This window comes from Pseudomonas sp. LS_2 (genome assembly GCF_042709235.1).
Lineage (GTDB): Bacteria > Pseudomonadota > Gammaproteobacteria > Pseudomonadales > Pseudomonadaceae > Aquipseudomonas.
Map to the genome: position 1 here is coordinate 169,449 of NZ_JAVAYC010000005.1, position 56,138 is coordinate 225,586.

Below are 56,138 nucleotides of genomic sequence, written 5' to 3' on the forward strand. Positions count from 1 at the left end.
GTTCATCGAGGCCCGATTCATGGCCAGGGCGCCGTGGGACAGCACGCCGTTATAAGCAGGAGCATCCTCGAGCGCCGGGTGATGGCAACTGCCGATGGGGCCTGGGTACAGGCGCCCAGGCCTTCTGGTTCGTCGTAAGAATTAACTTACGCCATCTTGGGCGAGATCATATTCGGGAGGTTTTTCGTCGAGCCTACTATCCGGACCTGTAAATGAACTCAACAAAAAACGAGTCGTTGATTGCTTGGGGTACAACAGTTTTTCGAATATGAAGGCTCTTCAATGAAAAGCGCTGGTCGTTACACTTTGCGGGATCTTTCCTTCATCAGCCTGTTCGTCGCCACCAGCCTTGGTCTGGCTGCGCAGCCTTCCGCGGATCACATCAACGCTGACCCGCCGGTGCTGGCGAGCCTCGGCGACTTTCCGGAAAAGAGCGACCCCTGGACGTTGCTGGAATGGTCGGTCGAGGGCCAGGAGCTGGTGGTCAGGAACGGCAGTCAATACATCGTGCGGCTCAACCGGCAGGTCAACGTGATCGCGGCCAACACCAACCTGATGCTGCCCAATACCTACATCCTGCCAGGCCAGATGCACAGGCTCGAACTGCCCAGGGGCAGTGACCTCGGTAGCGAGCCGAGCGTGCGTATCTATCCCGCCAGCGCCTGCGGCGCAGCTGTCAAACCCTACGATGCAATGCTTATGAAACACTGACGCCGCTCACCCATGGTGGGCTCAGGCATTTTCCAGATAGTTCTGCAGCGCCTGCGCCAGTGCGCTCATTTCCTGTTTCAAGTGTTCTGCTGCCGATGCCATCCGCGTCTTGTCCGCCGTGGCGCAGGCCGCTTCGACCTGGGCGCAGGCTTCGATCGTAGGCTGCGCCCTGACCAGGCGCGCCCCGCCCCTGATGCGATGGGCAATATCCTTCAACAGCGTGAAGTCATGGCCCGCGACAATAGTCCCCAGTTCGGCCCGGTCATTGGCCACGCTCGCTGCCAGGTCGGTCAGCAAGGCATGGAGTGCGGCGCCGTCGCCTTGTACGAGTTTTTCCAGGTAGGCCAGGTCGATGCACGAGGCGTTCTGCGGCGCGGGTGCGTCGTCATTGAGCGGCGGTGCGCAGGGTACGGCCTGGCCCAGGCACTGGGCCAGTTCAGGGAGGGTGATGGGTTTGAACAGGCAGTCGTCCATACCCGCTTCCAGGCAGCGCTCTTTCTCATCGGGCAGAGCGTTTGCCGTGAAGCCAAGGATCGTGCAGCGCGGCGCACCGTGCAGGGCTTCGTCCCTGCGGATAGCGCGGGCCAGGTCGTAGCCGTTCATCACCGGCATGTTGCAGTCGGTGATGAGCACATCGAAGCGCCCCTCTCGCCAAGCCTGCAACGCCTGGGCGCCATCCTCGGCTTCGCTGACCTGGTGGCCAAGGTAGCCCAGCTGCTTGCGCAGCAGCAGGCGATTGGTGGGGTAGTCGTCGGCCACCAGGATATCCAGCGTGCGCTGGCTGGGCGTCGTGTCGTCGGTCGCAGCGGCTTTGCCGGCGAGCGGCTTCAGCAGCGGCAGGTCGAGACGCATGTCCAGTTGGGTGCCCTGGCCCAGCACGCTTTGCAATTGCAGCTGGCCACCCATCATGTCGCACAGCGTGCGGCAGATCACCAGGCCGAGCCCGGAGCCGGTGCGGGCCGACTGGGTATTGCTGGAGGCCTGGGTGTAGGGACTGAAAAGCTTCTTCTGGTCGGCGTCCGAGATACCCACCCCGGTATCCTCGACCCGCAGGTGGATGCGCAGGGTCTGCGCGTCGCTTTCGGGCAGCACCTGCAAGCTCAGGCGGACCTGGCCCTGCTCGGTGAACTTGATGGCATTGCTCAACAGGTTCGAGACCACCTGCTTGAAGCGCAGCGGGTCTATGAGCACATCACGGTCGGCCTGCGGGTCGAGCTCCAGCACCAGGGGCAGGCGCTTCTGCTTGGCCAGGCCTTCGAAGATACGTGCTTGCGGGCGCAGCAGCTCGAGCAGATTGGCGCGCTTGGGCGTGAGCGACAGTTTGCCGGTTTCGATGCGTGCGATGTCGAGGATGTCGCCGATCAGCTCGAGCAGGCCATGTGCAGCATCTGAGGCGGTCTCGATGGCGACTTGGTCGGGCAGCCCTTGCTCGGCCTTCTTCAGGGCCAGTTCCAACATGCCGACCACTGCATTGATAGGGGTGCGTATCTCGTGGCTCATGGTCGCCAGGAAGGTGGTCTTGGCCCGGTTGGCTTCTTGCACCATGTCGAGCAGGTGCTGGCGCTCGCTGATGTCGATCCAGCCGCAGATCATGCCGATCACCGCGCCATCGCTGCTGCGGTAGGGCAGTACCCAGTGGTAGATGGTCAGGCGCTGGCCATCGCGAAGGGTCAACTGGCGATCCTGGATATGCGGGGTGCCTTCGGCCATGACCCTCAGGTATTCGGCGTGGTATTGCGCCGCTTCCCCGGGGTCGACGTAGGGGACTTCGAGCGCGCTTTTGCCCATTACCTGCTCGCGGCTGACGCCCAGCACGCTGAGGTAGCCGCTGTTACACGCCAGCAGATGGCCCTTGCGGTCACGTACGTAGATCGGGTGAGGGGTTTCGTCGATCAGCACGCGCATGAACTCGAGCTGGTCGCCCAGCGCTTGCTCGGCCTTCACGCGGCGGCGTATCTGGCGGCGCAGGTAGATGATCCAGGCCAGCGCCAGCAGCAGCAGGGCGCCGGCGACCAGAAACCCGCGTACGATGGCCTCGCGATTGCGCTGCCAGTAGCTGTTGTCGATGAACACGTCGTTGCGCCAGCGCGTGGTGAGCTCGCCCATTTCCTCGGGCGAGATGCTCAGCAGGGCTTTTTCCAGGATCGAGTGCAGTTCAGGCTTGTCGTGCGGGACCGCGAAGGAAAAGCGAGCCGGCTCGCTGCCCACGGTGCTGGTGATCTGCAAGCGCGGGTACTGGCGGGAGATCAGATAGCGGGCGATGGGCAGCGAGTTGACCCCGGCATCCACCTGTCCTTTGGCGACCCGTTCCATCACCTCGGCCGAGCTGTCCACCGGGGTAATGCGGATGTTCGGGAAACGCTGGGCAAGGGTCTCGGCGAGATAGTTGCCGCGGATCAACGCCAGGCTCTTGCCACCGAGGTCATCCAGGGTATCCGGGCTGCCGTCGGCCTTGCGACTGACCAGCACGAAGGCGCTGTTGAGGTAGGGCCGGGTGAAGCGCAGGTCGCTGGCGCGCTGGTTACTGGGAGTGAGGGCCGCAATCACTTGCGCCTTGCCGCTGCGCAGCTCGTCGAGCTCCTCGGCGAGGGAGGCAGCCTTGCGTATCTCGAATTGCAGGCCGGTACGCAGGGCTACCTTGGCCAGCAGATCCGCGGCGATGCCACGCGCCTCACCTTGTTCGTTGAAGAAGGTGATGGGGCGGAAGTTCTCCACCGCCATCACGGTGACCCGAGGGTTGGCTTGCATCCAGCGCTCTTCGCGCTCGTCGAAGTTCAGCAGGTGCTGCCCTGGGATGCTCATGTCGAACGCGCCCCAGCGGCGCAGTATGGTGATGCGCTCGTTGTGCGGGACGGCCTGCAGGGCCTGGTCGAGCAGGCGCAGAAGACGGGCTTGCGCAGTGGTCACGGCAAAGGCGAAGCGAGTGCCGGCAAGGCCGGCAAAGTCGGTAAGGCGTAAGTTGTTCAGGTAGTTGCGGTTGATCAGGTAGTTGGCGCTGATGGCATCGCCCAAGTACACGTCGTCCTTGCCGAAGGCTACGGCGTTGATGGCTTCGATCGTCGAGGGGTAAAGCCGCAGGGTAGAGTTCGGGTAGGCCTCTTGCACCTGGTGCGCGGGCAGGTAGTGGTTGAGCATGGCGATGGTCTTGCCGGCCAGCTCCTCCCAATGTGGAGCCTTGTCATCGGTGCGCGTGACGAGGACCGGCTGGTCGTCGCTGTAGGGCGTGGAAAGCGTGATGCCGGGCTCTTGCGCCTCGAAGCCATTGGCAGTGCTCAGCAGGTCGATCTCGCCGCGCTTCAGGGCGCCGATCAGTGCTGCTCGTGAGTCGTAGCGGTGGATGCTCAGGCGCACCTGCAGCAGCTCGGCCACCAGCGCGGCGTAGTCGGCGGAAATGCCCTCGTACTGGTGGTTGCTGGTGAGGTCGAAGGGCGGGTAGTCCGGTGCCGATATCCCCAGGCGCAGGGTGCCCTTGGCGCGCAGCCAGCGGGCATCGTCCGCGGCCAGGTCGAGCTGGTAGCCCGTGACCTGCGAGCGGCCGAGCAGGCGCAAGGCGTCTTGCTCGGCGAACACCCCTGTCGAACCTGACAGTATCAGCAAGGTTGCCAGGCATATGCTTACGATCCGCTTCATCAGATGAGATTGTTGCGCTTGGCGAATTCGGCGAGGTGTACCAGCGATTTCAACTTCAACTTGTCGATGATCCTGGCCTTGTAGGTGCTGATGGTCTTGCTGCTGAGCAGCATCTTGTCGGCGATTTCCTGGTTGCTGAAACCATGGGCGAGTTGCTGGAAGATGGACAATTCGCGGTCGGACAAACGCTGGATCATTGCGGTTTCGCTGGCGTAGGCGTCGTCATGGCGCACTGAACTCATGGCCAGGTCGGGGAAGAAGGTATAGCCGGCCTTGATCGCATCGATGGCCTTGACCAGTTCGTCGAGGTCGTCGCCCTTGGACACATAGCCGCTGGCGCCCGCGCGCATGCAGCGCATGGAGAAGAAGGTGGCGCAGAGGGCGGTGAGGATGATGACCTTGATGGGCAGGCGCAGGTCGGTGATGCGCCCCAACGCACCCATTCCATCGACCCCAGGCATGGAGATATCGAGGACCATCAGGTTGGGCTTGTGTTCGCGGGCAAGTTGCACGGCATCTGCGCCGTTACCCGCTTCGGCGACGACGTCGTAATGCTGTTGCTTGAGCACCATTCGGACTGCGGAGCGGATGAAGGGATGATCGTCCACAATCATTGCGTTGAGCATCATGGCCTCGAAGAAAGGTTGTGGATTCGCGGGAAAGCGGCAGACGGCAGGGTTTCCGGTAAACGAAAAGTATATGAAAGCGGCTGGGCACCAGCAATTTGCAGGGTGTCTGGTGCTGGAAAGTGTTGATGCATCTGGCAGGTCTGTTGGCTAATGGCCGACATGATTTGAGGAAACTTCCCCGCCCATGGCGATAGTCAGCATAGCGAGATGGCAGACGCTGACGACGCCTTCACGGGCAAGCCTGCGAAGGCGTCGTTGCAGTTGCCGGTGTCAGATCTGCATGGCCATCCCTTCGACGTTCATCGCGGCCTGGCGCAAGGCTTCGGAGCGGGTCGGGTGGGGGTGGCAGGTGAGGGCGATGTCTTCGGCCGAGGCACTGAACTCCATGGCCACGCAGAACTCGCCGATCATCTCGCTGACGCTCGGGCCGACCAGGTGCACGCCCAGCACCTCATCGGTGTTGGCATCGGCCAGTACCTTGGCGAAGCCTTCGGTCTCGTGGTTGATCTTGGCGCGGCTGTTGGCGGTGAAGGGGAACTTGCCCACCTTGTAGGCGCGGCCCTCGGCCTTGAGCTGCTCTTCGGTCTTGCCCACGCTGGCCAGTTCCGGGCGGGTATAGATGACGCCGGGAATCAGGTTGTAGTTGACCTCGTGGGCCTTGCCGGCGATACGTTCGATGCACGACACCGCTTCGTCCTCGGCCTTGTGCGCGAGCATCGGGCCCGCAGTGACGTCGCCGATAACCCAGATACCCGGTACCGAACTGCGATGGTGGTCGTTGGCCAGCATACCGCGCTTGTCGGTCTCGAGGCCCACGCTTTCCAGGTTCAGGCCCTTTGTATAGGGGCGACGACCGATGGCCACCAGAACGTAGTCGGCTTGCAGGGTTTCGGCTGTGCCACCCGCGGCAGGCTCCAGGGTCAGGCTGACGCTGTCGGCACTGGTGGTGGCCTGGGTCACCTTGCTGCCCAGCTTGAATTTCATGCCTTGTTTGGCCAGGGCTTTTTGCAGGGTCTTGGCGGTTTCTTCATCGGTGCCGGGGCAGATACGGTCCAGGAACTCGATGACCGTCACTTCGCTGCCCAGGCGGCGCCACACCGAGCCCAGCTCCAGGCCGATCACGCCTGCGCCGATCACCACCAGGTGCTTGGGCACCTCGGGCAGGGCGAGTGCGCCGGTGGAGTCGATGATGCGCTGGTTGTCGATGGTCACGCCCGGCAGCGGGGTCGGTTCGGAGCCAGTGGCGATGACGATGTCCTTGGCTTGGAGGGTGCTTTCGCTGCCGTCCTCGGCCTTGACGACGACCTTGCCCACGCCGTCCAGGCGTCCCCAACCCTTGACCCAGTCGACCTTGTTCTTGCGGAACAGGAATTCGATGCCCTTGGTCAGCCCGGTAACGCTTTCGTCCTTCTGTTTCATCATCTGGGCCAGGTTCAAGGTCGGTTTTACCTCGATGCCCAGGTGGGCGAATTCGCTTCCGCTGGCAGCCTCGAAAAGCTCGGAAGCGTGCAGCAGCGCCTTGGATGGCATGCAACCAACGTTCAGGCAGGTGCCGCCCAGGGTCGAGCGACCTTCCACGCAGGCCACGCTCAGGCCCAGTTGGCCCGCGCGGATGGCTGCGTTATAGCCGCCGGGGCCGCCGCCGATGATCACCACATCATAGGATTTCATGGGTTTCACTCCAGGGAGAAGAAGCGCGAGAAAAGGACAAGATTAGAGGCTGCAAGGATAGTTGTATACAATCTGTCTCATCACCGGCTCTGATAGTTCTAGACTATGGCCTCGATAAACGGAAACTTTGCGGGGATGAACTACCCTCTTGCGGTGGCACTCGAAATGTCAGGGAGCCCCGATCATGAAACGGAGGGTCATTCATGCTTGCGCAACTACCACCTGCGTTGCAGAGCCTGCGGTTGCCTTTACGACTCAAGCTATGGGACGGCAAGGAGTTCGATCTAGGCCCCAGCCCACAGGTCACCATCCTGGTCAAGGAGCCGCAGCTGATTAGCCAGCTGACCCATCCAAGCATGGATGCCCTGGGGGCTGCCTTCGTCGAGGGCAAGCTTGAACTGGAAGGCAATATCGGCGAAGTCATTCGTGTATGCGACGAACTGAGCGAAGCCTTGCTCGCAGGCGAAGAGGATGTACTGCCTGTGCGTACCGCCCATGACAAAAGCACCGACGCCGAAGCCATCTCCTACCACTACGACCTTTCCAACGACTTCTATCAGCTCTGGCTCGACCCAGACATGGCCTATTCCTGCGCCTACTTCAAAGAGCCCGACAATACCCTGGCCCAGGCCCAGCAGGACAAGTTCGACCACCTGTGCCGCAAGCTGCGCTTGCAGGCCGACGACTACCTGCTGGATGTCGGTTGCGGCTGGGGCGGCCTGGCGCGCTTTGCTGCACGCGAGTATGGCGCCAAGGTGTTCGGCATTACCCTGAGCCAGGAGCAGTTGACGCTGGCACGCCAGCGAGTGGCAGAGGAAGGCCTGGCCGACAGGGTCGACCTGCAGATCCTCGATTACCGCGATCTACCCCAGGATGGCCGCTTCGACAAGGTGGTGAGCGTGGGCATGTTCGAGCATGTGGGGCACGCCAACCTCGGGTTGTACTGCCAGAAGCTGTTCGGCGCGGTGCGTGAAGGGGGCCTGGTAATGAACCACGGCATTACCGCCAAGCATGTCGACGGCAGGCCGGTAGGGCGCGGGGCGGGGGAGTTCATCGAGCGCTATGTTTTCCCCCATGGCGAGCTGCCGCATATCTCGATGATCAGTGCCAGTGTCTGCGAGGCGGGCCTTGAGGTGGTAGACGTGGAGAGCCTGCGCCTGCATTACGCCAAGACCCTCACCCACTGGAGCGAGAACCTCGAGAACCAGTTGCACAAGGCCGCAACACTGGTGCCGGAGAAGGCCCTGCGTATCTGGCGCGTGTACCTGGCCGGCTGCGCCTATGCCTTCAGCAAGGGTTGGATAAACCTGCACCAGATCCTGGCGGTGAAGCCGTATGCCGATGGGCATCACGACCTGCCTTGGACCCGCGAGGATTTGTACCGTTAACAAGCAGGCTCGAATGAGCTTGCTTCTTCGCGGGCACGCCGCCGCTCTTTGACTGCGGTGTACCTGTAGGAGCGGGCGTGCCGCGAAGGGGCAAAAATATTCACAGAATAGGTGAAATCAACCGCGCAACGCGCATCCCCAACTGCTGCAAGCGATGAGTGTCCCGGCTGTCCTCGGCCGTGATTTCCCGCGACAGCTCGAAGTCTTCCTCCAGCATGCGTTCGACCTGGTCGGCGAAGGCTCGGTCGATGGTCAGCAAGGTGATCTCGAAATTCAGGCGGAACGAGCGGTTGTCCAGGTTGGCGCTGCCGATCGCGCTTACCTCGTCGTCCACCAGCACTACCTTCTGGTGCAGGAACCCTGGCTGGTAGCGGAACATGCGCACGCCAGCGCGCACCGCCTCGAAGGCGAAGAGGCTGGAGGCGGCATAGACGATGCGGTGGTCAGGCCGCGAGGGGATCAATACACGTACGTCCACCCCCCGCAGTGCCGCCAGGCGCAAGGCGGCGAAAACTGCTTCGTCAGGGATGAAATATGGGCTGGTAATCCACACGCGGCGGTTGGCGGAGTGGATGGCCTCCAGAAAGAACAATGCGCAGGTTTCCTGCGGGTCGGCCGGGCCGCTGGCCAATACCTGGCACAGCACGCCGTCTTCCGGGTAAGTGTCCGGCAGGATCAACGGTGGCAATTCGCGGGTGGCCCAGTACCAGTCTTCGGCGAACGACTCCTGCAGGCAGGCCAGGACTGGCCCGCTTATCTGTATATGGGTATCACGCCAGGGCGATAGCCGTGGGTGCCCGCCCAGGTACTCATCACCGACATTGTGGCCGCCCACGAAGCCTAGCAGACCATCCACCACGACAATCTTGCGGTGGTTGCGAAAGTTGACCTGAAAGCGGTTGAACCAGCCGCGACGGGTGGCGAAAGCGTGAATCTGCACACCGCCTTCACGCAGGCCGTGGGCGTAATCGGCGGGCAGGGCATGGCTGCCGACGCTGTCGTACAGCACGAACACCTTCACGCCTTCGGCCGCCTTGCGCAGCAGCAGCTGCTGCAGCTCCCGGCCAAGCGCGTCGTCGTGAATGATGAAGAACTGCACCAGCACGGTGTCCCGCGCCTCGGCGATAGCGGCGAAGATGGCATGGAAGGTGGCTTCGCCATTGACCAGCAGCTTGACCTCGTTATTGGCCAGGCATGGCATGCGGCTCAACTTGGGCATCGCCCGCAGGGCTGCGTAGCTTTGCGACTCGCGGGCCGCGAGTGCCTCTTCGACCCAAGGCCGCCAGTTCAGGTTGGCCATGGCCACGTGCATTTCCTGGTTGGCCTGGCGCCTGGCCTGGATGTAGGCGGAGAACGAGCGGGCGCCGAACACCAGGTAGGGAATAAGCGTGAGGTAGGGAATAAAGAACAATGACATGGCCCAGGCGATCGAGCCTTGGGCAGTGCGCACAGTGAACAGCGCGTGCAGTGCGGCGATGCCGCCGAGCAGGTGGATCAGGCCGAGCAGGTAACCAAGGAAATAGGGGCTGTGGTAATCCATACGCATCCTGCTTACCAAAGGCACAGATGCCTAACAGACCATGTTCAAGGGCAGGCGTGCAACCCGGAAGCGGAAAATGCGTCTAAGGCTCTGTCCGGCCCCGAGCCGGTATTTGAGGAGCCTGTACCCATGAAGATTCGCCTGCCATTGATCGCCCTGGCAATGGGCCTGGGCAGCCCGCTGCTGGCCAGCGCACAGATGTTGCAACCTGGCCTGTGGGAATTGACCACCAGCAATATGCAGGTCGATGGAAAGCCCCTGCCGGACATGGAGTTCATGCTTGGCCAGCTAAAGAACCTGCCGCCTGAGCAGCGCGCCATGATGGAAGGTGCCCTGGCCAGGCAGGGCATCGCCGTGGCGGGCAAGGGCGTGCGCTCGTGCCTGACCCCAGAGCAGGTGCAAACTAATGATATTCCGTTACAAGACCCACAGTCCGGCTGTACCCAGAGGATTACCGAACGCCAGGGCAACGTCTGGAAATTCCAGTTCAGTTGCCCTCGCGCCCAGGGCAATGGCCAAGCCACCTTCCTTAGCGACCGCGAGTTCGTCACCCAGGTCAGCGGTACGTTCAACGCATCCGGTGTTCAGCAGCAGGGCAGCATGAACACCCGCGCTGTCTGGCTGGGCAACGACTGCGGCAACGTACGCCCGCGTAGTTGACCGCTCACCACTGCCATTGGCTGGCAGCCACTGCGTCGTGGGCATGCAGGCTTTCTGCATGTTCCACGCGCAAGGCGAAGCCGGCGACCCACGGTAACTCTCGTAGCGCTTGATGCACTCGCCGTGCGGCATCTTCACAGAACATCAGGTTTTGCCCATTGGCCAAGGCGAAGGCCTGTTCGTCTGCACGCTTGACCGCTGTTTGCACAGCTGTGCCGAGGGCGGCCTCCACGCTATCGATCAGCGAATCTAACGGAATGCTTTCTTGCTGGCGCAGGCGCGTCTGGATTCGCGCCTGGCTGCGTTGGCTATGGGGCGTCGCCACCAGGCCTTCGGTGCTGCCGAGCCACTGGAGCACGGCTTGCGTATCCACCTCCCGATTGGCGAAGCAGTTGAGAAACTGCTCCTGGATCAGCTGCCGGGCCAAGGCGGCTGAGCACGGGCAGGTCGAGGAATAGGGAATGTCCGCGCCTAGTTCCACGTGGAACATTTCATTTTCGATGCGCGCGTCCACAGTCACTGGATAACTTTTCCAACCTGCCAGGGGGCTTACCAGTGCCGGCCTTTTCAGCAGGTATTCAAACTCCAACCTGAGGTAGGCGCGGCTGGAGAGGCCCGCATGGCTGTCGAGAAAGCCTGCCAGCAGCTGGCGCAATACGAGAGGCGTCAGGGCTTGGTGTTCCAGAGCTTCCAAGGCCAGGTAGAGGCGTGACATGTGAATGCCGCGCGACTTGCCGTCATCCAGGCTCACGCCAACATCGGCCTTGGCGCTCAGGGTGCGCCCGCCCAGCTGGATCGGCAGGGCGATGCCGCTCATGCCTACCCAGTCCAGCGGCTGGACCTTGCGGTCGGTTTGAGAGGCGATATCGGGAAGTGTCAGGCTGGTCATTGGAAAGGTTCCATTAAGAGGGAGCGTCAGCGGCAACCGCCGATCAAGCTGCAATGAAGGTTGAAGCGCTGGCCGCTGGAGCTGGAGACCCGGTTGAGGGTGGTCCAGCCGACACGGCGGCTGTAGCCCACCCAGGCCTCGCCGTCGCTGGCCAGGCCGGTGAAGAAGGTCAACTGGCCGTAGCGGCTGTTGGTTTGCGCCCAGAGCCTGCGGCTAGCGATGTCATAGCCGCGCAAGTAGAAGGTGCTGCCCTCGGTGCGGACGCTGTAGTAGTTGCCCTGGCGGTCCTGGCAGGCCAGCAGCGTGGCGCTGCGGGTGCAAATGGCCAGGTCGGTGCGTTGCATGGCTGCCAACAGTGGCGTAGGCAGGGCGAGCAGTAGAAGCAGGATGACGCGGGGCAGTTTCATGTCCATCTCCAACAGCCGTTCGGCGAGCGCGGCTTGGCGAAATTGTATTGTTATAATATAACGTCACGCAATGCATCGTTTCGAATGCGCATCGTCTGATGAGGCCAACCATGTCCAAGCGTCTTCCCGTCACCGTGTTGTCCGGCTTCCTGGGGGCCGGCAAGAGCACTCTGCTCAACCATGTGTTGCGTAACCGCGAGAACCTGCGGGTTGCAGTAATCGTCAATGACATGAGTGAAATCAACATCGATGCCAGTGAGGTACAGCGCAACGTCAGCCTCAACCGCGCCGAGGAAAAACTGGTGGAGATGAGCAATGGCTGCATCTGCTGCACCCTGCGCGAGGACCTGCTGGAAGAGGTCGCGCGTCTGGCCAGCGAAGGCCGCTTCGACTACCTGCTGATCGAGTCCACGGGTATTTCCGAGCCGTTGCCGGTTGCCGAAACCTTCACCTTTCGCGATGAGCAGGGGCGCAGCCTGTCCGATATGGCGCGGCTGGACACCATGGTCACGGTAGTCGATGGCCTCAACTTCCTGCGCGACTACCAGGCTGCCGACAGTCTGGCCAGCCGGGGTGAAACCTTGGGCGAGGAAGACGAGCGTTCGATCAGCGACCTGTTGATCGAGCAGGTGGAATTCGCCGATGTGCTGTTGCTGAGCAAGATCGACCTCATCAGCCAACATGAGCGCGAGGAGCTGGTCGCTATCCTGCGCAGCCTGAACGCCCGCGCGCAGATCGTGCCAATGGTGATGGGCCAGGTGCCGCTCGAACGCATCCTCGACACTGGCCTGTTCGACTTCGATCAAGCCGCACAGGCGCCGGGCTGGCTGCAGGAGTTACGTGGCGAGCATGTGCCGGAAACTGAGGAATACGGCATTGCCGCGACTACGTGGCAGTCACGCCGGCCATTCCATCCACAGCGCTTTTTCGACTTTATCCACAACCCGTGGGAAAACGGTCGTCTGCTGCGTTCTAAAGGTTTCTTCTGGCTGGCCAGCAAGTACCAGGAAGCGGGCAGTTGGTCGCAGGCGGGCGGTATGATGCGTTACGGCCTCGCCGGTCGATGGTGGCGTTTCGTGCCGCGTGAGCAATGGCCGCAGGATGAAGACAACCTGGCCGCGATCCTCAAGCAATGGGAAGTGGAAACCGGAGATTGCCGGCAGGAACTGGTATTCATCGGGCAGAACATCGACTTCACACGGTTATCCACAGAGCTGGAAGCCTGCCTGCTGACCGACGCCGAGATGGAGCTGGGGCCGATGGCCTGGCTGCGCCTGCCAGACCCCTTCGGCCCTTGGCTGGATGAGGTTGCAGCATGAAGTTGGCGGCCAAGGCTGTGGATATCCGCCAGGTATCGGGTGAGTCGCCCCAGGTGCTGACGGAAATTCTCCACGATGGCGTCAACCTGGTGGTGTGGCGCCGACAGCTGCCGGCGCAGGTCGAGGACTTCTGCGCGCTGTTGGTCAATCTTGGGCAATCTGTCGGCGATTCACGGGTGCTCGAGGTGAACGAGCGCGATGCGCCGCAACTGGTGGGTTTCCTGCCCGAGGCGGTCGACTTGCACGGCTACGAAGGCTTCGTCGCGGATGTGTCGTGGCTGATCTCAGCCTACACCTGCCTGCTCGGCGCGCGACGCATCGGTTTGCGCCTGCGGGTGCTGGAGGGCGCGATGTGTCCGCGTTTCCATGTCGACCATGTCCCGCTGCGGCTATTGACCACCTATGCTGGGGCTGGCAGTGAATGGTTGGAGGAAGGGGCGATAGATCGGTCGAACCTGCAGCAGGCGCCTGTGGATAACATCCAGCGCCTGGCGGTCGGGGAAGTGGCGTTGCTCAAAGGCGAGAAGTGGCTGGGCAATGAGGGTGCAGGTCTGGTGCACCGCTCGCCGACGACGCCTGCGGGGCAGCGGCGCCTGCTGTTGAGCCTGGACTGGTTGGGCTAGCGGCGTTTGCCCCATGCTGGGGACAAGATAGACTTGTCCACACTTTTCGTCTGAAGCCTGCCATGCTCACCCACATACCCACCCACGTCATTGCCGGCCCCCTGGGTGCGGGCAAGACCAGCCTGATACGCCACTTGCTGGCCCAACGTCCCGCCGAGGAGCGCTGGGCGGTGCTGGTCAACGAGTTCGGGCTGGTCGGCCTGGATGCTGCGCTGCTCAGCCGCGATGAAGCGGGTGTTGCCATTGGCGAAGTGGCTGGCGGTTGCCTTTGCTGCGTCAACGGCGTGCCGTTCCAGGTTGGCCTGGCCCGGCTGCTGCGCAAGGCTCGCCCGACTCGGCTGTTCATCGAGCCATCGGGCCTGGGCCACCCATTGCAACTGCTTGGACAATTGGCAGAGGCGCCTTGGCGCGATGTGCTGTCGGTGCAGCCCCTCTTGATGGTGTTGGACAGCCAGGCGCTGGTGCGCGGGGAACCCCTGCCGGATGCCCAGGTTCAGGCCCTGGCCCAGGCGGGGCTGTTGATATTCAACAAGGCGGACTCTGTGGATGACCAGCAGCGCCTATTGATAACCTCGCGTTTCCCTGCACTGCGCACAGTCTGGGCTGAGTACGGCGCAGTCTCATTGTCTGAGCTTGGCATTCTATCCACAGTGCAGGTGGAATCGGCCGCTATCGATCTCCTGCCTGTGGACAGCTTTTCCGCAGTGCTTTCACCGCTGTGGACAGACCCACGGCAGCCTATCTGCCAATCCCAACAAGGCGAGGGTGGTTGGAGCATCGGCTGGCGCTGGCACCCCAGCCAACACTTCGACCAGGCGCTGGTGCAGGCATTCCTGGGGCAATGGCCGTGGCGCCGGGCCAAAGGCGTTATCCACAGCGATGGGCAATGGTGCTCGTTCAATGGGCTGGCTGGGGATAACGTGCAGTGGCGCCCCAGTGAGTGGCGCAAGGACTCCCGTATCGAACTGATCTTCGAACAGCCCCAACCTCAGCGCGACCTGCAAGCCGCTTTGGCCAACTGCCGCCGGGTGGACTGATCAGTTGCGCCAGCGATTGTGTTCCTGGCGCCACTGCTGCATCTCGACCACATTGTCGGTGCGCGGTGGGGTGTTGATTTCAAACGGGTAGGGGGCCAGTTCGATCTGCATGGTGTGAGCGCCGAACTGGGTCACGGTGCCAGGGTGGCGCTGCTCGCCGGTGACGGTGAACTCGAAGTTGTAGACCCGCGCCAGACGCTTCCTGCCATTGGCGTCGCGGACGAAGCCGATGCGCTTGAGCGCGACGTTTTCATCCAGCAGCTCCAGGTCGAGTTTGGCGCAATGCTGCTTGACCCGCTCCAGGGCTTTCTCGCGCAGCCCATGGTTGTGCCACAACCAGGCGCCAGCCGCCGCCAACAGCATCAGGACGAACAGGTTCTCCAGGGTCAACATTTGTTCGGGCTCCAGACAGGTGGCTAAAGCTTAACTGCGTCCCTGGCCTGCCGTACAGGTAGCATTCGGGTTCATACTGCCCCCCGCCTCTTCATCAAGACATCTTCGGAAACTTCCTGCATGAAACGTACGCCACACCTGCTCGCCATCCAGTCCCATGTGGTATTCGGCCACGCCGGAAACAGCGCGGCGGTGTTCCCCATGCAGCGGGTGGGCGTGAATGTCTGGCCGCTCAACACCGTGCAGTTCTCCAACCACACTCAGTATGGCCATTGGGCGGGAGAAGTGCTTGCCCCGGCGCAAATTCCTGCGTTGGTGGAAGGCATTTCCAACATCGGCGAACTGGGCCACTGCGATGCGGTGCTCTCGGGCTACCTGGGCAGCGCTGAGCAGGGGCGGGCGATACTGGCGGGCGTGGCGCGGATCAAGGCGGTCAACCCGCGCGCCTTGTACCTGTGCGACCCGGTGATGGGGCATGCGGAAAAAGGCTGCATCGTGCCGCAGGAGGTGAGTGATTTCCTGCTCGAACAGGCGGCGTCGGTGGCCGACATCCTCTGCCCCAACCAGCTGGAGCTGGACAGTTTCTGTGGCCGTGGTGCCGAGTCGCTCGAAGATTGCGTCGCGATGGCGCGCAGCCTGCTCGAGCGCGGCCCGCAGGTGGTACTGGTGAAGCACCTGGCCTATCCGGGGCGCGCCGCAGATGCCTTCGAAATGCTGCTGGTAACCCGCGAGCACAGCTGGCATCTGCGCCGGCCGCTGCTGGCCTTCCCACGTCAACCGGTGGGGGTGGGCGACCTGACCTCCGGGCTGTTCCTGGCGCGGGTGCTGCTGGGCGATTCGTGGCGGCAGGCGTTCGAGTTCACTGCCGCAGCCGTGCACGAGGTGCTGCTGGAAACCCAGGCCTGCGCCAGCTACGAGTTGCAACTGGTGCGGGCCCAAGACCGCATCGCCCACCCGCGGGTACGCTTCGAGGCGCAGCTTCTCGCGGTCTAGATGTCGGTCTTCAGGTCCTGGTAGCGTTTTTCCAGTTCCTGGCGGATCTGTCGGCGCTGCTGGCCCTGGAGGAAGCGACGCTTCTCCTCGCTGTTCTGTGGCTGGCGCGGCGGCACAGGCACCGGTCGACGGTTGTCGTCGACCGCGACCATGGTGAAGAAACAGCTATTGGAATGGCGCACGGAGCGTTCACGGATGTTCTCAGTGACCACCTTGATGCCCACCTCCATCGAGGTGTTGCCGGTGTAGTTGACCGAGGCTAGAAAGGTCACCAGCTCGCCGACGTGCACGGGCTCGCGGAAGATCACCTGGTCCACCGACAGGGTGACCACGTAGCTGCCGGCATAGCGGCTGGCGCAGGCATAGGCGACCTCGTCCAGGTACTTGAGCAGGGTGCCGCCATGTACGTTGCCAGAGAAGTTGGCCATGTCCGGGGTCATCAGGACGGTCATGCTCAGCTGGGCGTTTCCAGGTTCCATAGTGTGCTCACGGTGAAGTTGCGCTGAAACGGGGTGGGTATCTGCCGACACTTCTATTCCCCTCTGGTGGTCTCCTGGTACGGGACGTTGCCTGACAGTCCGTCGTCACGCCGATCATGCCATTTTCGAATGCGAAAGGGCCGATCTGTTTCTACATATTGCTCCGGCCACTGATGGCCAAGCGCAATGTTACCCTGAGCGGGCCCTTGCAATTAGGGCTTTTCTGACACCAGACACAGTACGTACTTGCGACTCGATCGGGGTTTCCTGGCAGAGAAGCGGTCTGCCCCCGTGCATCGAAAAGGAGCCCGACGCCATGCATGCCATCAGTTTCATCCAAGACCTGGCAGTGATCATGCTGGTCGCCGGGGTAGTCACCATCCTTTTCCACCGGTTGCGCCAGCCCGTGGTGCTGGGCTACATCGTTGCTGGCTTCATCATCGGCCCCCATACGCCGCCGTTCGGCCTGATCCATGACGAAGACACCATCAAGATCCTCGCCGAACTTGGGGTGATCTTCCTGATGTTCTGCCTGGGGCTGGAGTTCAGCTTGCGCAAGCTGTTCAAGGTAGGTGCCACCGCGTTCATCGCGGCGTTTTTGGAAATCGTGCTGATGATCTGGATCGGCTTCGAAATCGGTCGCTGGTTCGAGTGGAGCACCATGGACTCGCTGTTCCTCGGCGCGATCCTGGCGATTTCCTCCACCACCATCATCGTCAAGGCGCTCAACGACCTGAAGATGAAGAACGAGCGCTTCGCCCAACTGATTTTCGGCGTGCTGATCGTCGAGGACATCCTGGGCATCGGCATCATCGCGTTGCTGTCGGGCATCGCGGTGAGCGGTGCGGTGAGCTCAGGAGAAGTGTTCTCCACGGTCGGCAAGCTGTCGCTGTTCATGATCGTCGCGTTGGTGGTCGGGATCCTGCTGGTACCGCGCCTGCTGGCCTACGTGGCGAAGTTCGAGAGCAACGAGATGTTGCTGATCACCGTGCTGGGCCTGTGCTTCGGCTTCTGCCTGCTGGTGGTCAAGCTGGAATACAGCATGGTACTGGGCGCCTTCCTGATTGGCGCGATCATGGCCGAGTCGCGCCAGCTCCTGAAGATCGAGCGCCTGATCGAGCCTGTACGCGACATGTTCAGCGCCATCTTCTTTGTGGCCATTGGCTTGATGATCGACCCGCAGGTATTGGTCGACTATGCCTGGCCGATCGTCGTCATCACCACCGCGGTGGTATTGGGCAAGATGCTGTCCTGCGGCATGGGGGCGTTTATCGCCGGTAACGACGGACGTACCTCTCTGCGTGTAGGCATGGGCCTTTCGCAGATTGGCGAGTTTTCCTTCATCATCGCCGCGCTGGGCATGACCCTGCAGGTCACCAGCGATTTCCTCTATCCCGTTGCCGTGGCCGTATCGGCGATCACCACGTTGCTCACGCCCTACCTGATTCGTGCCGCCGACCCGCTGTCGATCAAGCTGGGCAATGTGATGCCGCAGCGCCTGTCGCGGGTGCTGTCGTTGTATGGCGAGTGGTTGCGCAACATCCAGCCCCAGGGCGAGAGCGCGATGCTGGCGGCGATGATCCGGCGCATCCTGTTGCAGGTGGGAGTGAACCTGGCCCTGGTGATCGCAATCTTCTTCAGTGGCGGTTATTTCGCCGAACGTATCGGCAGTTGGCTGAGCGAATGGATCGGCGATGTCGGCCAGCAGAAGGCGCTGATATGGGGGGCGGCGTTGCTGTTGTCGCTGCCGTTCCTGATCGCGGCTTATCGCAAGCTCAAAGCCCTGTCGATGCTGCTGGCTGAGATGGGAGTCAAGCCGGAAATGGCCGGGCGCCATACCCAGCGCGTACGTCGTGTGGTAGCCGAAGTGATCCCGTTGCTGTCGCTGCTGGTGATCTTCCTGCTGCTGTCGGCCTTGTCCGCGAGCATCCTGCCGACCAGCGAACTGCTGCTGATCATCGCGGTGGTGGCGGCGGTAGTGGTGGCACTGCTGTGGCGTTGGTTCGTGCGGGTGCACACGCGCATGCAAGTGGCATTGCTGGAGACCCTGGAGAACAGCCGCGATCACTCGCACTGATAGAATGCCGGGGCTGCACGGGCAGCCCCGTGGCGCTTCAGCTTTCCAGCCAGACGTCCCGCGCCCAGTGCCAGACCGATTCCCAGCTGTCTTCGCCGACGATCTCCTCGTCGGCATCCCACAGCACCACGGTGCCGTCTTCTTCGACGCAGTAGTAGTTGTCGCCATCCTGGCACAGCGGAATCAGCTCGCGGGGTACGCCGGCATCCCAGGCGTTGGCGGCGACGTCCGGCAGGTAGGTGTGTGACTGTGGGTCGGTCACGGTGACCGGCTCCAGCGAGCCGTACACCACGTCGCTGACGGTCAGCAGGAATTCCTTGAAGACGAAGGGAATGTTGATGAACAGCTGTTCCTCGACCTCGACCAACTGGTCTTCGTCGGGAAGCTCCAGGGGCACCGGTACCGGCTCGTTGGCTTCACGGAGTTGTTCGATCACTTCTTCCACGGTTCACATCCTCTGACCTTGTTGACGACGCTGCGGTTTATACCCTAGTAGCCCACTCTGGCAAAAGCAAAAACCCCGGGACAGAGCCCGGGGTTTTTTATGCAGCGCGTCAGGATCAGCCGTTCTGGCGGATACCGGCAAGCAGCCAAGGCTGGTTTTCGCCCTGGGCGCGTTCCATGTGCCAGCTTTCGTTGAACGCTTCGCCCTGGTCGAAACGCGAGGACTTCGACACGCCACGGAAGGTCAGGGTGGCGATGGTCTTGTCCGCGCGGTCTTCCACGCCGTCGAGTTGCACATCGAGGTTGTCGATGTAGGTGGACTGGAAGCCTTCGCTTTCACCCTGCTCGGCACGCTCGCGCTTGAGGAACTCGAGCATCTGCGGGGTGACGAACTCGGCGATCTTGTCCATCTCGTTGGCATCCCAGTGCTGCTGCAGCGACTGGAAGTGGTTGCGGGCAGCGGCTACGAAGTTCTGCTCGTTGAACCAGGCCGGGGCATTGATGACCGGCGAAGCGGCTGCCACAGGTGCGGCCGAACCACCGAAGATCGACGCAGCAGGCTGCTGGGGCTGGGCTTCACGCTGGTATGGCGCATGACCGGCACCGGCCATTTGCGGCTGCTGTTGCTGGCGACGACGTGCCGCGATGAAGCGGAACACCAGGAACGCGATGAGGCCGATGAGCAGGAAGTCGAGGATCTGCATGCCCTCGAAGCCGTCACCCATGAACATGGAGGCCAGCAGGCCACCGGCGGCAATACCGGCCAGTGGGCCCAACCAGCGCGAAGCGCCGCTGGCGGCGGCCGGAGCACGGCCTGGGGCGGTGGCTGTGGCAGCTGGAGTGGTCGGAGCGGCCTGGCGAGTCTGGTGCATGGGCGCTGCGCCCGAGCTCTTGCCACCACCGAAGCGCTTGGCTGCGTTGACGTCGAGGCTCAGCGTCAGGCCAACGCAGAGCGCCAGTGCGATGCTAAGAAAACGTTGCATAAGATGGGATTTCCCGTTTTGTGGATTGCACGCGCGCCATGGTGCACAGGTTCCAGGGCACATGACCAGCGACCAAATGTTTCCAGCTTTTGCCTGGCTTTTTTTGTTAAGGGTAGGAGCAATCTGAATGTGCTGTATCAACGGCACCGCGCAGATGCCTCAGATCGCTTCCAGCTTGGCGTACCCCAGCATCAGCCATTTGCTGCCTTCGGCGAAGTTCACCTGCACCCGTGCCTGCGCGCCGGAGCCTTCGAAGTTGAGAATGATGCCTTCGCCGAACACCGAATGCTGCACGCGCTGGCCAAGGTTGAAGGTTGTTTGCGGAATATTGGCGTTGGCGAAAAGGTTGCTGCCGGTGGTTTTCGCGCCGCCGAAGGGGCGGCTGACACTGTTCGACAAGCGCACTTCCTGCACCAGGCCCGCCGGAATCTCGCGGACGAAGCGCGATACCTTGTTATAGGTTTCGCTGCCATACAAACGGCGCGTCTCGGCGTAGGTCATGACCAGCTGGCGCATGGCCCGGGTGATGCCCACGTACGCCAGGCGGCGCTCCTCTTCCAGGCGGCCCGGCTCCTCCAGGCTCATCTTGTGCGGGAACAACCCTTCCTCCATGCCCACCAGGAACACATAGGGGAATTCCAGGCCCTTGGCGCTGTGCAGGGTCATCAGCTGGATGCTGTCTTCGTGCTCGTCGGCCTGGGCGTCGCCGGCTTCCAGTGAGGCATGGCCGAGGAAGGCCGACAGCGGCGAGAGGCCGGCGTCGTCTTCGCTGGTTTCGAAGTTGCGCGCCGCACTCACCAGTTCCTCAAGGTTTTCCACCCGGGCCTGGCCTTTTTCGCCTTTCTCTTCCTGGTGATAGACGATCAGGCCGGATTGCTCGATGACCGCCTGGGTCATCAGGTGCAGCGGCATGTCCTGGGTCTTGCCGGCGAGCTGCTCCATCAGTTCGATGAAGCCGCCCAGGGCACTGGCCGCGCGGCCCTTGAGAGCCTTGGCGGCAAGCAGTTGGCACATGGCTTCCCACATCGACAGCTGGCTGTGGCGGGCGTGCTCGCGGATCGCCTCGACGGTTTTCTCGCCGATGCCGCGCGGCGGCACGTTGATCACCCGCTCCAGTGCCGCATCGTTGCCGCGCCCTTCGAGCAGGCGCAGGTAGGCCATGGCGTTCTTGATCTCGGCGCGTTCGAAGAAGCGCTGGCCGCCATAGATGCGGTAGGGGATGCGCTCGCGCAGCAGGGCTTCTTCAAGCACACGCGACTGGGCGTTGGAGCGGTAGAGGATGGCGATATCGTTGCGCGCGTTGCCATCCTTTATGACGCGCTCGATGGTTTCCACCACATAGCGCGCTTCGTCATGTTCGTTGTAGGCGGCGTACAGGGTCAGCGGCTCGCCTTCGCCCATGTCGGTCCACAGTTCCTTGCCCAGGCGCCCGCTGTTGTTGGCGATCAGCGCGTTGGCCGCCTTGAGGATGCCGCCGGTGGAGCGGTAGTTCTGCTCCAGGCGAATCAGCTCGGCGTCGGGGAAGTCGGCGGTGTACTGGTGGATGTTCTCGATCTTGGCGCCGCGCCAGCCATAGATGGACTGGTCGTCGTCGCCCACGGCCATCAGGCTGCCACCGCCTTGGGCCAGCAGACGCAGCCAGGCGTATTGCACGGCGTTGGTATCCTGGAACTCGTCCACCAGCAGGTGGCGGAAGCGCCGTTGGTAGTGCTCGAGCAGGCCTGGGTGGTCGCGCCACAGGTCCAGTGCGCGCAGCAGCAGCTCGGAGAAATCGATGACCCCGGCTCGCTCGCAAGCCTGCTCATAGGCTTCATAGATGCTGCGCATGGTTGCCAGGAACAGGTCGCCACCGGCCTGGATGTGCTGCGGGCGCAGGCCTTCGTCTTTCTGGCCGTTGATGAACCACTGCGCTTGGCGCGCCGGCCAGCGCTGCTCGTCCAGGCCCAGCTCGCGGATCACCCGCTTGACCAGGCGTTGCTGGTCATCGCCGTCGAGAATCTGGAAGTTCTGCACCAGCCGCGCTTCCTGCCAGTGCGCCCGCAACAAGCGGTGCGCCAGGCCGTGGAAGGTGCCCACCCACATACCGGCCGGGTTGATGCCCAGCAGTTGCTCGATACGCTGGCGCATTTCTGCTGCGGCCTTGTTGGTGAAGGTCACCGAAAGGATCGAGTGGGGCGAAGCCTGTTCGACCTGGATCAACCAGGCGATACGGTGCACCAGCACGCGGGTCTTGCCGGAGCCGGCGCCGGCCAGTACCAGTTGACGCCCCAGCGGGGCCGCTACGGCCTGGCGTTGGGCGTCGTTGAGGGAGTTGAGCAGGAGGGAGAGGTCATCAGTGTGCATCCGGCCATTCTAGGGCCGGGCGGGGGGCAGGGGCAAACCGGCCGGGGATAAATCTGCACACGTTCATCGGCATGCGGCGCGGGCAAACCGGGGGCTGTTGGATAATTCCTGACGTAGAGCAGTTTGGCCCGAGCCTGCGCTTGTGTATGCTCGCTGCACGTTTGCGGCTAACCATTATAAGAATACTGCCCTATGACCGAGAATTGCGCAGCGGTCGGCGCATCGCCCGACACGACAAGGGACGTTCGCAGGCAATTCGCAACCCAGCTCACCATCGAGCGGACACGCCTGCTGTACCAGGGCTCGCTGCTGCCCACCCTGTTCATGCTGGTGAACGGCCTGCTATGTGCCTGGCTGCTGTGGAACCCTGCACGCTACCTGCTGGTAGCCGTGTGGATGACGTGGTTGTTGGCGCTGGTGGCCTTGCGTGTGGTCCAGGTGGCCGCGTTCGAGGCTGCTGCACCGGAGCGCCAGGCGCAACCCACCTGGTGGCGGATGTTCCTGTTCGGCTCGGCCTTCAGCGGCCTCACCCTGGCCAGCGCGGCGATCGCCCTGGTGCCGGTGGACAGCTTCGTGCAGCAGGCCTGGGTCTTTGGCCTGCTGGGCGCGGCGGCGCTGTCGGCGAGTGTCGCCTATGCCGCGAGCTTCACTGCCTTTCTCAGTTTCGTCCTGTCATGCCTGGTGCCGCCAATCGTCTTCCTGTTCCTGTACCAGGACGGCCTGCAGCGTGGCTGGGGCTGGCTGGGGCTGATCCTGCTTGGTGCGTTGACGGTGGTGGCCTGGCAGGTCAACCGGCTGATCGAGCGTGGCCTGCTGCGACGCTTCCAGAACCAGGCCCTGATCGAGCATCTGCAAGGCGTCCGGCAAGCGCTCAGCGCCGAGGTGGAGCAGCGTCGCCGGGCGGAGGAGCAACTGCGCCAGGCCCAGGGTGTTCTCGAACAGCGGGTAACCCAGCGCAGCCGGGAGCTGGCGCAGGTCAACCAGGCCCTGGGCCAGAGCGAACAGCGCCTGGCGCTTGCGCTGGAGGCCAGTGAGCTGGGGCTGTGGGACTGGAACCTGGAAAGCGACGAGGTGCACCACACGCAACTGCATGCCTTGTTCGGCCTGGACGTCAGCCAGGTGCGCTCGGTGCGCACCGACCTCAAGCCACGCCTGCACCCGGACGACCTGCCCGCGTTGCGCCGCACCCTGGTCGAGCACCTCAAGGGGCGCAGCGAGGACTACCGCGTGGAATACCGGGTGCGCCACGCACAAGGCCGCTGGTGCTGGATCGAGGACCGTGGCCGGGCCGTGGAGCGCGACCCAGACGGCAAGGTGTTGCGCATGCTCGGTACTCGCCGCGACATCACCCTGGCCAAGGAACAGGAGGAACAGCAGCGCCTGGCGGGCACCGTGTTCGAGGCGGCAAGCGAAGGTATCGCGATTCTCGATGCGGACTTCCAGCTGCTGGTGGCCAACCAGGCGTTCTGCGACATGACCGGCCACAGCCGTGACGAACTGGTGCTGCGCAACCTCCTGGAGTTGCCTTGCAGCCACGATGCGCGACGCCACAGCCAAGCCATCGAGCAGGCCCTGGAACTGCACGGGTGTTGGCAGGGCGAGCTGGTCGAAGCACGCAAGAATGGCGAGCTGTACCCGCAGAGCCTGCTGCTCAACGGGGTGCGCGACGAACACGGACGCATCAGCAATATCGTCGCGTTCTTCACCGACCTGTCGGCACGGCGCGAGTCCGAGGAACGCCTGCGTTACCTGGCCCATTACGACGACCTCACAGGCCTGGCCAACCGTGCCCTGTTCCGCCTGCGCCTGCACGAGGCGGTGCAGCGGGTGCGGGCCAGTGGGCGCAGCCTGGTGCTGCTGCATGTCGATCTGGACCGCTTCAAGCTGCTGAATGAAAGCCTTGGCCATGAACTGGCCGACCAGCTGTTGAAGAAAATGGCCCAGCGCATCGCCAATGCGGTGCCCGAGGCCGATACCGTGGCGCGTCTTTCGGGGGACGAGTTCGCCATCCTGTTCGACGGCTACAGCAGCTTGTCGAGCCTGGTGCGGGTTACCACGCGGCTGCTCGACAAGCTGCGTGTGCCGCAGCGACTGGGTGGCCATGAAGTGGTGGTGAGTGCTTCGGTGGGGATCAGCGTGCTGTCGGATGCGACCTTCGACCTCAATGCCCTGCTCAGCCAGGCCGACATGGCCAAGCAGCATGCAAAGCACCTGGGCGGCGACAGTTTCCAGTTCTATACCGAGAGCCTGCGCGCCAGCACCCTGGAGCGCCTGACCCTGGAAAACCAGCTGCGCAAGGCCATCGACGAAGGCCAGTTGCTGGTCTACTACCAACCCAAGCTGTGCCTGCGCAGCGGGCGTCTGCATGCCGCGGAAGCCTTGGTGCGCTGGCAGCACCCGGAGCTGGGCATGGTGCCGCCGGGCGACTTCATCGGCCTGGCCGAGGAAACCGGGCTGATCGCGCCGATGGGGGAGTTCGTCCTGCGCCAGGCCTGTTGGCAGGCCTGCGAATGGCGGCGCGAGGGGCTTGAAGTAAGGGTGTCGGTGAACCTGTCGGTCTACCAGTTGCGCCAGGGCAAGGTGGTCAGCCTGGTGCGCCAGGTTTTGCAGGAAAGCGGTCTGGAACCGCACCTGCTGGAGTTGGAACTGACCGAGAGCCAGCTGCTCGACAACGTCGAGCACATCATCGCTACGTTCGAACAGTTGCATGAACTGGGCGTGAAGCTGGCGATCGACGACTTCGGCACCGGCTATTCGTCGCTGAGCTACCTCAAGCGCTTCCCGGTGGACTACGTGAAGATCGACCAGGCGTTCATTCGGGGGCTGCACGCGGGTAGCCAGGATGCCGCGATCACCCGGGCGATCATCGCCATGGCCAAGAGCCTCGAGTTGCGGGTGGTGGCGGAGGGCGTGGAAACCCAGGAGCAGTTGGCATTCCTGCGTGAGCAGGGCTGTGACGAGGCCCAGGGCTACCTGATCAGTCGTCCGGTGGATGCGGGAACGTTCCGCGTCTTGCTGGAACGTCCCGCGTGGAAATGAGCGTCAATCCGCGCAGCGTGCGACCGCGAGGCTGCTGACCAGCTTGTCTTCATGGAACACATTGACCCCTGGCACGCGGTTGTCCACGGTCGTTTCGAACGTGACCGACTTTTCGCTAAGCGCCTGTATGAAGCTGCCCTCCTGAACGTGCAACTTGAGGTCAAGGTTGAGGCTGAACGACCTGTCCTGACGCCTGGACGGCTCCAGAACTGGGTTGATACCAGGATGCGCCACGGTCACGGTGCCTTCCACGAGCAGTTGATTGCCGTCCTGGCGTGCGCTCCAGCCCTTCGATTCGATTGTCATGGCAAATACCCCTGTCGGTAGGGCAATGCTGTATGCATTGCCTCGACACAAGGCTGCCTGCTGCTGAAGTACGCCAGCAGAGTGAAAAGTATCAGCTATGCCAGTGCCTGCCCTGGTGGGCCAGCAGGCTGTTGGCCTGCTCTGGACCATTGCTGCCGGCCGGGTATGGGCGAGGGGCTTGGAAGTGCTCCTCCCAACCCTTGAGGATCGGGTCGATCCAGGCCCAGGCGGCCTCAACCTCATCGCGTCGCATGAACAGCGTCGAGTCGCCGTCGAGCACGTCCAGCAGCAGGCGCTCGTAGGCTTCCCAGCGGCGAGCGTGGCCGAAAGCCTGGGCCAGGTTCAGGTCCAGCTCCACGGGCGCCAGGCGCATACCCTTGCCGGGGCTCTTGGTCATCATGCGCAAGCTGATGTGTTCATCGGGCTGTAGCTGGATGAGCAACTGGTTGACCTGGCCCCCGCTGAACAGCTCGTGGGGCACCGGCTTGAACTGGATGACGATCTGCGAGGTGCGCCGCGCCATGCGCTTACCGGTTCGCAGGTAGAACGGCACGCCGGCCCAGCGCCAGTTCTCGACATGCGCCTGTACGGCGACGAAGGTCTCGGTATCGCTGTCGTTGTCGACATCTTTCTCGAAGTAGTAGGCCGGTACTTCCTGGCCGCCGATCTTGCCGGCGCTGTATTGGCCACGCACGGTCTTGTCTTGTACGTCCTGGCCGGCAATGGGTTTCAGCGCGCGCAGGATCTTCACCTTTTCGTCGCGCACCGCCTCGGCCTCGAACTGCGCGGGCGGTTCCATGGCCACCAGGCACAGCAGCTGGAGCAGGTGGTTCTGCAGCATGTCGCGAGTGGCGCCGGCGCGGTCGTAGTAGCCGCCGCGGTTCTCGATGCCAAGGGTTTCGCAGACGCTGATCTGCACATGGTCCACCTGGCTGTTGCGCCACACCGGCTCCAGCAGGGCGTTGGCGAAACGCAGGGCCATGAGGTTCTGCACGGTCTCCTTGCCCAGGTAGTGGTCGATTCGGAACACCTGGCGTTCCTCGAACACCGCGCCGATGGCTTCGTTGATGGCCGTGGCCGAATCCAGCGAATGGCCGATGGGTTTTTCAAGGACGATACGTGCCTCGCTGTCGGCCAGGCCCGCCAGGCGCAGGTGGTTGGCGATGGGCACGAACAGGTTGGGTGCGGTGGCCAGGTAGAAGATGCGGGTCAGGCCGCCGGGCTCGCCGAGGTAGCGGGCCAGGCGGTTGAAGTCGGCGCCTTGCGAGGCATCCATGACGAAGTAGTCCAGGCGTGCGCCGAAGCGTTGCCAGGTCTCCTCGTCGAAGTCGTTGCGGGCGACTTGTGCGCGGCAGTGGCGCTCGGCGAGCTTGAGGTAGTCGTTGCGCGGCAGTGCGCGGCGGGCCAGGGCGATGATGCGCACGGCGTTGTGCAGGCGGCCTTCGCGGTACAGGTGATAAAGCGCCGGCAGCAGCTTGTGCAAGGCCAGGTCGCCGGTGCCGCCGAAGACCAGAATGTCGCAAGGGATCGTCAAGCCACCACTCTCCACGTTCGTTACGCTCGTTTAACTGGGCGGTTCGCCGGTCATGTAGTATAACTACAAGCTAGCTACATCCCCGGCCAGCCGATCATAACCGAGTCCAGCCTGTGAATCTGTTGCAACATATCGCCCAATCGCGCCACCTGCTGCGCAAGTCGGAACTGAAAGTGGCCGACCACGTGCTGCTTGATCCGGCTGCCGTCATGCACAGCTCGATGGCCGATCTGGCCCACAGTGTCGGCATCAGCGAACCGACCATCGTGCGCTTCTGCCGCGCCATCGGTTGCTCGGGCTTCCAGGACCTCAAGCTCAAGCTGGCGCAGAGCCTGGCCGCAGGTGCCAGCTTCGGCCAGTTCGCCATCCATGAAGACGATTCGGTCGCCGACTACAGCCTGAAGATCTTCGATACCACCCTGCACACGCTGATGGAAGTGCGCGAGCACCTCGACCCGCACGCGTTGCAACAGGCGGTGAGCGCCATGGCCCAGGCTCAGCGCGTCGAGTTCTATGGCTTCGGCGCGTCCGGCGCAGTGGCTGCCGATGCCCAGCACAAGTTCTTCCGCCTGCTGCTCAGTGCGGCGGCCTATTCCGACCCGCACATGCAGGCGATGTCGGCGGTGACGCTCAAGCCCGGCGACGTGGCGGTGTGCATTTCCCAGTCGGGCCGTTCCAAGGACCTGCTGATCACCGCCAACCTCGTGCGTGAAAGCGGCGCCAGCCTGATTACCCTGTGCCCGAGCCAGACACCGCTGGCCGAGCTTTCGACAGTCAACCTGGCGATCGACGTGCACGAAGACACCGAGATCTATACCCCGCTGACCTCGCGTATTGCCCACCTGGTAGTGATCGACGTGCTGGCGATGGGCGTGGCCATGGCCCGCGGGCCGAGCCTGGTCAACCATCTCAAGAGCGTGAAGCGCAGCTTGCGTAGCCTGCGCCTGTCGCCCAAGTCGATAAAGGCTACCGACGACTGATGCCGTCGGCATTGCCAACGAAAATTCACAGCCCTGTCACCCCTCTGTAAACCCCCAGGTCCACCCTGAAGCTCCGATATCCGATCCGGGAGACAGGCAATGGCTCGTGACTACGATGGTTCGTACCAACCCAACGCCAAGGCTCGCAAACAGGCCGAGAAGGACCAGCGCCGCATGGAGTATCGCCGCGCCATCGAGAGCTACTGCGATCAACGCCAACTGCTGCGCGACATCGCCGACTATCCCGACATGGGTGACATCACGGTGTGGCAGGTAGCGTCGGCAACTTCCCCGAAAAACGCTCCGCAAGCCCGCTGATCTTCGCCCGTTCGTTACGAATGAACGCGAGGAACGCCAAGGCCACCGGTGACTGCCGCTTGGCCTTGGACTGCACCACGCACCAGCTGCGGTAAAGCGGCAACTCTTCCACCGGCAGCTCCTTGAGCACCCCTGCAGCCAGCTCCATGTTCACGGCATGGCGTGTCAGCAGGGCGATGCCCAGGCCTGCAACCACGCACTCGCGCTGGGCGTCGGTAGAGGCCACTTCCAGGGTCTGGGTGAAGTGCACGCGCTTGTCCTTGAAGTATTCCTCGCAGGCCTTGCGCGTGCCGGAACCCTGTTCGCGAACCAGCAGGGTATGCGGCTCCAGGTCCTGAAGGCGCAGGTGCTCGAGCTTGCACAGCGGGTGGTCGGCGGGGGCGACAGCGACGATCGGGTTGTTCAGGAACGGCAGGAATTCCAGGCCCATGTCCTGGGGCACCATGGACATGACCGTGATGTCGTCGCGGTTGTCCGAAAGCCGGCGGATCGCCTGGGCGCGGTTGACCACAGTGAGCGTCAGGTTCACTTCCGGGTGACGTTGCTTGAAGGCGGCGAACAGGTGCGGCACGAAGTACTTGGCGCTGGATTCGATCGCCAGTTTCAGCTGGCCCTGCAATGACCCCTGCATGTCCGACAACTGCATGTCGAGGTTCTCCAGGCGCCCGAAGATGTCCCGGCTGGCGCGTTGCAATGCCTCGGCGGCCTCAGTGAGGTAGAGCTTCTTGCCGACGTACTCGAACAATGGCTGGCCCACCAGTTCCTCGAGCTGGCGGATCTGTAGACTAACGGCGGGTTGCGTCAGCGACATCTCCTCGGCAGCGCGGCTATACGAGCGCAAATCGCACACCTCGTTGAAAACCTGCAACTGACGCAACGTCATACGCATCAATGACTTACGCACTTTATCCCCAGCCCCTGCAAAACCTTGTTACCGAACTATAAGCTTTTGCTAATGCTGCCTCTAACAAATATTGATTTTTGTTTATCGACCGACAGCGCTAGTTTGAATACGCGACTGGCCAGCAGCATCTGGTCACGCGCCGACCGGTAGAACCGGCTCGTCTGTTCCTACGGCTTTGGGAAGACTCCAGTGATAAAAAAAATCCTGATCGCCAACCGGGGTGAAATCGCAGTTCGTATCGTGCGTGCCTGCGCCGAGATGGGCATCCGCTCGGTGGCGATCTTTTCCGACGCCGACCGCCAGGCCTTGCACGTTAAGCGCGCTGACGAAGCCTACAGCATTGGTGCCGAGCCCCTGGCCGGGTACCTGAACCCGCGCAAGCTGGTGAACCTGGCTGTGGAAACCGGCTGCGATGCCCTGCACCCGGGCTACGGTTTCCTCTCGGAAAACGCTGAACTGGCGGAGATCTGCGCCGAGCGCGGAATCAAGTTCATTGGCCCCTCGGCGGAGGTCATTCGCCGCATGGGCGACAAGACCGAAGCGCGTCGCACCATGATCGCAGCGGGTGTTCCGGTCACGCCCGGCACGGAAGGCAACGTGGCCGATATTCACGAAGCCTTGAGCGAAGGCGATCGCATCGGCTACCCGGTGATGCTCAAGGCCACCTCCGGCGGCGGCGGGCGTGGTATTCGTCGCTGCAACAGCCGCGAGGAACTGGAGCAGAATTTCCCCCGCGTCATTTCCGAGGCCACCAAGGCCTTCGGCTCGGCGGAAGTATTTCTCGAGAAATGCATCGTCAACCCCAAGCACATCGAGGCGCAGATCCTGGGTGACAGCTTCGGCAACGTGGTGCACCTGTTCGAGCGCGACTGCTCGATCCAGCGCCGCAACCAGAAGCTCATCGAAATCGCCCCAAGCCCTCAGTTGACCCCCGAGCAGCGTGCCTACATCGGCGACCTGGCGGTGCGCGCAGCCAAGGCGGTGGACTACGAGAACGCCGGTACCGTGGAGTTCTTGCTCGCCGATGGCGAGGTGTACTTCATGGAAATGAACACTCGAGTGCAGGTGGAACACACCATCACCGAGGAAATCACCGGCATCGACATCGTCCGCGAGCAGATCCGCATCGCCTCGGGCCTGGCGCTGTCGATCAAGCAGGAAGACATCCAGCACCGCGGCTACGCGCTGCAGTTCCGCATCAACGCCGAAGACCCGAAGAACAACTTCCTGCCCAGCTTCGGCAAGATCACCCGCTACTACGCCCCCGGCGGACCGGGTGTGCGCACCGACACGGCGATCTACACGGGCTACACCATTCCACCGTTCTACGACTCCATGTGTCTGAAGCTGGTGGTCTGGGCGCTGACCTGGGAAGAAGCCATGGACCGAGGCCTGCGGGCCCTGGACGACATGCGCGTGCAAGGCGTGAAGACCACCGCCGCGTACTACCAGGAAATCCTGCGTAACCCGGAATTCCGTAGTGGACAGTTCAATACCAGCTTCGTCGAAAGCCACCCGGAACTGACCAACTACTCGATCAAGCGCAAGCCCGAAGAGCTGGCCCTGGCCATCGCCGCCGCCATCGCCGCCCACGCAGGCATCTGAGGAATACAAGAATGTCCAAGAAAATCCACGTCACCGACACGATCCTGCGCGACGCCCACCAGTCCCTGCTGGCCACCCGCATGCGCACCGAAGACATGCTGCCGATCTGCGACAAGCTCGACAAAGTCGGCTACTGGTCGCTGGAAGTCTGGGGCGGCGCCACCTTCGACGCCTGCGTGCGCTTCCTCAAGGAAGACCCGTGGGAGCGCCTGCGCAAGCTGCGCGCCGCCTTGCCCAACACCCGCCTGCAAATGCTCCTGCGCGGCCAGAACCTGTTGGGCTACCGCCACTACAGCGACGATGTGGTCAAGGCCTTCGTGGCCAAGGCGGCGGTCAACGGCATCGATGTATTCCGCATCTTCGACGCGATGAACGACGTGCGTAACCTGCGCGTGGCCATCGAGGCGGTCAAGGCCGCTGGCAAGCACGCCCAGGGCACCATCGCCTACACCACCAGCCCCGTGCACACCATCGACGCCTTCGTGAAGCAGGCCAAGCAGATGGAAGCCATGGGTTGCGATTCGGTGGCGATCAAGGACATGGCCGGCCTGCTGACCCCCTACGCCACCGGCGAACTGGTCAAGGCGCTGAAGGCCGAGCAGTCGCTGCCGGTGTTTATCCACTCCCACGACACTGCGGGCCTGGCTGCCATGTGCCAGCTCAAGGCGGTGGAGAACGGCGCCGACCATATCGACACTGCGATCTCCAGCTTCGCCTGGGGCACCAGCCACCCAGGCACCGAGTCGATGGTCGCCGCGCTCAAAGGCAGCGAGTTCGACACTGGCCTTGATCTGGAGCTGTTGCAGGAGATCGGCCTGTACTTCTATGCCGTGCGCAAGAAGTACCACCAGTTCGAAAGCGAGTTCACCGCCGTGGACACCCGCGTGCAGGTCAACCAGGTTCCGGGCGGGATGATTTCCAACCTGGCCAACCAGCTCAAGGAGCAGGGCGCGCTCAACCGCATGAACGAAGTGCTGGCGGAGATCCCGCGGGTACGCGAAGACCTCGGCTTCCCGCCGCTGGTCACCCCGACCTCGCAGATCGTCGGCACCCAGGCGTTCTTCAACGTGTTGGCCGGCGAGCGCTACAAGACCATCACCAACGAGGTGAAGCTGTACCTGCAAGGCGGCTACGGCAAGGCACCGGGCGTGGTCAACGAGAAGCTGCGCCGCCAGGCGATCGGCAGCGAGGAGGTCATCGACGTGCGCCCGGCCGACCTGCTCAAGCCGGAAATGGCCAAGCTGCGCGCCGACATCGGCAGCCTGGCCCACAGCGAGGAAGACGTGCTGACCTTCGCCATGTTCCCGGACATTGGCCGCAAGTTCCTCGAAGAGCGCGAAGCCGGCACCCTCAAGCCCGAAGCCCTGCTGCCGATTCCGGAAGCCGGTGCGGTGGCCTCGGCCAGCGGCGAAGGCGTGCCGACCGAGTTCGTCATCGACGTGCACGGCGAGACCTATCGCGTCGACATCACTGGCGTGGGGGTGAAGGCCGAAGGCAAGCGGCACTTCTACCTGTCCATCGACGGCATGCCGGAAGAGGTGGTGTTCGAGCCGCTCAATGACTTCGTCGGCGGTGGCGGCAGCAAGCGCAAGCAGGCCAGCGGTCCGGGCCATGTCAGCACCAGCATGCCGGGCAATATCGTCGATGTGCTGGTCAAGGAAGGCGATGTGGTCAAGGCCGGCCAGGCGCTGCTGATCACCGAGGCGATGAAGATGGAGACCGAAGTGCAGGCGGCCATCGCCGGTAAGGTCGTGGCCATCCACGTGGCCAAGGGCGACCGGGTGACCCCGGGCGAGATCCTGATCGAGATCGAGGGCTGAGCGAAGCCCTCGGTTGTAGGCGGTTAACCTCTGGGGAGCGGTCGCTCCCCTTTTTTTTATGCCGATTTAGAGAGCAACGCAGTACTTGTGGGAGCGGGTTTACCCGCGAAGAAAACACCGCGGTGTGTGGCACCGGCTCTGCCGGTGTTCGCGGGTAAACCCGCTCCCACAGAGATTGTGTTGTGCTTGAGAGCGGTACGTCAGGCTTGGCGGCACGCCTCCAGCGTCTTCACCTGCCCGCCGGCCCCCTGGTTCTCGTCACTCAACCAACGCTCGAACCCCGCCTTCACCGCTGGCCACTCCCCATCGGTAATCGAATACCAGGCCGTGTCGCGGTTCCTGTCCTTGACCACCATGTGCTGGCGGAACACCCCCTCGAAGATGAACCCGAAACGCTCCGCCGCGCGCTTGGAGCGGGCATTGGCGTCGTTGCACTTCCACTCCAGCCGGCGGTTGCCCAACTCGAAACCCAGTTTGCCCAGCAGGTACACAGCCTCCGTGCCCTTGGGCGTGCGTTGCATGGCTCGGCCAAAGGCGATGTGCCCGAGCTCGAAGCGGCCCTGTTCGGGGACGATCGACATGTAGCTGAGAATGCCCTGGACCTGGCCGCTGGCAAGGTCGACGACGCTGTAGAACAGCGGGTCGCGGCTGGCGGCGTTGCCCTCCAGCCAGCGGTCGAAGGCGGCGCGTTCGGCAAATGGCCCATAGGGCAGGTAGTCCCACAACAGCGGGTCGGAACCGGGGCCTTGCAGCACCTCCCAAAGGTCATCGCCATGGCAGGCCGGGTCGAGTTTTTCCAGGCGGATGAAGCGACCCTCGAGCGGCTCGGCCTGGGGTGTTGCCGCGGGTTTCCAGTTCAGTGCTTGGGTCATGGTGGGCCTACAGTGGCTTGCGAAATTGAATGAAGCCCGGGCGCTCGGCGACCTGCTCGTACAGGCTGATGGCGGTGGCGTTGGTCTCGTGGGTCAGCCAGTGCACCTTGACGCAGCCGGCTTGCTTGGCAGTGGCGTATACATGCTCGATCAGTTGGCGCCCGATGCCCAGGCCGCGTTGCGTGTCATCCACGTAGAGGTCCTGCAGGTAGCAGGAGTTCTCGATACTCCAGTTGGAACGATGATAGATCCAGTTGACCATCCCCGCTGCCTTGCCATCCATCCAGGCCAGGGCGGCATTGGTGGGTTCGCTGGGGTCGAGCAGGCGCTGCCAGGTGCTGAGGCTGACGTCTTCGGCCAGTTCGGTCTGGTAGAAGCGCAGGTAGGCTTGCCACAGGGCAAGCCAGGCGGCGTGGTCGTGGGCGCCGACAGGGCGCAGTGTAACGCTGGACATGGGGCTTTCCTTCAGGGTTGGCGCATCTGCGCTGCGAGCTGGTTATCCAGCGAGTCTGTGCTTGCGGCGAGGCCTTCACGTACGCCGGCGATGTCTTCGGCCGAGCGGTTCTGGCTGAGTTTGCGGGCGCCCTGCAAACGCACGATGGGCAGGCGGATACCGACGATGGCGCGCAGCATGCCGTCGATGTAGTCGGCCGGGGCGTCGCTCACGCTCCAGGGGCGCTCGCGGGCTTGTTCGTGGCGGTCGCTGAGGCGGCTGACGATGTCCAGCAGGCGCGGGGCATCGTGGATGACTTCCACCGGGCCGTAGGCGTGCACCGAGATGTAGTTCCAGGTGGGCACGACCTTGGGGTTGTGCGCCTTGCTTGGGTAGAAGCCTGGGCTGACGTAGGCGTCGGCGCCGGGGAACACCAGCAAGGCCTCGCCGCCGCGCTCCAGGTCCTGCCACTGGCGGTTGGCCCGGGCCAGGTGGGCGAACACCGTGCCGTGCTCGCCGTCCTGGGGGTCGAGCAGAACGGGCAGATGGGTTGCCAGCAGGCCTTGCTCGCCATGGCTGACCAACATCGCCAAGCGGGTTGCCTGCATATGCCGTTGCAGTTGCTCGAGGTCATGTTCCTGGTGGAGCTTGGCGTTGTACATGGCGTTGTCCTTGTCGAATGCTGCCATCCTAGGCAGGCTATTGGTTCGGTGTAAGAGCCATTACCTGCCAATTTCACAGGTCCAATACCGTGAGCGAACGTTTCCTTGCCCTGCCTTTCGACCCTGCTGGCATCGTCCTCGACCGTCGCCGCGGGCTGAGCCAGCAGCTTTACCAGGCGTTGCGGGCGCGGGTGCTGGATGGTCGCCTGAGTAGCGGCACGCGCTTGCCTGCCACCCGCGACCTGGCGGCGATGCTGGCGCTGTCGCGCAACAGCGTCGTGCGTGCCTACGACCAGTTGTATGCCGAAGGCTATATCGAAAGCCGGGTGGGAGATGGCACCTATGTGAGCCAGCTACCGAAACTATCCACACAGTTACCCACAGGGTTATCCCGTGGGTTATCAACAGGTTTATCCACATTTTCGCCTGTGGTTACTGAGGATTTATCCAGTTCAGTACCGATCAGCGGTGCACTGGAGCGCCTGAAAAGCAATCATCTTTCGCCCCCTAGAGTGGGCGCGCCTCGTGCATTTCGAGTAGGCGTACCGGCCTTCGATCTGTTTCCGTTCGAGGTGTGGGCCAAGCTGCAAGCGGGTTTCTGGCGTGCCCCGGACCCTGCACTGCTCGGTTATGGCGACCCGGCTGGCGACCCGTTGCTGCGCGAGCTGATCGCCGCCTACATGCGCCGTTCGCGAGGGCTCACGTGCACGGCTGAACAAATTGTGATCACCAGTGGTGCACAGCAGGCCATCAGCCTTTGTGCACAGTTGCTGTTGCAGCCTGGCGAGGAAGTGGCTGTGGAAAACCCGGGGTACAGGGCGGCAGGCCATGCCTTCGCCTTGGCCGGAGCTCGGGTGAGGGGCGTGGCGGTGGACGACGACGGTATGGATTGTGCGCAGCTCGCACAACTTGCCGACTGCCGCATGGCCTACGTGACACCGGCGCACCAGTACCCCACCGGGGTGACCATGAGCCTGGCCAGGCGCTTGGCGCTGCTGACCTGGGCGCAGCGTCAGGATGGCTGGGTGATCGAAGATGACTACGATGGCGAGTACCGTTACAGCGGTGCACCGTTGGCGCCGCTGGCAGCATTGGACCCCCATGGCCGGGTGATCTACATCGGCACCTTCGGCAAGATCGCCTTCCCCGCACTGCGTCTGGGTTACCTGGTATTACCCCAGCGTTTGGTCGAAGCCTTCAGCCAGGGGCGGGCGCTGGCGGTGCGCCATTCGGAGGTGGGTACGCAGTGCGTGATGGCCCAGTTCATGGCGCAGGGGCATTTTCTTCGGCATATCCGGCGTATGCGGCGCGCGGCGCTGGCGCGGCGCAATGTGTTGAAGGCCGGTTGGCCCATCGATGTCCCTGGGCTGGGGGCGATGCCCGAGGTGGCGGCGGGTCTGCATGTCAGAGTGCCTGTGGATAACCTCGCGAGAGAGCACGAGCTGGTGGGCAGGGCCGAGGCTGCGGGGGTAGAGATGCAACCGCTGAGCAGTTATTGGCTGGAGGATAGCGACGAGCCTGTGGATAAGCGCGCGGGGTTGGTGCTGGGGTTTGCGGCGGTGCCCGAGGTGGACATTGCCGAAGCGTTGTTGCGATTGCGCAAGGCCTGGAAATAGGGGGGCTGCAAAGCAGCCCCAAGCGGCTTCAGGTGCCGGACTTGATCCTTGTCCAGGCTCGGGTCCGCGCCCGTTCACCCTCGCGCGTCAACGGCTTGAGCGTATACAGCGTGTCCATCGCCTTCGCCGTCGGGTACAGGTTCGGGTTGTTGCGAATCTGCGGGTTCACCTTGTCGGTCGCATCCTTGTTCGGGTTCGGGTAGCCGACGAAGTCGCTGATGGGTGCGATTACCTCGGGCCTCAACAGGTAGTCGATGAAGGCGTGGGCGTCTTCCGGGTTCGCTGCGCCCTTGGGAATCGCCAACATGTCGAACCAGATCGGCGCACCTTCCTTGGGCAGGCGCATGTCCACTACCACGCCATTCCTGGCATCGCGGGCGCGGTTGGCCGCCTGCGAGAAGCTGCCCGAATAGCCCACTGCCACGCAGATGTCGCCGTTGGCGATATCGGCCATGTACTTGGAGGAGTGGAAATAGGTGACGTGAGGGCGAATCTTCAGCAGCAGCGCTTCGGCTTTCTTGTAGTCGTCGGGACGGTCGCTGTTGGGGTCCAGGCCAAGGTACTTCAGGGCCAGCGGCAGAATTTCCGACGGCGAGTCGAGCAGGGCCACGCCGCATTGCTTGAGCTTGGCGATGTTCTCTTCCTTGAAGATCAGCTCCCAGCTATCCACCGGGGCGCTTTCACCCAGCGCTGCCTTGACCTTCTCCGGGTTGAAGCCGATCAGCACGGTGCCATACATGTAGGGCACGGCGAACTTGTTGCCGGGGTCGTTGGCCTCGATCAGCTTCATCAGCGCCGGATCCAGGTGCTGCCAGTTCGGCAGCTTGGCGCGGTCCAGCGGCTGGAATACCCCGGCCTCGATCTGCTTGGCGAGGAACACGTTGGACGGCACCACCACGTCATAGCCGGAGTTGCCGGTGAGCAGTTTGGCTTCCAGGGCCTCGTTGGTGTCGAAGATGTCGTACACCAGCTTGACCTGGCTGTCCTTCTGGAAGTCGGTAAGGGTTTGCGGGGTGATGTAGTCGAACCAGTTGTACACCCGCAGGGTGCGTTGTTCGGCGTGGGCCTGCAGGGCGCCAGCGCACAGGCAGGCGGCGACGAGCGCGTGTTTGAGTCGAGTCATTTCCGGGCTCCTGGCTGGGCGCGCTGGAAGCCTTCCAGCACATTGACCGCGTTGATGCCGATTTCTTGCACAGCGTAGCCACCTTCCATCACGAACAGGGTGGGCTTGCCCAGCGCGGCGATGCGTTCGCCCATGGCCAGGTAATCGGGGCTGTCCAGCTTGAACTGCGAGATCGGGTCGTCCTTGAAGGTGTCCACGCCAAGCGACACCACCACCACGTCGGCGGCGAAGGCAGAGATGCGTTGACAGGCATCGTCCAGGGCCTTGCTCCAGGTTGCCCAGTCACTGCCTGCCGGCAGGGGGTAGTTGATGTTGTGGCCTTCGCCAGCGCCGCTGCCGGTCTCGTCGGCGTAGCCAAGGAAGAATGGAAACTCGTCCTGGGGGTCGCCGTGGATCGAGGCGAAGAATACGTCGGCGCGTTCGTAGAAGATGTCCTGGGTGCCATTGCCGTGGTGGTAGTCGACGTCGAGGATGGCGACCTTGTCATGGCCCTGGTCAATGAAGGCCTGGGCGGCGATGGCGGCATTGTTCAGGTAGCAGTAGCCGCCCATTACCTCGGCAGCGGCATGATGCCCCGGCGGGCGGCACAGCGCGAAGGCCGAATGGGCGCCCTGCTGGATCGCGGCCTGGGCGGTAAGCGCCACCTGGGCGGCGCTGTAGGCTGCCTGCCAGGTGCCAGCGGTGATCGGTGCGCCGGCGTCGAAGCTGTAGTAGCCCAGCTCGCCGTGCAGGCCGGTGGGCTTCTTGTGGCGCAGGGTGCGTGCAGGCCAGGTGTAGGGCAGTAGGTCGCCCTCCTGCTGCATTAGCGCCCAGCGCGCCCAGGCGCCTTCGAAGAAGTCCAGGTAGGCGGCGCTGTGCACGCGCAGCAGCGGGGCGCGGCCGAAGTCCGTCGGGCCTTCGATTGGGCCGAGTTGGCGCGCTTGCACCTGGGCCAGCACATGGTCGGCGCGCGAGGGCATCTCGAAGCACGGCATCAGCTTGCCGTCGATCAGCTCGCAGCGGCCATGGTGCAGGCGGTGATCGTCGGAATAGATCGTCAGCATTTGTTGTTCTCCGGGTTACTGGCGTACCTCATTGTGAGAGGTGGCCTTATAGGGGAGAACGACACAAACGGCCAAAAGGGGATAGATGTGGCCATTGGGCCTGCTAGCCACGATAGTGGCTAGGGGCGACACCGCTCCAGCGCTGGAAGGCATGCCGGAAACTCGCGGTCTCGCTGAACCCCAGGGTTTCAGCGATGCGGTAGATTGGCATCTGGTCCTCGGCCAGCAGCTGCTTGGCGCGGTCGAAGCGCAGCTCGTCGAGCAACTGCTGGTAGCTGCTACCCATGGCCTGCAGGTGACGACGCAACGTGCGCGACGAGCAGTTCATCTGCCGCGCCAGCCCTTCCAGGCCAGGCGCGGCGTCCAACTGCTGTACCAGCAACTGGCGAATGCGCCCCAGCCAGGCCTGGCGGCCGGTGAATTCCAGGTTCAGCAACCGGCAGCGCTCACTCATGGCCTTGTGGGTGATCGGGTCGGCCAAGGGCAGCGGCATGTCCAGCCAGCGGCGCTCGAAGGCAAAGGCGTTGTCGTTGGCGTCGAAGACCAATGGGCACTGGAATGCACCGCCGTAGAGCGGGTGGTAGTCGGGCCGCGCATGTTCGAAGCGCGCCCCCAGCAGCGGCAAGGTGCGGCCTAGCAGGTCGTCGCAGATGACTTTCAGCGAGACCAGGCAGAATTCGGCATTGAAGGCCGCCAGCGCCGGGCTTTCGCGATAGTCGCTGGCACACAGCCAGACTCGCTGGCCCTCGTCCACCAAGCGCAGTTGGAAGATGGTTCCCAGCAGCGCCGGGTAGCGCAGTGCCAGGCGCAAGGCGTCACCCAAAGTGGCACTGGAGAGCAAGGCGTAACCAAGCATGCCGTAGCACGACACATGCATGCGCCGCCCCAGTTCCAGGCCGATTTCCTCGCGGCGCGCCACCGCGTTGGCGCACACCTGCAGCTCCTGCTGGGTGGTGATGCGTGCATCCGGATGGCCAAGGTCGGCCGGGCCTATGCCGCTGCCGGCGAGCAGTACCGAGGCTTCGCAGCCATCTTCCTGGAAGACGTTGAGAATCAGCGAAACCGCGTTGAGGGTGGTGAGGTGGCTGTGCAGCATGCTCGGCTTCCCATCGGGGCAGGGAGGCATTACCGAGCAAGTTGTGTGCCGGGAGAATAAAAAAAGGGCCCGTAGCGTGCGCTCGGGCCCTGGAGTGGTTGAGAGGTGTCTAGTCCCTCGACCTGGTGAGACAGGGGTGTAGCAGTCTGTTTACGCCTTCAGCGGAACCAGACGGGGTGCAATCATGTTTTCCGGACGCAGGATGTCGTTGAGCATCGCTTCGTCCAGCAGCTGTTCCTCGCGCACCAGTTCCAGTACGCCACGGCCGGTTTCCAGGGCGACGCGGGCGATACGGGTGGCGTTTTCGTAGCCGATGTACGGGTTCAGGGCGGTGACCAGGCCGATCGAGTGCTCGACCAGTTCACGGCAGCGCTGTTCGTTGGCGGTGATGCCGACGATGCAGTGCTCGCGCAGCATGTCCATGGCGCGTTGCAGCAGGCGGATCGAGTCGAAGATCTTGTAGGCGATCAGCGGCTCCATCACGTTCAGCTGCAGCTGGCCACCTTCGGCGGCAACGGTCAGCGCCAGGTCGTTGCCCATGATGGCGAAGGCCACTTGGTTGACGGCTTCCGGGATCACTGGGTTGACCTTGCCTGGCATGATCGAGCTGCCTGGCTGGCGCGCCGGCAGGTTGATCTCGTTGATGCCGGTGCGTGGGCCGCTGGACAGCAGGCGCAGGTCGTTGCAGATCTTCGACAGCTTGACCGCCGTGCGCTTGAGCATGCCGGAGAACAGCACGAAGGCGCCCATGTCCGAGGTGGCTTCGATCAGGTCGGCAGCCGGTACCAGCGGCTGGCCGCTGATGGTCGCCAGGCGCTGCACGGCCAGGGCCTGGTAGCCCGGATCGGCGTTGATGCCGGTGCCGATGGCGGTGCCGCCCAGGTTGATTTCGGTCAGCAGCTCCGGGGCCAGCGAGCGCAGGCGCTGCAGGTCTTCGCCCATGGTGGTGGCGAAGGCGCGGAATTCCTGGCCCAGGGTCATCGGCACGGCGTCTTGCAGCTGGGTGCGGCCCATCTTCAGCACATGGTCGAACTCCTGGCCCTTGGCGGCGAACGCCTGGATCAGGCTGTCGAGGCTTGCCAGCAGGGCGTCGTGGCCCAGCAGCAGGCCCAGGCGGATGGCGGTGGGGTAGGCGTCGTTGGTCGACTGCGCCATGTTCACGTCGTTGTTCGGGTGCAGGTACTGGTACTCACCTTTCTGGTGACCCATGATTTCCAGCGCAACGTTGGCGATGACCTCGTTGGCGTTCATGTTGGTCGAAGTACCGGCACCGCCCTGGATCATGTCCACCACGAACTGCTCGTGGAAGTCGCCACGGATCAGTCGGGCGCAGGCCTCGCTGATGGCGGCGTGCTTGGCATCGCTCAGGTGGCCCAGCTCGCGGTTGGCGTCGGCAGCGGCCTGCTTGACCATGGCCAGGGCCACGACCAGCTTCGGGTAGTGCGACAGCGGAACGCCGGAGAGGTGGAAGTTGTTGGCAGCGCGCAGGGTCTGGATGCCGTAGTAGGCATCGGCAGGGACTTCAAGGGTACCAAGCAGATCTTTTTCGACGCGGAACGATGCAGCAGCGGACATGATGGATATCATCTCGATTTAAACCCGGCACCTGCCGGAATGCCGCCAATGCTAGGGCTGAGCCGATTTGGCGGCCAATGCTGTTGCGCGCTAACCTATGCACAAACGGCATACGCTTTGGCGTGACGCCGATTGACAATCGAGCGTGTGCCATTTTGGTGCGCGCCGTGCGGAGCCGTTCATGAACCTCGAAAGCAAATGGCTGGAAGATTTCAGCGCCTTGGCCGCAACCCGCAGCTTTTCCCAGGCGGCAGAGCGGCGTTTCGTCACCCAGCCGGCCTTCAGCCGACGCATCCGCAGCCTCGAAGCGGCCCTGGGGTTGACCCTGGTAAACCGCTCGCGCACGCCTATCGAGCTGACCGAGGCGGGCCAGCTGTTTCTTGTAACGGCGCGCACGGTTGTCGACCAGTTGGGCGAAGTTCTCCGCCATTTGCATCACTTGGAAGGTGGCCAGGGCGAAGTCGTGCAAGTGGCGGCGGCGCACTCGCTGGCATCCGGCTTTTTCCCGCGCTGGGTGGCCCAGTTGCGCAACGATGGGCTGAACATCGCCACGCGCCTTGTGGCCACCAACGTCGGCGACGCGGTGCATGCACTGCGCGAAGGCGGCTGTGACCTAATGCTGGCGTTCTACGACCCGGACGCCGCATTGCAGATGGATGCCGAGATCTTCCCCTCGCTGCACATGGGCACCACCGAAATGCTGCCGGTATGCGCAGTGGGCGAAGACGGCAAGCCGCTGTTCGACCTGGAAGGCGAGGGCAGCGTGCCACTGCTGGCCTACAGCGCCGGAGCGTTCCTCGGACGTTCGGTCAACCTGCTGCTGCGCCAGCGCAGCCTGCGCTACACCACGGTGTACGAAACAGCCATGGCCGACAGCCTCAAGAGTATGGCGCTGGAAGGCATGGGCATTGCCTGGGTGCCGCGTCTGTCGATGCGTGGCGAGCTCGAGCGCGGCGAACTGGTGATCTGCGGCGGTAGCCAGTGGCACGTGCCGCTGGAAATTCGCCTGTACCGCTGCGCCTTGGTGCGCAAGGCCAATGTGCGTCTGCTGTGGCGCAAGCTGGAGGGCGGCGCGATGGCCGGCCCAGTTGACTCGAAGGTCAGTCCAGGCCCCGAAAAATAAGGGGCGACAGTTGGTCGCCGGGGTGCCTTAAAGGCACCACGTTACGTTATACTGCGCGGCCCCTTGACCGGATGCGTTCCGGTCGTGATCAGCAAACAAGCCACGCCGGTCGTCCCGCGTGGCTTGTTGTTTTTTGACGCGCCAGAGGGCGCACAAGCGAAGAGGCTCGACGATGAGTGCACTGGTTGGCGTGATCATGGGCTCCAAGTCCGATTGGTCCACCCTTAGCCACACCGCCGATATGCTGGAAAAACTCGGCATTCCCTACGAGGTGAAGGTGGTGTCCGCCCACCGTACCCCGGACCTGCTGTTCCAGTACGCCGAAGAGGCCGAAGGCCGTGGTATCGAGGTGATCATCGCCGGTGCTGGTGGTGCGGCCCACCTGCCAGGCATGTGCGCGGCCAAGACCCACCTGCCGGTGCTGGGCGTGCCGGTGCAGTCGTCGATGCTGTCGGGCGTCGATTCGCTGCTGTCGATCGTGCAGATGCCCGCTGGCATCCCAGTCGCTACCCTGGCCATCGGCAAGGCCGGTGCAATCAACGCCGCGCTGCTGTCGGCGAGCATCCTGGGCGCCAAGCACCCGCAGTTCCACGCGGCACTGAAGCAGTTCCGCACTGAACAGACCGAAACCGTCCTGGACAACCCGGACCCGCGTCAGGCTTGAGGCATACCACATGAAGATCGGTGTAATCGGTGGCGGCCAGCTGGGCCGCATGCTGGCTCTGGCGGGCACCCCGCTGGGCATGAACTTCGCCTTCCTCGACCCGGCCCCGGACGCCTGCGCCGCCCCCCTGGGCGAGCACCTGCGTGCCGACTACGGCGACCAGGACCACCTGCGCCAGCTGGCAGACGAAGTCGACCTGGTGACCTTCGAGTTCGAGAGCGTTCCGGCCGAGACCGTGGCCTTCCTGTCGCAGTTCGTGCCGGTGTACCCGAGCGCCGAGGCCCTGCGTATCGCCCGCGACCGCCTGTTCGAGAAGAGCATGTTCCGCGACCTGGGCATTCCGACCCCAGCCTTCGCCGACATCCTCTCGCAGGCCGACCTGGACGCTGCGGTGGCCAGCATCGGCCTGCCGGCGGTGCTCAAGACTCGCACCCTGGGCTACGACGGCAAGGGCCAGAAAGTATTGCGCACGCCCGAAGACGTGGTCGACACCTTCGCCGAGCTGGGCAGCGTGCCCTGCCTGCTGGAAGGCTTCGTGCCGTTCACCGGCGAAGTGTCGCTGGTGGCCGTGCGTGCCCGCGATGGCGAAACCCGCTTCTACCCGCTGGTGCACAACACCCATGAGAGCGGCATCCTGAAACTGTCGGTGGCCAGCGCTGCGCACCCGCTGCAGGCCATAGCCGAGGATTACGTCGGCCGCGTGCTGCACAAGCTCGACTATGTCGGTGTAATGGCTTTCGAGTTCTTCGAGGTCGATGGCGGCCTCAAGGCCAACGAAATCGCCCCGCGTGTGCACAACTCCGGGCACTGGACCATCGAAGGTGCCGAGTGCAGCCAGTTCGAGAACCACCTGCGTGCCGTCGCCGGCCTGCCGCTGGGCTCGACCGCCAAGGTGGGCGAGAGCGCCATGCTCAACTTCATCGGCGAAGTACCGGCGGTGGACAAGGTCGTGGCCATCGATGACTGCCACCTGCACCACTACGGCAAGGCCTTCAAGGTCGGGCGCAAGGTTGGCCACGCCACCCTGCGCTGCCAGGACATGGCCACCCTCAAGGCCAAGATTGCCGAAGTAGAGGCGTTGATCGCCGGCTGATCGAACTTCTGCAGGGCGCTCGCTCTCTGAATGGCAACAGGCCAAAGCGCTGTCTAGGCTTTGGCCTGTTCCATTTCTCAGCTAGAGGGGTTTGTCATGGGCATCATTGGAACCATTTTCATCGGCCTGATCGTTGGCCTGCTGGCGCGCTTCCTGAAACCGGGAGACGACAGCATGGGCTGGATCATGACCATTCTCCTCGGCATCGCCGGTTCCCTGCTCGCCACCTACGGCGGACAGGCCCTGGGCATCTACCAGGCCGGGCAGGCCGCAGGCTTCTTCGGCGCGCTGGTGGGCGCCATCGTGCTGCTGGTGATCTACGGTTTCATCAAGAAGCGCTGAACCCAAGCTAGAATGCGCGGCAATTCACTTGAGTTGCCGAGCATTACCATGCGTGCGTTCTTTCTCCTCCCCCTATTGCTGGCCAGTACCCTGGCGCGTGCCGAGCTGCCCGAGACCGACTGGCTGGAGCTGATGCCCAAGTCGGACCAGCGGGCCCTCGAAGCCATGCCCGAAATCGACCACAACTCCCCTGAAGCCAATGGTGTGTTCGACCAGAAGGGTGGCCTTAAGCAGGGCAAAGGCCTGCCGGCGGTGATGTACTCGACCAAGACCGTGGCGGCCATGAACGGCAAGGACATTCGCCTGGGCGGCTACCCTGTGCCGCTGGAGAGCGATAGCAAGGGCAACAGCACGTTGTTCTTCCTGGTGCCGTACCCTGGCGCTTGCATCCACGTGCCGCCACCGCCGCCGAACCAGCTGGTGCTGGTGCGTTTTCCGAAGGGGGTGAAGATCGACGATATCTACACGCCGCTGTGGGTGAGCGGAAAGCTGAAGGTGGAGGCGGTCAGCAATGACCTGGCCGATGCGGCCTATGCGCTGGATGCGGGGACGGTGAGGGTGGTGGAGGATGCCGACCTCTGAGGCAACTGCACGGTTTTTTCGCGGGCAAGCCCGCTCCTGGAGGATCATACCGAACCCTGTAGGAGCGGGCTTGCCCGCGACCGGCCATCAGCTCAGAGCACTTCGCTGCAGATACTGACACTCATTGAATGCCCCTTGCCCGGCGCGAGCGTGACCACGTCATCCCATACGTTGGCCGTCTCGATGCATAGCATGCGCTGCCAGCCATCGTCGGCCATGTCGGGCAGTTCGCGCGCGCGGTCGGTCCAGGGGTTCCAGATGACCGCCGTGCGTGAACCGCTGGCGCGCAGGGTGATGCGGCGGTTCCAGTGCGGGTCGACGATGGCCAGTTGCTTGGGCGCATTCAGGTAGATGCGATCCGTCTCGCCGGCAAAACCCAGGGTGCCTCGTTGCTGGCGTTGTTCCCAACCGGCCAGGGTCTCGATATAGCCCAGCCCGTCGACACCTTCCACTCGCGCCTGGCGCACATCGCTGACAGCGAAGTAGCTGTGCAGAGCCTGGCTCAAGGTCACGCTGTGGTTGCCGTGGTTGTGGCTGGTGAGGGTCACCGTCAGGTGCTCGGCCAGTTCGATCACCAGGGTGAGCTCGACGTCATGGGACCAGCCCGGCAGGTCGCCACGTGCCTCGGGCAGGGTGAACTCGATACGCAGGCTGTCGCCGCGTTCTTCGATGCCGAGCAGCTGCCAGTCGCGACCGCGTACCAGGCCGTGAGAGGGGGCCTGTTCGCCCTGATACTGTGCTTTCACCGCTTGCGGGTTGCGCTCGAAGATACCGAACCACGGCCAGCAAACCGGCACCCCGGCGCGTACCGACTTGCCCTGGCGGAAGATCGCCTGGTCGCTGAGCCACAGCAGTGGGGGCTCGCCCATGCGTTGGTAGCTGAGGATCTGCGCGCCCTGTTGGGCGACCAGAAGTTCGCCCTTGGCGCTGCTGATGCGCCAGCAGTTGAGTTCGCCGTGTTGCTCGGTTACGACCTGGAAGGTAGCCATGCGCGTGTCTCGTCGATTGCAGGTGAGGCCGTTGGACCTCGCATCATTCGACGAGTTTACCGCGCGCCGGTTTCAGCGACGAGGCACGCAGCGGGTACGGCCGTTGGGGTCGATGGCAACGAAGACGAATTCGGCTTCGGTGACCTTGCGCCATTCGCCGGACTGCGGATCGTCGCTCCACACTTCGACCATCATCTGGATCGAGCTGCGACCGACTTCCAGGGTCTGGGTGTAGAAAGACAGTTGCGCGCCCACCGCAACAGGCACCAGGAAGGCCATGCGGTCGATCGCCACGGTAGCTACGCGGCCACCCGCCACGCGGCTGGCCATGGCGGTGCCGGCCAGGTCCATCTGGGCGACCAGCCAGCCGCCGAAAATATCGCCGAAGCCGTTGGTTTCCCGGGGCAATGCGGTGATCTGCAAGGCCAGGTCGCCCTGGGGGATAGGATCTTCTTGTTCGAGCTCAATCATGCCGTGGGGCCTCTGACCCGTGACGCTTCGTTGGTTGGCGCAATGAGGACGCCTTTAAAACGATTCAGCTGGCAACATACTACGCTGATTTCGCTTAGGGGGGCGGCCAAAGGGAAACTCTGCGAAACCGCCTGCGTAGCTGATGGCCGGCGTTTTCGCACAATATCCCTGTTTGTGAGCGTTTTCCCACGAGCAGGCAGTATATAGACGCGCAAGTCCAGCGACGACCGTGCATTCATGAATATCTGTGTGGATTTTGTACCGCTATGAGCGTGGTGCGGCAATTTGTTATCTTCGCCGTTCCCGGTTCAAGAGCCACGCTCAACGTGGCCTGCAAGCCCAATAAAGAGAACGTCCATGACCTCCGTGCCGAGCAGTATCGAGCAGCCTTCGCGGCCGCTGACCCGCAGTGACTACAAGACCCTCTCACTGTCTGCCCTGGGCGGCGCGCTGGAGTTCTACGACTTCATCATCTTCGTGTTCTTCGCCACGGTGGTCGGCAAGCTGTTCTTCCCCGCCGACATGCCCGAGTGGCTGCGCCTGATGCAGACTTTCGGCATCTTTGCAGCCGGTTACCTGGCACGGCCCCTGGGCGGCATCATCATGGCCCACTTCGGCGACCTGCTGGGCCGCAAACGCATGTTCACCCTGAGCATCTTCATGATGGCCGTGCCCACGCTGCTCATGGGCCTGCTGCCGACCTACGCGCAGATCGGCCTGTGGGCGCCGATCCTGTTGCTGTTGATGCGCATCGTGCAGGGCGCGGCGATCGGCGGCGAGGTGCCGGGGGCCTGGGTGTTCGTGTCCGAACACGTGCCGGCGCGCAATACCGGCTATGCCTGCGGCACCCTGACCGCCGGTCTCACGGCGGGCATCCTGCTGGGCTCGTTGGTGGCCACGCTGATCAACACGGTCTACACCCCTACGGAAGTGGCCGACTACGCCTGGCGTATCCCGTTCCTGCTGGGCGGGGTGTTCGGCCTGTTCGCCGTGTACCTGCGTCGCTGGCTGCATGAAACCCCGGTGTTCGCCGAAATGCAGCAGCGCAAGGCCCTGGCCGAAGAGCTGCCGCTGCGTGCGGTGCTGCGCGACCACCGCGGCGCTATCATCCTGTCGATGCTGCTGACCTGGCTACTGTCGGCGGGCATCGTGGTGATCATCCTGATGACCCCGGCGCTGCTGCAAAGCCTCTATCACATCAGCCCTACCGATTCGCTCAAGGCCAACAGCCTGGCGATCGTGCTGCTGAGCCTGGGCTGCATTGGCGCGGGCAGCCTGGCCGACCGCTTCGGTGCAGGCAAGGTCTTCGTGCTCGGCAGCCTGGGGTTGCTGGTATCGTCCTGGAGCTTCTATCACGCCTTGCCGACCCGCCCCGACCTGTTGTTCCCGCTGTACGCCGTGACCGGCCTGTTCGTCGGCGTGGTGGGCGCGGTGCCCTACGTGATGGTCAAGGCGTTCCCGGCTGTGGTGCGTTTCAGCGGCCTGTCGTTCTCCTACAACGTCGCCTACGCCATCTTCGGCGGGCTTACCCCGCTGGTGGTGACCTCGCTGCTCAAGTTCAGCCCCATGGCGCCTGCCTATTACGTGGCCGGGTTGTGCGGCGTTGGCTTGCTGATCGGCCTGTACCTGCTGGTCAACAAACGCTGAACAAGTCGCTGCGCCAGCCCTGCGAAAACCGAAAGGCCATCTCGGATCTCCGATGATGGCCTTTCATCCAATTGTCATATTGGGGTCATATCGTGTTCATGCGCCCTTCGGATACTTGGGCCCGACTCATCCAACACCCAAATTATTCCTGCTAGGAGCAAGGCATGAAACTGAAGCGTTTGATGGCGGCCCTGACGTTCGCCGCCGCTGGCGTCGCTGCCGCCAATGCGGTCGCCGCTGTCGACCCGGCTATCCCGACCTACACCAAGACCACCGGTGTTTCGGGCAACCTCTCCAGCGTCGGTTCCGACACCCTCGCGAACCTGATGACCTTGTGGGCCGAGTCCTACAAGAAGGAATATCCGAACGTAAACATCCAGATCCAGGCTGCCGGCTCCTCCACCGCGCCACCCGCGCTGACCGAAGGCACCGCCAACATGGGCCCGATGAGCCGCAAGATGAAGGACGTCGAGCTGCAGGCCTTCGAGCAGAAGTACGGCTACAAGCCGACCGCCATCCCGGTTGCCGTCGACGCCCTGGCCGTGTTCGTGCACAAGGACAACCCGATCAAGCACCTGAGCATGGAGCAGGTCGATGCGATCTTCTCCTCCACCCGCCTGTGCGGTGGCAAGGCAGACGTGAAGACCTGGGGCGACGTGGGCGTGACCGGCGACCTGGCCAACAAGCCAATCCAGCTGTTCGGCCGCAACTCGGTATCGGGCACCTATGGCTACTTCAAGGAAGAAGGCCTGTGCAAAGGCGACTTCAAGCCTAACGTCAACGAGCAGCCAGGTTCGGCTTCGGTCGTGCAGTCGATCAGCTCTTCGCTGAACAGCATCGGCTACTCGGGCATCGGCTACAAGACCGCCAGCGTCAAGACCGTTGCCCTGGCCAAGAAAGGCGGCACCGAGTTCATCGAGGACACCGAAGAGAACGCCCTGAACGGCAAGTACCCGCTGTCGCGCTTCCTGTACGTCTACGTCAACAAGGCGCCGAACAAGCCTCTGGCCCCGCTGGAAGCCGAGTTCGTCAAGCTGGTGCTGTCGCAGGCAGGCCAGGAAGTCGTGGTCAAGGATGGCTACATCCCGCTGCCGGCCAAAGTGGTCGAGAAGACCCTGGCTGACCTGGGCCTGTCCCACAGCGCCAACGTTGCCAAGAAGTAACTAGCCGAAAGGCATGAAGAGGCCGACACTGGTGTGTCGGCCTCTTCGATACGAATTCTTCAGTCCGACGCCAGGGCTCCTGCGCGGCGGGCTTTTTTGCGTCACTGCATTGTCACTTTTCTGTCATATGGGACCGCTAGGGTGTGCGCATGAATGATCTGGCCAATTCCACGATGACCCCAAACTCCCCCCCGGTGCGGATTGACTTCAATACGCCCGAGCTGCAACGCAAGCGTCGCATGCGCGCCCTCAAGGACCGCCTTACCCGCTGGTACGTCTTGGTGGGTGGCTTGGCGGTGTTGGCGGCGATCACATTGATCTTCTTCTACCTGGCCTATGTGGTGCTGCCACTGTTCCAGGGTGCCGAGCTGACCAGCAAGAAGGCCCTGGAGCCCACCTGGTTGCAGCAGGATGTCGGCAAGCCGCTGATGATCGCCCTCGAGGAGCAGAACCTGGTGGGCATGCGCGTTTCCGACAAGGGCCAGGCGCTGTTCTTCAATACCAGGAGCGGTGCCGAACTCAAGCGCGTGGACCTGCCGCTGCCGGCAGGCGTGCAGGTCAGCTCGATCGGCACCGACCAGCCGGGTAGCCCGCTGGTTGTGCTGGGCTTGTCCAACGGCCAGGCGCTGGTGTTCCAGCACACCTACAAGGTCACCTACCCGGACAACAAGAAAACCATCGAGCCCGGTATCGATTTCCCCTACGGCCAGCAGCCATTCGCCCTCGACGAGCAGGGCCGGGCGCTCGAGCACGTGAGCCTCAACGCCAACAGCGACACCCTGCTGCTGAGCGGCTCCACCGGCTCGCACTTGCAAGTGGTGAAGCTCGAACGCACCGAGAACATGATGACCGGCGAGGTCAGCACCGAGCAGAGCCGCATCGACCTGCCGCAGATGACCGAGCCGGTGAAGGCCATCTTCATCGACCCGCGCCAGCAGTGGCTGTACGTGCTCAACGGCCGCGCCCAGGCCGATGTCTTCAGCCTGCGCGAGAAAAGCCTCAATGGCCGCTACAAGCTGCTCGACGACGGCAACGCCGAGATCACCGCCAGCACCCAGCTGGTGGGCGGCATCTCGCTGATCCTGGGGGACTCCAAGGGTGGCCTGAGCCAATGGTTCATGGCCCGCGACCCGGATGGCGAGTCGCGCCTGAAGCTGATCCGCAGCTTCCAGCTGGGCAACGCGCCGATCGTGCAGATCGACGCCGAGGAACGCCGCAAGGGCTTCATCGCCCTGGACAACGCCGGCAAGCTGGGCGTGTTCCACAGCACCGCGCACCGCACCCTGCTGATCGAGCCGGTCGCCGACGGCGCCGGTACCTTGGCCCTGTCGCCGCGTGCCAATCGCATCTTCATCGAAGAAGGCAGCAAGCTGCTGCCGCTGAGCCTGCGCAACCCGCATCCGGAAATCTCCTTCAGCGCGCTGTGGAGCAAGGTGTGGTACGAGAACTATGAAGAGCCGAAGTACGTGTGGCAGTCCACTGCCTCGAACACCGACTTCGAGCCCAAGCTGAGCCTGGCGCCACTGACTTTCGGCACCCTCAAGGCTGCGTTCTACGCGATGATCCTGGCCGCGCCGCTGGCCATTGCCGCAGCCATCTACACCGCCTATTTCATGGCCCCCGGCATGCGCCGCAAGGTCAAGCCGGTGATCGAGTTGATGGAGGCGATGCCGACGGTGATCCTCGGCTTCTTCGCCGGCCTGTTCCTGGCGCCATACCTGGAAGGCCACCTGCCAGGCGTGTTCAGCCTGCTGGTGATCCTGCCGATTGGCATTCTGGTGGCAGGTTTCGCCTGGAGCCGCCTGCCGGAGTCGATTCGCCTGCGTGTCCCGGATGGCTGGGAAGCGGCGATCCTGATCCCGGTGATCCTGGCGATTGGCTGGTTCGCCCTGCACATGAGCCCGTTCTTGGAAAGCTGGTTCTTCGGCGGCGACATGCGCCTGTGGATCACCAACGACCTGGGGATAACCTACGACCAGCGCAACGCCCTGGTGGTCGGTATCGCCATGGGCTTCGCGGTCATCCCGAACATCTATTCCATCGCCGAAGACGCCGTGTTCAGCGTGCCGCGCAGTCTCACCCTGGGCTCCCTGGCCCTGGGCGCGACGCCTTGGCAGACCCTGACCCGTGTGGTCATTCTCACCGCCAGCCCAGGCATTTTCTCGGCGCTGATGATCGGTATGGGCCGTGCGGTGGGCGAAACCATGATCGTGCTGATGGCCACCGGCAACACCCCGGTGATGGAGCTGAACCTGTTCGAGGGCATGCGCACCCTGGCCGCCAACGTAGCCGTGGAAATGCCCGAATCGGAAGTCGGCGGTAGCCACTATCGTGTGCTGTTCCTCGCCGCCCTCGTGCTGCTGCTGTTCACCTTCGTGATGAACACCTTGGCCGAGCTGATTCGCCAGCGCCTGCGCAAGAAATACTCCTCGCTTTGATAGAAAGGTAGAGATCCGTGAAAAAGGATTCCCTCAGCAGCTGGTTCAAGAGCGGTGCTCCCGGCGTGTGGATCAGCGGTGGCGCGGTCGCCATGGCGGTGATCATGACCGTCGGCCTGCTGGCCGTGATCGCGGTGCGCGGCCTGGGCCACTTCTGGCCGGCTGACCTGGTCCAGGCTACCTACAAGGTGCCGGGCCAGGCCGACCATGTAATAGTTGGCGAAGTGGTGCAAAAGGAAGAAGTCCCCCGCGAACGCCTGAAGAGTGCCGGCCTGCCTGTGCCCGACCAGGGCCCGGAATTCATGACCCGCGAACTCATCAAGGTAGGTAACCGCGACCTCAATGGCACCGATTTCACCTGGCTGGTGGGCGACTGGCTGGTCGATGAAACCAAGCCGGTCGACCTGATCGCCCTGGAGCGCCGCGAGTGGGGCAACTTCTACGGCTACCTGGTCAGCGTCAAGCAGGAAGGCCGCGTGGTCGCCGAAGGCCCAGGTGCCTGGGCCGAGCTGCAGAATCGCCTCAAGCGCGCCGACGAGTTGTACGGCCAGCTGCAGGACCTCGAGAAGAAAGACATCGGCGCCATCAACCATGGCCTGGAGCGCCTGCGCCTGCAAAGCCGCAAGCTGGAGCTGGACGGCAAGCTGGACGCCGTTGCCCAGGCCGACATCGAGGCCGAGCGCGCCGAGCTGAACAACCGCTACAAGGCCATCGAAGAACGCCTGACCGGCCTGCACCAGGCCTTCGCCCGCGACAGCCTGGTGGCGCGCGATGGCAACGGGCGCCAGGTGGAGATCAACCTGAGCAAGGTGGTGCATGCCATCCAGCCGAACGCCATGTCGATCCCGACCAAGGTCGGTGCCTACTTCGGCAAGGTGTGGGAGTTCCTCAGCGACGACCCACGCGAGGCGAACACCGAGGGCGGGATCTTCCCGGCCATCTTCGGCACGGTGATGATGACCCTGATCATGGCAGTGATCGTCACCCCGTTCGGCGTGCTGGCCGCCGTGTACCTGCGCGAATACGCCAAGCAGGGCACGGTGACCCGGCTGATCCGCATCGCGGTGAACAACCTGGCGGGTGTGCCGGCGATCGTCTACGGCGTGTTCGGCCTGGGCTTCTTCGTCTACGTGCTGGGCGGCTCGATCGACCGGCTGTTCTTCCCCGAATCGCTGCCTGCGCCCACCCTGGGCACGCCGGGCCTGTTGTGGGCCTCCCTGACCCTGGCGCTGCTGGCCGTGCCGGTGGTGATCGTGGCCACCGAGGAGGGCCTGGCGCGCATTCCACGTACTGTGCGCGAGGGCTCGCTGGCCCTGGGTGCGACCAAAGCCGAGACCTTGTGGAAGATCGTCCTGCCCATGGCCAGCCCGGCCATGATGACCGGGATGATCCTCGCCGTGGCCCGCGCCGCCGGCGAAGTGGCGCCGTTGATGCTGGTGGGTGTGGTGAAACTGGCGCCGTCGCTGCCGGTGGACGGCAACTACCCTTACCTGCACCTGGACCAGAAGATCATGCACCTGGGCTTCCACATCTACGATGTCGGCTTCCAGAGCCCCAACGTCGAGGCCGCGCGGCCGCTGGTGTACGCCACCGCGCTGCTGCTGGTGCTGGTGATCGCCACGCTCAACCTCTCGGCGGTGTGGATCCGTAACCACCTGCGCGAGAAGTACAAGGCCCTCGACAGCTGACCCTGATTGCAAGTGTGCCGCCCGTGCCACGGGCGGCCCTTTGAAACGCATTGATAGCGTATGGAGTTGACCATGCAGCAAGATTCCCACGCCCACGGCATCGACATGTCGGCCCTGGGCCGCGACAAGCAGAGCCTGCGTCTGGCCGAAGAGACCGTGGCCATCGAGGTGCCTGGCCTGTCCCTGTACTACGGCGACAAGCAGGCGCTGTTCGACGTCAAGATGAACATCCCCAAGCAGCGCGTGACTGCCTTCATCGGCCCGTCCGGCTGCGGCAAGTCGACCCTGCTGCGTACCTTCAACCGCATGAACGACCTGGTCGACGGCTGCCGCGTGGACGGCGCCGTCAACCTGTATGGCAACAACATCTACCGCAAGGGCGAAGACGTGGCCGAACTGCGCCGTCGCGTCGGCATGGTGTTCCAGAAGCCCAACCCGTTCCCCAAGACCATCTACGAGAACGTGGTCTATGGCTTGCGTATCCAGGGCATCAACAAGAAGCGCACCCTTGACGAGGCGGTGGAATGGGCGCTGAAGGGCGCGGCGCTGTGGGATGAAGTAAAAGACCGTCTGCATGAGTCGGCCCTGGGCCTGTCCGGCGGCCAGCAGCAGCGTCTGGTAATCGCCCGGACCATCGCCGTGGAGCCGGAAGTACTGCTGCTCGACGAGCCGTGCTCGGCACTGGACCCGATCTCGACCTTGAAGGTCGAAGAGCTGATCTACGAATTGAAATCCAAGTACACCATCGTCATCGTGACCCACAACATGCAGCAGGCCGCGCGGGTTTCGGACTACACCGCGTTCATGTACATGGGCAAGCTGATCGAATTCGGCGACACCGATACGCTGTTCACCAACCCGGCGAAGAAGCAGACCGAGGACTACATCACCGGCCGTTACGGCTAGCCGCCATGCGGCTCCTGTAGGAGCGGGCTTGCCCGCGAAGCAGGCGCTGCAATGCAGGGTACCGGCGTTGCCGGTGTTCGCGGCGGTTCGGCGCCCCGACAAGCCCGCTCCTACAGGATTCAGGGACTTAGAGACGATGATCAACAAAGAAAGCCTTACCCATCACATCTCCCAGCAGTTCAACGCCGAGCTCGAGGAGGTGCGCAGCCACTTGCTGGCCATGGGCGGCCTGGTCGAGAAGCAGGTCAACGACGCGGTCACCGCGCTGATCGAGGCCGACTCGGGCCTGGCCCAACAGGTGCGCGAGGTCGACGAGCAGATCAACCAGATGGAACGCAACATCGACGAGGAGTGCGTACGCATCCTCGCCCGCCGCCAGCCGGCGGCCTCCGACCTGCGGCTGATCATCAGCATTTCCAAGTCGGTGATCGACCTGGAGCGCATCGGCGACGAGTCGACCAAGATCGCCCGCCGGGCCATCCAGCTGTGCGAGGAAGGGGAGTCGCCGCGTGGTTACGTCGAGGTGCGCCACATCGGCGACCAGGTGCGCAACATGGTGCGCGATGCACTGGATGCGTTCGCCCGCTTCGACGCCGAACTGGCGCTGGCGGTGGCGCAGTACGACAAGACCATCGATCGTGAGTACAAGACCGCCCTGCGCGAGCTGGTGACCTACATGATGGAAGATCCGCGCTCTATCTCGCGGGTGCTCAGCGTCATCTGGGCCTTGCGTTCGCTGGAGCGTATCGGCGACCACGCGCGCAATATCGCCGAACTGGTGATCTACTTGGTGCGCGGCACCGATGTACGCCACATGGGCCTCAAGCGCATGAAGGCCGAGGTCGAGGGCGATAGCGCAGCGGCAGCGGAATTCGCTAATGTTCCGGGCGAGCCGGACGATAAGTAGTATTGCCCGCGTGCAAAAACGCCCGGCTTAGCCCGGGCGTTTTCGCGTGTCCGGGGCATTGAAGCAGGCACCCGCGAACGTTCTTGAGCTGTCCCGGCGTGACCAGTGGTTTGGCAAATGGCCATCAGTCGGCGGTATGCTAGTCGGGATTCAAGAGGAGTATCGATGAGTAAAGTCAATGTGCTGGTCGTGGACGATGCACCGTTCATCCGCGACCTGGTAAGGAAGTGCCTGCGTAATGCCTTCCCGGGCATGGTCATCGAAGACGCGGTCAATGGGCGAAAAGCCATGGCCATGCTGGGTAAGGAGCGTTTCGACCTGGTCCTGTGCGACTGGGAAATGCCGGAGATGTCTGGCCTCGAGCTGCTCACCTGGTGCCGGCAGCAGGAAGAAATGAAAGCCCTGCAATTCATCATGGTGACCAGCCGGGGTGACAAGGAGAACGTGATCCAGGCGATCCAGGCTGGGGTTTCGGACTTCGTCGGCAAGCCGTTCACCAACGAGCAGCTGCTGACCAAGGTGAAGAAGTCCCTGACCAAGATCGGCAAGCTCGAAGGGCTGATGGCGGGGGCGCAGGCGCGGGTCAACTCGGCATTTGCCAATGATTCGCTCAGTGCACTGACCGGCGGCAAGCCGGAGTCGGTCAAGGCTGCGTCAGCACCTGCTGCACCCGCGCCCGCTGCGGCCAAGCCGCTGATCAACGCACCGGCGCCAAGGAGTGCCTCGGCTGCCGCGTCGGCTGGCCGCGGCCAGGGGCAATTGCGCCTGGCCAGCGGCAACCAGCCTTGTGTGATCAAGGCCCTGAGCCTCAAGGAGGCGCTGCTGGTAGTGCGTCGCAGCGCCGTATTGCCGCAGGTGCTGGAAGGTGCGGTGCTGGACCTGGAGCAGGGCGAGAACGCCGAGGTGGCGCGTCTGAACGGCTACCTGCACGCCATTGCGGCCGTGGAGCCAAAGCCGGAAAGCGACTGGTTGCAACTGACATT

The 56,138-nt window shown here is 63.2% G+C and carries 50 protein-coding genes (2 of these 50 cut by a window edge); 27 read left to right on the forward strand and 23 right to left on the reverse strand.

Annotated features, from left to right (window positions below; translation table 11 throughout):
• Together RAC97_RS06750 and RAC97_RS06755 are read left to right on the forward strand one after the other, a co-directional pair.
• Nucleotides 1-55, forward strand: partial view of a LysR family transcriptional regulator gene (locus tag RAC97_RS06750; RefSeq protein WP_375098492.1) — the 3' portion only. The gene continues 875 nt to the left of window position 1, outside the view; 55 of the gene's 930 nt are visible here — the last part of the coding sequence; the start codon falls outside the window, past its left edge; it ends in the stop codon at nucleotides 53-55.
• A 227-nt stretch (nucleotides 56-282) separates the two neighbouring features.
• On the forward strand, nucleotides 283-711 hold the full coding sequence (locus tag RAC97_RS06755; protein ID WP_375098493.1) for a hypothetical protein: 429 nt from the start codon (nucleotides 283-285) through the stop codon (nucleotides 709-711).
• A gap of 21 nt (nucleotides 712-732) precedes the next feature.
• Here RAC97_RS06755 and RAC97_RS06760 read toward each other — a convergent pair whose 3' ends face one another.
• From RAC97_RS06760 to lpdA, 3 genes are all read right to left on the reverse strand, one after another.
• Entirely contained in the window at nucleotides 733-4,281 is a 3,549-nt protein-coding gene (locus RAC97_RS06760) for a transporter substrate-binding domain-containing protein (RefSeq protein ID WP_375098494.1), read from the reverse strand.
• Between the two features lie 59 nt (nucleotides 4,282-4,340).
• Nucleotides 4,341-4,967: a response regulator gene (locus RAC97_RS06765; protein WP_375098495.1), complete on the reverse strand. Its 627-nt coding sequence runs from the start codon at nucleotides 4,965-4,967 to the stop codon at nucleotides 4,341-4,343.
• Nucleotides 4,968-5,240: 273 nt separating this feature from the next.
• Nucleotides 5,241-6,641, reverse strand: a complete 1,401-nt coding sequence (gene lpdA, locus RAC97_RS06770) for a dihydrolipoyl dehydrogenase (protein WP_375098496.1) — start codon at nucleotides 6,639-6,641, stop codon at nucleotides 5,241-5,243.
• A 203-nt stretch (nucleotides 6,642-6,844) separates the two neighbouring features.
• On the opposite strand from lpdA, the gene cfaB reads away from it, so the two are divergent.
• Nucleotides 6,845-8,029 (forward strand): C17 cyclopropane fatty acid synthase CfaB, encoded by a 1,185-nt coding sequence (gene cfaB, locus RAC97_RS06775; RefSeq protein ID WP_375098497.1) that lies wholly within the window; start codon nucleotides 6,845-6,847, stop codon nucleotides 8,027-8,029.
• A gap of 100 nt (nucleotides 8,030-8,129) precedes the next feature.
• Here the strand turns inward: cfaB and cls are convergent, their stop codons facing one another.
• Nucleotides 8,130-9,569 (reverse strand): cardiolipin synthase, encoded by a 1,440-nt coding sequence (gene cls / locus RAC97_RS06780; protein WP_375098498.1) that lies wholly within the window; start codon nucleotides 9,567-9,569, stop codon nucleotides 8,130-8,132.
• Between the two features lie 129 nt (nucleotides 9,570-9,698).
• On the opposite strand from cls, the gene RAC97_RS06785 reads away from it, so the two are divergent.
• Entirely contained in the window at nucleotides 9,699-10,229 is a 531-nt protein-coding gene (locus tag RAC97_RS06785) for a DUF3617 domain-containing protein (RefSeq protein WP_375098499.1), read from the forward strand.
• Between the two features lie 4 nt (nucleotides 10,230-10,233).
• On the opposite strand, the gene folE2 is transcribed toward RAC97_RS06785, so the two are convergent.
• Together folE2 and RAC97_RS06795 are read right to left on the reverse strand one after the other, a co-directional pair.
• Entirely contained in the window at nucleotides 10,234-11,118 is an 885-nt protein-coding gene (gene folE2, locus RAC97_RS06790) for a GTP cyclohydrolase FolE2 (protein WP_375098500.1), read from the reverse strand.
• Between the two features lie 26 nt (nucleotides 11,119-11,144).
• Complete coding sequence (locus RAC97_RS06795; protein WP_375098501.1) at nucleotides 11,145-11,525, reverse strand: glutamine synthetase; 381 nt, start codon at nucleotides 11,523-11,525, stop codon at nucleotides 11,145-11,147.
• A 110-nt stretch (nucleotides 11,526-11,635) separates the two neighbouring features.
• Between RAC97_RS06795 and zigA the strand changes: the two genes are divergently transcribed.
• The 3 genes from zigA (at nucleotide 11,636) to RAC97_RS06810 (ending at nucleotide 14,504) form a co-directional block, all read left to right on the forward strand.
• Nucleotides 11,636-12,844 carry a zinc metallochaperone GTPase ZigA gene (zigA, locus tag RAC97_RS06800; RefSeq protein ID WP_375098502.1) on the forward strand — a complete coding sequence of 403 codons (1,209 nt, stop codon included), beginning with the start codon at nucleotides 11,636-11,638 and terminating at the stop codon, nucleotides 12,842-12,844.
• Nucleotides 12,841-13,467 (forward strand): DUF1826 domain-containing protein, encoded by a 627-nt coding sequence (locus tag RAC97_RS06805; protein ID WP_375098503.1) that lies wholly within the window; start codon nucleotides 12,841-12,843, stop codon nucleotides 13,465-13,467. The genes zigA and RAC97_RS06805 overlap by 4 nt, the downstream gene beginning before the upstream one ends.
• Before the next feature lie 62 nt (nucleotides 13,468-13,529).
• Complete coding sequence (locus tag RAC97_RS06810; RefSeq protein ID WP_375098504.1) at nucleotides 13,530-14,504, forward strand: CobW family GTP-binding protein; 975 nt, start codon at nucleotides 13,530-13,532, stop codon at nucleotides 14,502-14,504.
• Here RAC97_RS06810 and RAC97_RS06815 read toward each other — a convergent pair whose 3' ends face one another.
• Entirely contained in the window at nucleotides 14,505-14,897 is a 393-nt protein-coding gene (locus RAC97_RS06815) for a DUF3301 domain-containing protein (RefSeq protein ID WP_375098505.1), read from the reverse strand. It lies immediately after the preceding gene.
• A 120-nt stretch (nucleotides 14,898-15,017) separates the two neighbouring features.
• On the opposite strand from RAC97_RS06815, the gene pdxY reads away from it, so the two are divergent.
• The gene (pdxY, locus tag RAC97_RS06820; protein WP_375098506.1) at nucleotides 15,018-15,890 is read left to right on the forward strand and encodes a pyridoxal kinase PdxY; all 873 of its coding nucleotides are present in this window, start codon (nucleotides 15,018-15,020) and stop codon (nucleotides 15,888-15,890) included.
• Here pdxY and RAC97_RS06825 read toward each other — a convergent pair.
• Nucleotides 15,887-16,369 (reverse strand): acyl-CoA thioesterase, encoded by a 483-nt coding sequence (locus RAC97_RS06825; protein ID WP_375098507.1) that lies wholly within the window; start codon nucleotides 16,367-16,369, stop codon nucleotides 15,887-15,889. The genes pdxY and RAC97_RS06825 overlap by 4 nt on opposite strands.
• 316 nt (nucleotides 16,370-16,685) lie before the next feature.
• Here RAC97_RS06825 and RAC97_RS06830 point away from each other — a divergent pair, with 316 nt between their 5' ends.
• Nucleotides 16,686-18,446 carry a cation:proton antiporter gene (locus tag RAC97_RS06830; protein WP_375098508.1) on the forward strand — a complete coding sequence of 587 codons (1,761 nt, stop codon included), beginning with the start codon at nucleotides 16,686-16,688 and terminating at the stop codon, nucleotides 18,444-18,446.
• A gap of 37 nt (nucleotides 18,447-18,483) precedes the next feature.
• Here RAC97_RS06830 and RAC97_RS06835 read toward each other — a convergent pair whose 3' ends face one another.
• From RAC97_RS06835 to uvrD, 3 genes are all read right to left on the reverse strand, one after another.
• Nucleotides 18,484-18,891 carry an SMI1/KNR4 family protein gene (locus RAC97_RS06835; RefSeq protein WP_375098509.1) on the reverse strand — a complete coding sequence of 136 codons (408 nt, stop codon included), beginning with the start codon at nucleotides 18,889-18,891 and terminating at the stop codon, nucleotides 18,484-18,486.
• Between the two features lie 115 nt (nucleotides 18,892-19,006).
• Entirely contained in the window at nucleotides 19,007-19,873 is an 867-nt protein-coding gene (locus RAC97_RS06840; RefSeq protein ID WP_375098510.1) for a Tim44 domain-containing protein, read from the reverse strand.
• A gap of 159 nt (nucleotides 19,874-20,032) precedes the next feature.
• A complete protein-coding gene (gene uvrD / locus RAC97_RS06845) occupies nucleotides 20,033-22,216 on the reverse strand; it encodes a DNA helicase II (protein WP_375098511.1) in 2,184 nt (727 codons plus the stop codon).
• 192 nt (nucleotides 22,217-22,408) lie between these two features.
• Between uvrD and RAC97_RS06850 the strand changes: the two genes are divergently transcribed.
• Nucleotides 22,409-25,255, forward strand: coding sequence for an EAL domain-containing protein (locus RAC97_RS06850; RefSeq protein ID WP_375098512.1), 2,847 nt, complete (start codon nucleotides 22,409-22,411; stop codon nucleotides 25,253-25,255).
• Nucleotides 25,256-25,258: 3 nt separating this feature from the next.
• Here the strand turns inward: RAC97_RS06850 and RAC97_RS06855 are convergent, their stop codons facing one another.
• Both RAC97_RS06855 and zwf read right to left on the reverse strand, forming a co-directional pair.
• Nucleotides 25,259-25,561, reverse strand: a complete 303-nt coding sequence (locus RAC97_RS06855) for a hypothetical protein (protein WP_375098513.1) — start codon at nucleotides 25,559-25,561, stop codon at nucleotides 25,259-25,261.
• A gap of 91 nt (nucleotides 25,562-25,652) precedes the next feature.
• Nucleotides 25,653-27,095 (reverse strand): glucose-6-phosphate dehydrogenase, encoded by a 1,443-nt coding sequence (zwf, locus tag RAC97_RS06860; RefSeq protein WP_375098514.1) that lies wholly within the window; start codon nucleotides 27,093-27,095, stop codon nucleotides 25,653-25,655.
• A 113-nt stretch (nucleotides 27,096-27,208) separates the two neighbouring features.
• Here zwf and hexR point away from each other — a divergent pair, with 113 nt between their 5' ends.
• Nucleotides 27,209-28,075: a transcriptional regulator HexR gene (hexR, locus tag RAC97_RS06865; protein WP_375098515.1), complete on the forward strand. Its 867-nt coding sequence runs from the start codon at nucleotides 27,209-27,211 to the stop codon at nucleotides 28,073-28,075.
• Between the two features lie 99 nt (nucleotides 28,076-28,174).
• Complete coding sequence (locus RAC97_RS06870; protein WP_375098516.1) at nucleotides 28,175-28,393, forward strand: PA3496 family putative envelope integrity protein; 219 nt, start codon at nucleotides 28,175-28,177, stop codon at nucleotides 28,391-28,393.
• On the opposite strand, the gene RAC97_RS06875 is transcribed toward RAC97_RS06870, so the two are convergent.
• Entirely contained in the window at nucleotides 28,335-29,297 is a 963-nt protein-coding gene (locus RAC97_RS06875; protein WP_375098517.1) for a LysR family transcriptional regulator, read from the reverse strand. The two genes, RAC97_RS06870 and RAC97_RS06875, sit on opposite strands and share 59 nt — an antisense overlap.
• A 189-nt stretch (nucleotides 29,298-29,486) precedes the next feature.
• On the opposite strand from RAC97_RS06875, the gene RAC97_RS06880 reads away from it, so the two are divergent.
• Nucleotides 29,487-30,902 (forward strand): acetyl-CoA carboxylase biotin carboxylase subunit, encoded by a 1,416-nt coding sequence (locus RAC97_RS06880; RefSeq protein WP_375098518.1) that lies wholly within the window; start codon nucleotides 29,487-29,489, stop codon nucleotides 30,900-30,902.
• 11 nt (nucleotides 30,903-30,913) lie between these two features.
• Nucleotides 30,914-32,722 (forward strand): sodium-extruding oxaloacetate decarboxylase subunit alpha, encoded by a 1,809-nt coding sequence (gene oadA / locus RAC97_RS06885; protein WP_375098519.1) that lies wholly within the window; start codon nucleotides 30,914-30,916, stop codon nucleotides 32,720-32,722.
• Nucleotides 32,723-32,922: 200 nt separating this feature from the next.
• On the opposite strand, the gene RAC97_RS06890 is transcribed toward oadA, so the two are convergent.
• The 3 genes from RAC97_RS06890 to RAC97_RS06900 are packed head-to-tail and all read right to left on the reverse strand — an operon-like array spanning nucleotide 32,923 to nucleotide 34,689.
• Nucleotides 32,923-33,594 (reverse strand): GNAT family N-acetyltransferase, encoded by a 672-nt coding sequence (locus tag RAC97_RS06890; RefSeq protein ID WP_375098520.1) that lies wholly within the window; start codon nucleotides 33,592-33,594, stop codon nucleotides 32,923-32,925.
• Between the two features lie 7 nt (nucleotides 33,595-33,601).
• A complete protein-coding gene (locus RAC97_RS06895) occupies nucleotides 33,602-34,048 on the reverse strand; it encodes a GNAT family N-acetyltransferase (RefSeq protein ID WP_375098521.1) in 447 nt (148 codons plus the stop codon).
• An 11-nt stretch (nucleotides 34,049-34,059) separates the two neighbouring features.
• Nucleotides 34,060-34,689, reverse strand: coding sequence for an FMN-binding negative transcriptional regulator (locus RAC97_RS06900; protein WP_375098522.1), 630 nt, complete (start codon nucleotides 34,687-34,689; stop codon nucleotides 34,060-34,062).
• A gap of 89 nt (nucleotides 34,690-34,778) precedes the next feature.
• Between RAC97_RS06900 and RAC97_RS06905 the strand changes: the two genes are divergently transcribed.
• The gene (locus RAC97_RS06905) at nucleotides 34,779-36,305 is read left to right on the forward strand and encodes a PLP-dependent aminotransferase family protein (RefSeq protein ID WP_375098523.1); all 1,527 of its coding nucleotides are present in this window, start codon (nucleotides 34,779-34,781) and stop codon (nucleotides 36,303-36,305) included.
• 28 nt (nucleotides 36,306-36,333) lie between these two features.
• Here the strand turns inward: RAC97_RS06905 and RAC97_RS06910 are convergent, their stop codons facing one another.
• From RAC97_RS06910 to aspA, 4 genes are all read right to left on the reverse strand, one after another.
• Nucleotides 36,334-37,428: a polyamine ABC transporter substrate-binding protein gene (locus RAC97_RS06910; RefSeq protein ID WP_375098524.1), complete on the reverse strand. Its 1,095-nt coding sequence runs from the start codon at nucleotides 37,426-37,428 to the stop codon at nucleotides 36,334-36,336.
• Nucleotides 37,425-38,471, reverse strand: a complete 1,047-nt coding sequence (locus RAC97_RS06915; protein WP_375098525.1) for a histone deacetylase family protein — start codon at nucleotides 38,469-38,471, stop codon at nucleotides 37,425-37,427. The genes RAC97_RS06910 and RAC97_RS06915 overlap by 4 nt, the downstream gene beginning before the upstream one ends.
• A 103-nt stretch (nucleotides 38,472-38,574) precedes the next feature.
• Nucleotides 38,575-39,567 (reverse strand): AraC family transcriptional regulator, encoded by a 993-nt coding sequence (locus RAC97_RS06920; RefSeq protein ID WP_375098526.1) that lies wholly within the window; start codon nucleotides 39,565-39,567, stop codon nucleotides 38,575-38,577.
• A 150-nt stretch (nucleotides 39,568-39,717) separates the two neighbouring features.
• Nucleotides 39,718-41,142 (reverse strand): aspartate ammonia-lyase, encoded by a 1,425-nt coding sequence (aspA, locus tag RAC97_RS06925; RefSeq protein ID WP_375098527.1) that lies wholly within the window; start codon nucleotides 41,140-41,142, stop codon nucleotides 39,718-39,720.
• A 181-nt stretch (nucleotides 41,143-41,323) separates the two neighbouring features.
• Between aspA and RAC97_RS06930 the strand changes: the two genes are divergently transcribed.
• From RAC97_RS06930 to RAC97_RS06950, 5 genes are all read left to right on the forward strand, one after another.
• Nucleotides 41,324-42,265 carry a LysR substrate-binding domain-containing protein gene (locus RAC97_RS06930; protein WP_375098528.1) on the forward strand — a complete coding sequence of 314 codons (942 nt, stop codon included), beginning with the start codon at nucleotides 41,324-41,326 and terminating at the stop codon, nucleotides 42,263-42,265.
• A 172-nt stretch (nucleotides 42,266-42,437) separates the two neighbouring features.
• Nucleotides 42,438-42,929: a 5-(carboxyamino)imidazole ribonucleotide mutase gene (gene purE / locus RAC97_RS06935; protein WP_375098529.1), complete on the forward strand. Its 492-nt coding sequence runs from the start codon at nucleotides 42,438-42,440 to the stop codon at nucleotides 42,927-42,929.
• A 10-nt stretch (nucleotides 42,930-42,939) separates the two neighbouring features.
• The gene (locus RAC97_RS06940) at nucleotides 42,940-44,022 is read left to right on the forward strand and encodes a 5-(carboxyamino)imidazole ribonucleotide synthase (protein WP_375098530.1); all 1,083 of its coding nucleotides are present in this window, start codon (nucleotides 42,940-42,942) and stop codon (nucleotides 44,020-44,022) included.
• A gap of 96 nt (nucleotides 44,023-44,118) precedes the next feature.
• The gene (locus RAC97_RS06945) at nucleotides 44,119-44,364 is read left to right on the forward strand and encodes a GlsB/YeaQ/YmgE family stress response membrane protein (RefSeq protein WP_375098531.1); all 246 of its coding nucleotides are present in this window, start codon (nucleotides 44,119-44,121) and stop codon (nucleotides 44,362-44,364) included.
• A 48-nt stretch (nucleotides 44,365-44,412) separates the two neighbouring features.
• Entirely contained in the window at nucleotides 44,413-44,946 is a 534-nt protein-coding gene (locus tag RAC97_RS06950; protein WP_375098532.1) for a DUF3299 domain-containing protein, read from the forward strand.
• Between the two features lie 92 nt (nucleotides 44,947-45,038).
• Here the strand turns inward: RAC97_RS06950 and RAC97_RS06955 are convergent, their stop codons facing one another.
• Both RAC97_RS06955 and RAC97_RS06960 read right to left on the reverse strand, forming a co-directional pair.
• Nucleotides 45,039-45,935, reverse strand: a complete 897-nt coding sequence (locus RAC97_RS06955; protein WP_375098533.1) for a D-hexose-6-phosphate mutarotase — start codon at nucleotides 45,933-45,935, stop codon at nucleotides 45,039-45,041.
• A gap of 72 nt (nucleotides 45,936-46,007) precedes the next feature.
• Entirely contained in the window at nucleotides 46,008-46,406 is a 399-nt protein-coding gene (locus tag RAC97_RS06960; RefSeq protein WP_375098534.1) for an acyl-CoA thioesterase, read from the reverse strand.
• A gap of 357 nt (nucleotides 46,407-46,763) precedes the next feature.
• Here RAC97_RS06960 and RAC97_RS06965 point away from each other — a divergent pair, with 357 nt between their 5' ends.
• The 7 genes from RAC97_RS06965 to RAC97_RS06995 all read left to right on the forward strand — a co-directional run.
• Nucleotides 46,764-48,053, forward strand: a complete 1,290-nt coding sequence (locus RAC97_RS06965) for an MFS transporter (protein WP_375098535.1) — start codon at nucleotides 46,764-46,766, stop codon at nucleotides 48,051-48,053.
• Between the two features lie 164 nt (nucleotides 48,054-48,217).
• Complete coding sequence (locus RAC97_RS06970; RefSeq protein ID WP_375098536.1) at nucleotides 48,218-49,216, forward strand: phosphate ABC transporter substrate-binding protein PstS; 999 nt, start codon at nucleotides 48,218-48,220, stop codon at nucleotides 49,214-49,216.
• A 428-nt stretch (nucleotides 49,217-49,644) separates the two neighbouring features.
• Nucleotides 49,645-51,654 (forward strand): ABC transporter permease subunit, encoded by a 2,010-nt coding sequence (locus RAC97_RS06975; RefSeq protein ID WP_375098575.1) that lies wholly within the window; start codon nucleotides 49,645-49,647, stop codon nucleotides 51,652-51,654.
• Nucleotides 51,655-51,671: 17 nt separating this feature from the next.
• A complete protein-coding gene (gene pstA / locus RAC97_RS06980) occupies nucleotides 51,672-53,342 on the forward strand; it encodes a phosphate ABC transporter permease PstA (RefSeq protein ID WP_375098537.1) in 1,671 nt (556 codons plus the stop codon).
• Between the two features lie 72 nt (nucleotides 53,343-53,414).
• Complete coding sequence (pstB, locus tag RAC97_RS06985; protein ID WP_375098538.1) at nucleotides 53,415-54,248, forward strand: phosphate ABC transporter ATP-binding protein PstB; 834 nt, start codon at nucleotides 53,415-53,417, stop codon at nucleotides 54,246-54,248.
• A 136-nt stretch (nucleotides 54,249-54,384) separates the two neighbouring features.
• On the forward strand, nucleotides 54,385-55,155 hold the full coding sequence (gene phoU / locus RAC97_RS06990; protein ID WP_375098539.1) for a phosphate signaling complex protein PhoU: 771 nt from the start codon (nucleotides 54,385-54,387) through the stop codon (nucleotides 55,153-55,155).
• Between the two features lie 165 nt (nucleotides 55,156-55,320).
• Nucleotides 55,321-56,138: the 5' portion of a response regulator gene (locus RAC97_RS06995; protein ID WP_375098540.1), read on the forward strand. The gene runs 94 nt beyond the window's last position; only the first 818 of its 912 coding nucleotides appear in the window; it begins with the start codon at nucleotides 55,321-55,323; the stop codon falls past the right edge of the window.

Excerpts from the sequence above, each read along its gene's own strand:
- RAC97_RS06955 (WP_375098533.1), bottom strand. The coding sequence starts at position 45,935 with ATGGCTACCTTCCAGGTCGTAACCGAGCAACACGGCGAACTCAACTGC.
- RAC97_RS06915 (WP_375098525.1), bottom strand. The coding sequence starts at position 38,471 with ATGCTGACGATCTATTCCGACGATCACCGCCTGCACCATGGCCGCTGC.
- RAC97_RS06870 (WP_375098516.1), top strand. The coding sequence starts at position 28,175 with ATGGCTCGTGACTACGATGGTTCGTACCAACCCAACGCCAAGGCTCGC.
- RAC97_RS06900 (WP_375098522.1), bottom strand. The coding sequence starts at position 34,689 with ATGTACAACGCCAAGCTCCACCAGGAACATGACCTCGAGCAACTGCAA.
- RAC97_RS06755 (WP_375098493.1), top strand. The coding sequence starts at position 283 with ATGAAAAGCGCTGGTCGTTACACTTTGCGGGATCTTTCCTTCATCAGC.
- folE2 (WP_375098500.1), bottom strand. The coding sequence starts at position 11,118 with ATGACCAGCCTGACACTTCCCGATATCGCCTCTCAAACCGACCGCAAG.
- RAC97_RS06795 (WP_375098501.1), bottom strand. The coding sequence starts at position 11,525 with ATGAAACTGCCCCGCGTCATCCTGCTTCTACTGCTCGCCCTGCCTACG.
- RAC97_RS06830 (WP_375098508.1), top strand. The coding sequence starts at position 16,686 with ATGCATGCCATCAGTTTCATCCAAGACCTGGCAGTGATCATGCTGGTC.
- pstB (WP_375098538.1), top strand. The coding sequence starts at position 53,415 with ATGCAGCAAGATTCCCACGCCCACGGCATCGACATGTCGGCCCTGGGC.
- RAC97_RS06825 (WP_375098507.1), bottom strand. The coding sequence starts at position 16,369 with ATGGAACCTGGAAACGCCCAGCTGAGCATGACCGTCCTGATGACCCCG.
- RAC97_RS06895 (WP_375098521.1), bottom strand. The coding sequence starts at position 34,048 with ATGTCCAGCGTTACACTGCGCCCTGTCGGCGCCCACGACCACGCCGCC.
- cfaB (WP_375098497.1), top strand. The coding sequence starts at position 6,845 with ATGCTTGCGCAACTACCACCTGCGTTGCAGAGCCTGCGGTTGCCTTTA.
- RAC97_RS06970 (WP_375098536.1), top strand. The coding sequence starts at position 48,218 with ATGAAACTGAAGCGTTTGATGGCGGCCCTGACGTTCGCCGCCGCTGGC.
- RAC97_RS06930 (WP_375098528.1), top strand. The coding sequence starts at position 41,324 with ATGAACCTCGAAAGCAAATGGCTGGAAGATTTCAGCGCCTTGGCCGCA.
- RAC97_RS06785 (WP_375098499.1), top strand. The coding sequence starts at position 9,699 with ATGAAGATTCGCCTGCCATTGATCGCCCTGGCAATGGGCCTGGGCAGC.
- RAC97_RS06890 (WP_375098520.1), bottom strand. The coding sequence starts at position 33,594 with ATGACCCAAGCACTGAACTGGAAACCCGCGGCAACACCCCAGGCCGAG.
- RAC97_RS06950 (WP_375098532.1), top strand. The coding sequence starts at position 44,413 with ATGCGTGCGTTCTTTCTCCTCCCCCTATTGCTGGCCAGTACCCTGGCG.
- pdxY (WP_375098506.1), top strand. The coding sequence starts at position 15,018 with ATGAAACGTACGCCACACCTGCTCGCCATCCAGTCCCATGTGGTATTC.
- RAC97_RS06960 (WP_375098534.1), bottom strand. The coding sequence starts at position 46,406 with ATGATTGAGCTCGAACAAGAAGATCCTATCCCCCAGGGCGACCTGGCC.
- RAC97_RS06940 (WP_375098530.1), top strand. The coding sequence starts at position 42,940 with ATGAAGATCGGTGTAATCGGTGGCGGCCAGCTGGGCCGCATGCTGGCT.
- RAC97_RS06815 (WP_375098505.1), bottom strand. The coding sequence starts at position 14,897 with ATGTTGACCCTGGAGAACCTGTTCGTCCTGATGCTGTTGGCGGCGGCT.
- RAC97_RS06965 (WP_375098535.1), top strand. The coding sequence starts at position 46,764 with ATGACCTCCGTGCCGAGCAGTATCGAGCAGCCTTCGCGGCCGCTGACC.
- RAC97_RS06945 (WP_375098531.1), top strand. The coding sequence starts at position 44,119 with ATGGGCATCATTGGAACCATTTTCATCGGCCTGATCGTTGGCCTGCTG.
- RAC97_RS06810 (WP_375098504.1), top strand. The coding sequence starts at position 13,530 with ATGCTCACCCACATACCCACCCACGTCATTGCCGGCCCCCTGGGTGCG.
- oadA (WP_375098519.1), top strand. The coding sequence starts at position 30,914 with ATGTCCAAGAAAATCCACGTCACCGACACGATCCTGCGCGACGCCCAC.
- cls (WP_375098498.1), bottom strand. The coding sequence starts at position 9,569 with ATGGATTACCACAGCCCCTATTTCCTTGGTTACCTGCTCGGCCTGATC.
- RAC97_RS06910 (WP_375098524.1), bottom strand. The coding sequence starts at position 37,428 with ATGACTCGACTCAAACACGCGCTCGTCGCCGCCTGCCTGTGCGCTGGC.
- zigA (WP_375098502.1), top strand. The coding sequence starts at position 11,636 with ATGTCCAAGCGTCTTCCCGTCACCGTGTTGTCCGGCTTCCTGGGGGCC.
- RAC97_RS06850 (WP_375098512.1), top strand. The coding sequence starts at position 22,409 with ATGACCGAGAATTGCGCAGCGGTCGGCGCATCGCCCGACACGACAAGG.
- aspA (WP_375098527.1), bottom strand. The coding sequence starts at position 41,142 with ATGTCCGCTGCTGCATCGTTCCGCGTCGAAAAAGATCTGCTTGGTACC.
- RAC97_RS06855 (WP_375098513.1), bottom strand. The coding sequence starts at position 25,561 with ATGACAATCGAATCGAAGGGCTGGAGCGCACGCCAGGACGGCAATCAA.
- uvrD (WP_375098511.1), bottom strand. The coding sequence starts at position 22,216 with ATGCACACTGATGACCTCTCCCTCCTGCTCAACTCCCTCAACGACGCC.
- lpdA (WP_375098496.1), bottom strand. The coding sequence starts at position 6,641 with ATGAAATCCTATGATGTGGTGATCATCGGCGGCGGCCCCGGCGGCTAT.
- RAC97_RS06920 (WP_375098526.1), bottom strand. The coding sequence starts at position 39,567 with ATGCTGCACAGCCACCTCACCACCCTCAACGCGGTTTCGCTGATTCTC.
- RAC97_RS06765 (WP_375098495.1), bottom strand. The coding sequence starts at position 4,967 with ATGCTCAACGCAATGATTGTGGACGATCATCCCTTCATCCGCTCCGCA.
- phoU (WP_375098539.1), top strand. The coding sequence starts at position 54,385 with ATGATCAACAAAGAAAGCCTTACCCATCACATCTCCCAGCAGTTCAAC.
- purE (WP_375098529.1), top strand. The coding sequence starts at position 42,438 with ATGAGTGCACTGGTTGGCGTGATCATGGGCTCCAAGTCCGATTGGTCC.
- RAC97_RS06805 (WP_375098503.1), top strand. The coding sequence starts at position 12,841 with ATGAAGTTGGCGGCCAAGGCTGTGGATATCCGCCAGGTATCGGGTGAG.
- RAC97_RS06840 (WP_375098510.1), bottom strand. The coding sequence starts at position 19,873 with ATGCAACGTTTTCTTAGCATCGCACTGGCGCTCTGCGTTGGCCTGACG.
- RAC97_RS06975 (WP_375098575.1), top strand. The coding sequence starts at position 49,645 with ATGATCGCCCTCGAGGAGCAGAACCTGGTGGGCATGCGCGTTTCCGAC.